Origin of the sequence: Micromonospora peucetia, assembly GCF_900091625.1 — a bacterium.
Lineage (GTDB): Bacteria > Actinomycetota > Actinomycetes > Mycobacteriales > Micromonosporaceae > Micromonospora > Micromonospora peucetia.
The window spans coordinates 3,990,203-4,046,698 of the sequence record NZ_FMIC01000002.1; the positions used below are offsets into that span (position 1 = coordinate 3,990,203).

Genomic DNA, 56,496 nt, shown 5'->3' on the forward strand with positions numbered 1-56,496 from the left:
CTGGCGATGTATCCGTCGACCGTGGTGATGAACGTGGTGCCGGCCCAGGCGGCCGGGGTGCGCTCGCTGGTCGTGGCGAGCCCGCCGCAGAAGGACAACGGCGGCCTGCCCGATGCCCGGGTGCTCGCCGCCTGCGCCCTGCTCGGCGTCGACGAGGTCTACGCCGTCGGCGGCGCCCAGGCCGTGGCGATGCTGGCGTACGGCGCGGCGGTCGACGCCGGGGGCGACGGCCACTGCGAGCCGGTCGACATGATCACCGGCCCGGGCAACATCTGGGTGACCGCCGCCAAGCGGCTGCTGCGCGGTGTCGTCGGCATCGACGCCGAGGCCGGCCCGACCGAGATCGCCATCCTGGCCGACGACACCGCCGACCCGGCGCACGTCGCGGCCGACCTGATCAGCCAGGCCGAGCACGACCCCCTCGCGGCCAGCGTGCTGGTCACCCCGTCGGTCGAGCTGGTCGAGGCCGTCGAGCGGGAACTGGCCCGGCAGGTGCCGGCCACCAAGCACGCCGAGCGGGTCACCACCGCGCTCACCGGTGAGCAGAGCGGTGTCGTCCTGGTCGACGACCTGGCGGCGGGGCTGCGGGTCGTCGACGCGTACGCGGCCGAGCACCTGGAGATCCAGACCCGGGACGCCCGCGAGTGGGCGCTGCGGGTGCGTAACGCCGGGGCGATCTTCGTCGGCGCCTGGTCGCCGGTGTCGCTCGGCGACTACTGTGCCGGCTCCAACCACGTGCTGCCCACCGGCGGCTGCGCCCGGCACTCCTCCGGGCTGTCGGTGCAGTCCTTCCTTCGCGGCATCCACCTGGTCGACTACTCCGAGCAGGCGCTGCGCGAGGTGGCCCCGCACGTGGTCACCCTGGCCAACGTGGAGGACCTGCCCGCGCACGGCCGGGCGGTCCAGGTGCGTTTTCCGGGGGAACTGGCGTGAGCGAGCGAACCAGCAGGCTCAGTTCGCCTGCCGCCGCCGGGCGAACCGAGGTGGCGCCATGACCACCCTCGACGACCTGCCGATCCGCGACGACCTGCGCGGGCTGTCGCCGTACGGGGCGCCGCAGCTCGACGTGCCCGTGCGGCTGAACACCAACGAGAACTCCCACCCGGTGCCCGAGCCGGTGGTGGACGCGATCGGCAAGGCCCTCGCGGCGGAGCTGCGCGACCTCAACCGCTACCCGGACCGCGACGCCGTGGCGCTGCGCGCCGACCTGGCCGGCTACCTCGGTCACGGGCTCACCGCCGATCAGGTGTGGGCCGCCAACGGCTCCAACGAGATCCAGCAGCAGCTGCTCCAGGCGTTCGGCGGGCCGGGGCGCACCGCGCTCGGCTTCACCCCCGCGTACTCGATGCACCCGCTGCTGGCGCTCGGCACCGGCACCCGGTGGGTGCCGGCCCGGCGCGGCGTCGACTTCGGGCTGACCGCCGACGAGGCGGTCGCGCAGGTCCGCGAGCACGCCCCGGACGTGGTCTTCCTCTGCTCGCCGAACAATCCCACCGGCACCGCCCTCGACCCGGCGGTGGTCGCCGCGGTGCTGGCCGTCGCGCCCGGCATGGTGGTCGTCGACGAGGCGTACGCCGAGTTCGCCCGTCCCGGCACGGCCAGCGCCCTGGCGGTGCTGCCCGGGCATCCGCGGCTGGTGGTGACCCGGACGATGAGCAAGGCGTTCGGGTTCGCCGGCGGCCGGCTGGGCTACCTGGCCGCCGACCCGGCGGTGGTGGCGGCGGTGCAACTCGTCCGGCTGCCGTACCACCTCTCGGCGCTCACCCAGGCCGCGGCCCGGGCGGCGCTGGCGCACCGCGACGCCCTGCTCGGCACGGTGGCCGCGATCATGGGGCAGCGCGACCGGATCGTGGCGCGGCTGCGCGAGCGCGGTTTCCGGGTGGCCGACAGCGACGCCAACTTCGTGCTGTTCGAGGTCGGGGGCGACCAGGCCGTCGCCTGGCGTACCCTGCTCGACGCCGGTGTGCTGGTACGCGACGTCGGCCTGCCGGGCTGGCTGCGGGTCACCGCCGGCACCCCCGCCGAGACCGACGCCTTCCTCGCCGCGGTGGAGAAACTCCGGCGGGAGCGCGAGGAGTGAGCTTGCGAGCCCCGCAGTGCGACCGAGAGGTGAGCAATGAGTAGGACCGCCCGTGTGGAGCGGATCACCAAGGAGACGAAGGTCCTCGTCGAGATCGACCTCGACGGCACCGGCCGGGCCGAGATCAGCACCGGGGTCGGCTTCTACGACCACATGCTGCACCAGATCGCCCGGCACGGCGGCTTCGACCTGACCGTACGCACCGTGGGTGACCTGGAGATCGACGCCCACCACACGATGGAGGACACGGCGCTCGCCCTGGGCGCCGCCTTCGACCAGGCGCTGGGGGACAAGGCCGGCATCCGGCGGTACGGCTCGGCCACCGTCCCGATGGACGAGGTCCTGGTCCGGGCCGCGGTCGACCTCTCCGGTCGCCCCTACGTGGTGCACGACGAGCCGGCGCTGGCGCCGTACATCGGGCCGGTCTATCCGACCAGCATGACCCGGCACATCTGGGAGTCCTTCGGCCAGGCGGCCCGGATCACCCTGCACGTGGACGTGCTGCGGGCGGCCCGCCCCGGCGGCCACCCCGACGCCCACCACGTGGTGGAGGCACAGTTCAAGGCGGTCTCCCGCGCGCTGCGCGAGGCCACCGCGATCGACCCGCGCGCGGCGGGCGCGATCCCCAGCACGAAGGGAGCGCTATAGATGGGCGGGGTGCTGCCGTCGTTGCTGCTGATCCTGGCCGGCGTGCTGGTCGGCGGGGCGTGGTCGCTGCACAAGCAGGGCGCACCACGCGGCGCGGTGGTCGTCACCGCGCTGCTCGCCGTCCTGGCCACGGTCGCCGCCGTGCTCTGGCTGCTGCCGGGGGAGGGCGCGTGAGTGGGCGGCTCGTGGGCCGTCGCGCGCGACGGTGTCGCGGCGCCGACGGGAGGGTGACGGCATGAGCCGGGTGGTGGTCCTCGACTACGGGTCGGGCAACCTGCGTTCGGCCGAGCGGGCCCTGGTCCGGGTCGGCGCGGACGTCACGGTGACCGACGACCTGACCGCCGCCGCCGAGGCGGACGGGCTGGTGGTGCCGGGCGTGGGCGCCTTCGCCGCCTGCATGGCCGGGATCGAGGCGCTCGGCGCCGGCCCGGTGATCGCCGAGCGCGTCGCCGCCGGCCGTCCCGTGCTGGGCATCTGCGTGGGCATGCAGGTGCTCTTCGAGCACGGCGACGAGCACGGGGTGGTGACCAAGGGCCTCGGGCTGCTCCCCGGCGGGGTGACCAGGCTGGCCGCCGCCCGGCTGCCGCACATGGGCTGGAACACGGTCGCGGCGCCGGCGGGGTCGGTGCTCTTCGCCGGCCTGCCCGCCGACAGCCGGTTCTACTTCGTGCACTCGTACGGGGTGGGGGATCCGGTCGCGCTGGCGGACGCCGGCGCCACGGTCACCACCGCCCACCACGGGACGGACTTCGTGGCGGCCGTGGAGCGGGGTCCGCTGCGCGCCGCGCAGTTCCACCCGGAGAAGTCCGCCGACACCGGTGCCGCGCTGCTGCGCAACTGGCTCGCCACGCTCTCCACCGGTGACTGAGCGCCGGCCCGGCCCGCGCCGGCCCGCCTCCGGCCGTCGGCGGGGCACGCCGTGAGCAAGGAGCGGGCCCGCCGCCGGGCGGCCCGGGAGGCGGAGGCGGCCCGGGAACGGGGCGTGCGCGAGCGGCAGGCGGCCCGGCGGGCGCGGCGGCGGGCACTGGTCCGTCGGCTGACGCCGTCGCTGCGCCGTCGACGGACGGGTCGGTTGTCCCGGCACAGCCGTGGCGAACGGGCCGCCATCGTGCTGCTGACCCTGGTGGCGATGATCCTGATCTGGTCGTTCGTCGGCGATCTGGCGTTGCGGATCGCGCTGGTCGTGCTGTTGCTGCTCGTACTGCCGGCGATCGTGGTGATCGCCCTGGACCGTCGTACCTGATTTCGAGGAGAAACTCTGTGAGCCTCACCCTGTTACCCGCCGTGGATGTCGCCGACGGTCAGGCCGTCCGACTTGTCCAGGGCGCCGCCGGCAGCGAGACGACGTACGGCGACCCGTTGGAGGCCGCGCTGGCCTTCCAGCGCGACGGCGCCGAGTGGATCCACCTGGTCGACCTCGACGCCGCCTTCGGCCGTGGCTCCAACGCGCACCTGTTGGCCGAGGTGGTGCGGCAGCTCGACGTGAAGGTGGAGCTGTCCGGCGGCATCCGCGACGACGAGTCGTTGCACGCCGCCCTCGGCACCGGGGCCGCCCGGGTGAACATCGGCACCGCAGCCCTGGAGGATCCGGTCTGGTGCGACCGGGTGTGCGGGGAGCACGGCGACCGGGTGGCGATCGGGCTGGACGTGCGGGGCCGTACCCTCTCCGCCCGGGGCTGGACGCGCGACGGCGGTGACCTCTTCGAGGTGCTGGAGCGGCTGGACAAGGCCGGTGCGACGCGTTACGTGGTTACCGACATCACCAAGGACGGCACCATGCGCGGGCCGAACCTGGACCTGCTGCGCGAGGTCTGTGCCCGTACCGACGCCCCGGTGATCGCCTCCGGCGGCGTCTCCACCCTGGACGACCTGCGGGCGCTGGCCGCCCTGGAACCGATCGGGGTGGAGGGCGTGATCGCCGGCAAGGCGCTGTACGCGGGCGCCTTCACCGTGGCGCAGGCGCTGGAAACCCTGGCGTCGGCGTGACCGTCACGCGGCTCGGCTCGGGCGGCCCGTGGGAGTCACTGTACGGCTACTGCCGGGTCGTGCGGGCCGGTGACCTGGCCCTGACGGCCGGCTGCACCTCCACGGTGGACGGCGTGGTCACCCACGTCGGGGACGCGGCGGCGCAGACCGCGCAGGCCCTGCGGATCGGGTTGGACGCGCTCGCCGAGGTGGGCGCGGAGCCCGGGGACGTGGTGCGGACCCGGATGTACGTGACCGACCGGACGTACGCCGACGAGGTGGGCCGGGCCCACAACGCGGTCTTCGGCGCGGTCCGCCCGGTGGCCACCATGGTCGTGGTGGCCGGCCTGCTCGACCCCGACCACCTGGTCGAGGTCGAGCTGGAGGCGTACCTCGGCGACCGCTGAACCCGCGGCGGAGGTGGCGAGAGGCACCGCGCACCCAGATTAGTTGTGCACAACCTAATTGCGCGTTATGGTTTCGCGGTGACCGATGACCTGGTGCTGCGCCGGCAGGTGTGCTTCGCGCTCTACGCCGCGTCGCGTGCCCTCACCGACGTCTACCGTCCCGTCCTCGACGAGTTCGGCCTGACCTACCCGCAGTACCTGGTGCTGCTGGTGCTCTGGGAGCGCGACGACGATCCCACGGTCTCCGAGCTCGGTGCCGCCCTGCGGTTGGACTCCGGCACGCTCTCCCCGCTGCTCAAGCGGCTGGAGGGGGCGGGCCTGGTCGTCCGGACCCGGTCGGCGCGCGACGAGCGGCGGGTGGAGGTGGGCCTTACCGGTGACGGGCGGGCCCTGCGGCACCGGATGGGCGAGGTGCCGCTGCGGGTCGCCCGCGCCACGGGCCTCACCGAGGCGGAGCTGGTCGCCCTGCGCGACACCCTCACCCGGGTCACCGAGACGATCCACCGACAGAAGGAGCAGTGACCACCATGCAGGTGCTCTACACCGCGTCCGCCCGGGCCACCGGGGACGGTCGGGACGGCCACGTCCGCACCTCCGACGGCACCGTCGACCTGGGGCTGGCCGTGCCGAAGGAGATGGGTGGCGCCGGCGGCGCCGCCAACCCCGAGCAGCTCTTCGCGGCCGGCTACGCCGCCTGCTTCCACTCGGCGCTGCGCCTGGTCGCCCGCAAGGCCCGGGCCGACGTCTCCGGCTCGGTCGTCGAGGCCGAGGTGGGCATCGGTGCCAACGGCAGCGGCGGCTTCGGCCTGACCGTCGCCCTCGCGGTCGACCTCCCGGCCGTCGAGCGGGCCGCCGCCGAGCAGCTCGTCGCGCAGGCACACGAGGTCTGCCCCTACTCGAACGCCACCCGCGGCAACGTCGAGGTCGCCCTCACCGTGCGGGAGGCACTGTGAGCACCCGCAACCGCGAGATCCACCTGGCCTCCCGGCCCGAGGGCTGGCCGACCGCCGACAACTTCCGGCTGGTGGAGACCGAGGTGCCCACCCCGGGCCCGGGTCAGGTCGTGGTCCGCAACCGGTACATGTCGGTCGACCCGTACATGCGGGGACGGATGAACGACGTGAAGTCGTACGTGCCGCCGTTCGCCCTCGACGCGCCGCTGGACGGCGGGGCGGTCGGTGAGGTCGTGGCCAGCGAGGCCGAGGGGGTGCAGCCCGGCGACACCGTGCTGCACGGCCTCGGCTGGCGCGAGTACGCCCTGCTCGACGCGAAGGCCGCCCGGAAGGTCGACCCCGATCTCGCCCCGCTCGGCGCCTACCTGAGCGTGCTCGGCATGACCGGCCTGACCGCGTACGCCGGGCTGCTCGAGGTCGCCGGGATGAAGCCGGGGGAACGCGTCTTCGTCTCCGCCGCCGCCGGCTCGGTGGGCAGCCTGGTCGGCCAGATCGCCAAGCTCAAGGGCGCGGCACACGTGGTCGGCAGCGCGGGCTCGGCGGCGAAGGTCGAGCGGCTGCGGGCGCTCGGCTTCGACGCCGCGTTCGACTACCACGACGGCCCGGTACGCGACTCGCTGAAGGCCGCCGCCCCCGACGGCGTCGACGTCTACTTCGACAACGTCGGCGGCGACCACCTGGAGGCGGCGATCTCCGCGATGAACGTGCACGGCCGGGCCGCGATCTGCGGCATGATCGCGCAGTACAACGACCCCGAGCCCCCGGCCGCGCCGCGCAACCTGGCGCTGGTCATCGGCAAGCGGCTCACCCTGCGCGGCTTCCTGGTCGGCGACCACGGCCACCTGCGCGCCGAGTTCCTGCGTGAGATGTCCGGCTGGCTGCGGGACGGGAAGATCTCGTACGACGAGACGGTCGTCGACGGTATCGAGAACGCCCCGGCGGCCCTCCTCGGCCTGCTACGCGGCGAAAACCTCGGCAAGATGCTCGTCCGGGTGTAAGGAAGGGCGGCTCGACGCGGTGGCCGGCCTCACAGGCCGGTCACCGCCGTCGCCGGGAAAGATAGGCTCGCGGCATGACGGTGGCGGTGCGGGTCATCCCGTGTCTTGACGTGGACGCCGGTCGGGTGGTCAAGGGGGTCAACTTCCTCGACCTGCGCGACGCCGGCGACCCGGTGGAACTGGCGGCGGCGTACGACCGGGCCGGCGCGGACGAGCTGACCTTCCTCGACGTCACCGCCTCCTCCAGCGACCGGGACACCATGCTCGACGTGGTCCGTCGTACGGCGGAGTCGGTCTTCATCCCGCTGACCGTCGGCGGTGGGGTCCGGCAGGTCGCCGACGTCGACACGCTGCTGCGCGCCGGCGCCGACAAGGTCGGGGTGAACACCGCCGCGATCGCCCGCCCCGAGCTGATCGCCGAGATCGCCGACCGGTTCGGCCGGCAGGTGCTGGTGCTCTCGCTCGACGTGCGGCGCGCGCCCGGAGGCGGCACGCCCAGCGGTTTCGAGGTGACCACCCACGGCGGTCGGCGTGGCACCGGCCTGGACGCGGTCGAGTGGGCCCGTCGCGGCGCCGAGCTGGGCGCGGGGGAGATCCTGCTGAACTCGATGGATGCCGACGGCACCAAGGCCGGCTTCGATCTCGAACTCATCGGCGCGGTACGCCGGGTGGTCGACGTGCCGGTGGTGGCCAGCGGCGGCGCGGGTGAGGTGGCGCACTTCGCACCGGCGGTCGGTGCCGGCGCGGACGCGGTGCTCGCCGCCAGCGTCTTCCACTTCGGCGAGCTGACCGTCGCCGAGGTCAAGGACGCGCTGCGCGGGGCGGGCCACACCGTCCGCTGACCTCCCGCGTCATCCCCTGCGGTCACTCAGTCGGGGCGGGACCGGTTCTCGGGGGAGCGCCGGGGCGCCGGGATCGACCGCACCACGTACTCCTGGACGGCGGCGGCATGGTCGGCCTCTTCCAGGTGCCACTCCGCGCAGACCGGTGAGTGCCGCCGGGTCAGCGCTCCCTGCACGGTGTCCACCGTGGTGGCCAGCCCGGCGTTCGGCCGGGTGCGCCAGAGGTGCTCACCGTCGGCGGTGATCCGGAACCAGCCGTCGGTGACGCTGACCAGCCCGGCCCCGACGAGGCGACGGACCGCCGCCTCCACCTCGTGCCGTTCGGGGATCGCCTGGTTGAGGTGGTCGGCGGTGGAGAGCACGTCCGCGAGGCGTACGCCCTCGGGGCGGCGGCTGGACGCCGCGCGGCGGTGCCGTCCGGCACCGTTGGCGATCACCACCGAGACGAAGATCCAGGCATCTGTCCAGCGCCACCCGTTCTCCCCCATGCGAGGATTCTGCCGGGCGTGGCGTCCGAAGGGAACACCGGTACCCGGCCCGTATCCCCGAACAGGGGTCACGGCGAATGGCCACCCCGGTCCCCGGCAGGGGCGCGGCGAACGGGACTCCCTCCGCACAGGAGTTGGCGCGAGTGGGGTTCCGGCCGCGTGGTCGACCGGGCGGTGCTGCGGGCGGGGTCAGGTCGCGGGGAACGGCTTCGCCGGCCCGGGGGCGGTGTTCTGTGCCCCAGGGACGGTGAACAGCCCCAGGAAGACCTGGGTCAGCGGGCCGATGGCCAGCGCGTAGGCGATCGTGCCGAGGCCCACCGTCCCGCCGAGCAGCCAGCCCAGCGCCAGCACGGCGACTTCGATGACGGTGCGGACGAGCCGGAGCGAGCGGCCGGGCCGGCGGGCGACGTAGCCGGTCATCAGGCCGTCGCGGGGGCCGGGCCCGAGGCGGGCGCCGAGGTAGAGCCCGGTCGCCGCCCCGTTGGCCACGATGCCGGCGACCAGCATCCCGACCCGTAGGCCCAGTGGCCCAGCCGCCGGCAACAGCGCGAGCGTCGCGTCCACCACCAGCCCGATCACCAGGACGTTGCTGACCGTGCCGAGGCCGGGGCGCTGCCGCAGGGGAATCCAGAGCAGCAGCACCAGCACGCCCACCGCGATGGTGACGGTGCCGAAGGAGAAGCCGGTCAGCTCGGACAGGCCCTGGTGGAACACGTTCCACGGGTCCAGGCCCAACTTTGAGTCGATCATCAGGGCCATGCTCACGCCGTAGAGGAAGAGGCCCGCGTAGAGCTGGGTGAGCCGCCGCGCGGGACGATGCCGGAGATTGCCAATCGGTGCCACCCATGCCACGCTAAAGGCCAATTGGCCTGGCGTAAGAGCCAATTTGGGAGGAGTGGCCATGACGAGTCAGGTTCGGGGTGTCCAATTGGCCCGGCTCCTCGGTCAGTGGCACGCGCTTCCCGGCCGCCGTCGTAGCCCCGACTACGCCGCGCTGGCCGGCGCCGTCCGTGGCCTGCTCGCCGACGGCCGGCTGCCGCTGGGCGTACGGCTGCCCGCCGAGCGGGAACTGGCCGAGGCCCTGAAGATCAGCCGGACCACGGTCACCGCCGCGTACCGGGAGCTGCGGGAGAGTGGGCACCTGGCCAGCCGGCGGGGTGCCGGCAGCTGGACGATGCTCCCGGGCACCCACCGGGTGGCGAGCACCGGGCTCTGGACCCCGCTGGACGACCGGGACATGATCGACCTCGGGGTGGCCGCGCTGGCCGCGCCTCCCGAGCTGCTGCCGGCCGCCCGCGCGGCGGCCGAGGACCTGCCCCGCTACCTGGGCGGCGCCGGCTACCACCCGACCGGGATCATCGAGCTGCGCGAGGCGGTGGCCTGTGCCTACACCGACCGGGGCCTGCCCACCTCGCCCGACCAGATCATGGTCACCAACGGCACCCAGCACGCCCTCGACCTGGTGCTCCGGCTGGCCCTCGCCCCCGGCGGCAACGTGCTGGTCGAGGCGCCCAGCTACCCGAACGCGCTGGCCGCGCTGGCCGCCCGCCGGGCCCGGATCACCACTCACGGACTGGCCGTCGAGGAGCCCGGATGGGACGCCGACCTGCTGCTCGGCGGCCTCCGGCAGGCCCGGCCCAAGCTGGCATACCTGATCCCGGACTTCCAGAACCCGACCGGCCACCTGATGCCGGCGTCGCTGCGGGAACGGGTGGTGGCCACCGCGCACGCCGTCGGCACCGACCTGATCATCGACGAGTCGTTCGTGGACCTGCCGCTGGACGGGACGGTGCTGCCCCCGCCGACGGCCAGCTTCGACCGGCACTCCCGGGTGGTCACCATCGGGGGGATGAGCAAGCCGTTCTGGGGCGGCCTGCGGATCGGCTGGGTCCGCGCCTCCGCCCCGCAGGTGCAGCGGCTGGCCGCCACCCGGGTCGGCGTCGACATGGCCAGCCCGGTCCTGGACCAGTTGGTCGCGGTCCACCTGCTCGCCGACGCCCCGGCCATCGTCACCGCGCGCCGGGCCCAGCTCACCGTCCAGCGCGACGCGCTGCTGGCGGCGCTCGCGCAGCGCCTGCCCGAGTGGCGGGTCACCGTCCCGCACGGCGGGGTGACCCTCTGGGCCGAACTCGACGGGCCGATCTCCAGCGCGCTCGCCCGGGCCGCCGAGGAGGTCGGCGTACGGCTGGCGCCCGGTCCCCGGTTCGGCCTGGACGGCACGTTGGAGCGCTTCCTGCGGCTGCCGTTCACATTGCCGGCCGCCGACCTGGCCGAGGCGGTCGGCCGGATCGCCGCGGTCCGGTACGACCTGGACCGGGGCGGCCGATCGCAGTGGCGGGAACCGACCGTCATCGCCTGACCGGGCCGCGGCGAGGACCGAGGTGGCCCGATCGGGCGTGCGTGGGCCCCTTCGGCTGGGAAACTGCGCTGGTGGCGAATGTGGGCGGTGTCCGGTGGCCGCGCGGGATCAGGCCGAGCGCGCCGGGTTCCCGGACCACCCGGCTCGAACTCTTCTACGACCTCGTCTTCGTCTTCGCCTTCCTCAGGGTCACCACGGTGGCCTCCGGCAGCCCAAACCTACGCGGACTGGTCCAGTGTCTGGTGGCGCTCGCCCTGTTGTGGTGGTGCTGGACGGGCTTCGCCGCGCTGGGCAACGTGGTCCGCACCGACCAGGGGATCGTGCCGCTGCTCGGCTTCGCGACCTCGGCGGCCGTCTTCGTGCTCGCGCTGAGCCTGCCCAAGGCGTTCGTCGACCAGCCCGGCGGGCTGCCCGGCCCGCTGGTCTTCGCCGTCTGCTACTTCCTGGTCCGCGCGACCCAGGTGGCGTTCTTCCTCTGGGCGGTACGCACCGACCCGGGGGTGCGTCGACAGATGTTCACGCTGGCCCTGCCGTTCCTGGTCGCGACGGGGCTCATCTTCACCTCCGCGTTGGTGCCGCAGTGGATCTTCGACGGCAGGGCGGAGACCGCGGTCCGGCTGGCGTTGTGGCTCGCCGCGCTCGGTGTCGAGTACGGCGCCGGCCTGGCCCAGCACCGCGCCGGGTGGACGGTGCTCTCGGCGGGGCACTGGGCGGAACGCCACGCGTTGATCATCATCGTGGCGCTCGGCGAATCGATCATCGCGCTCGGGCTGGGGCCCAGCGCCACCGCCGGCCTGCCGCTGACCTGGCCGGTCATCTTCGCGGCGGTGCTGGGCGTCGCGGTGGTCGCGGCGATGTGGTGGGCGTACTTCGACACCCTCGCCCTCGCCATGGAGCAGGTGCTGCACCGCACCAGGGACCCGAGCGCCCGTGGCGGGCTGGCCCGGGACGTCTACACCTACCTGCACCTGCCGCTGATCGCGGGCGTGATCCTCTTCGCTCTGGGCCTCAAGGGCCAGATCTACGAGGCCGGAAACCCGGCGACCCCGCTGTGGGGGGTGCCGCTGCCCGGATTCCACCTGCTGGCCCTCTACGGCGGGGTCGCGCTCTACCTGCTCACGTTGATCACGCTCGGGAGCCGGACGCTGGGCGCGGCCCGCTGGCCGTCGATCGTCGGGGTGGTGCTGCTCGTCGCGCTGGTCCCGGTGGCCGGACAGCTGCCGGAGTTGGCCGCCCTGGCCGTGCTGGCGGTGGCCGCCGTGCTGGTGGTCGCGGCACAGACCGTCGTCGACGCCCCCCGGCGGCGGCAGGTCCGGCAGGTGGCGCTGGAGGAGCAACTCGCCTCCGAGGCCGAGCAGACCAGGTGGCGGGGCCACCACCTCTGAAGTCAGCATCTACCGGGACCGAGGCCAGCACCGAGGCCGGCAGCCGCCAGCACCGAGGCCGGCAGCCCCGCACCGGGGTGCGGGGCCGCCGCCGACGCGCTGGGCTCAGAGCTCGGCGAGCGTGCCCGCGTACATCTTCTCGATCTCGCTGGCGAAGTTGCTCTCCACGCCGCGGCGCTTGATCTTGAGTGACGGGGTGATCTCGCCATCCTCGATGGTCAGGTCCCGTGGCAGGATGGCGACCTTCTTGATCGTCTCCCAGCGGTTGAGCTTGGCGTTGAGCTCGGCCACGTACTCCTCGACCATGGCCTTCGCCTCCGGCGAGGAGACGATCTCGGTGTAGTCGCGGCCCTCCAGCGGGGTGCCCGCGGCCCAGCCCTTGATCGCGTCCGGATCCAGCGTGACCAGCATCGTGCAGTAGTTGCGGGCCTGGCCGACCACCACCGCCTGCGAGGTGTACGGGCAGGTGGCCTTGAACATCCCCTCGATGTGTGAGGGCGCGATGTACTTGCCGCCCGAGGTCTTGACCAGGTCCTTCTTCCGGTCGGTGATCTTCAGGTAGCCGTCGGCGTCGAGGGTGCCGATGTCGCCGGTGCGGAAGAACCCGTCCTCGGTGAACGCGGCGGCGGTCTCCTCGGGCAGGTTGTGGTAGCCGCGCATCACCGGCCGGCCGCGGACCAGGATCTCGCCGTCGGTGTCGATCCGGCACTCCAGGTCGCCCAGCGCCCTGCCGACGGAGCCGATCCGCAGCCCGTTCGGCGGGTTGACGAAGTTGCCGGCGCTGGTCTCGGTGAGGCCGTAGCCCTCGGAGATCGGTAGGTTCGCCGCGGCGAAGAAGGTGGCGATCTCCGGGCTGAGCGGGGCGGCGCCCGAGACGAGCACCCGGATCCGGCCGCCGAGGCGGGCCTGGAGCTTGCTGAACACGAGCTTCTCGGCCACCGAGTACTTCAGCTTCAGCACCCCCGGGACCGGCCTGCCGGCCTGCTCCAGGGTGACCTTCTCCTTGCCGACCCGGACGCCCCAGGCGAAGATCTTCGCCTTCACGCCGCCGCCGCTCTGCGCGGTGGTCACCGCCTTGTTGTAGACCTTCTCGAACACCCGGGGTGCGCCGCACATCAGCGTCGGCCGGACCACCGAGAGCAGCTCGACCAGCTTGTCGACCCGGCCGTCGACGTACGTCGGCAGGCCCACGTGGATCGCACCGCAGAGCAGGGTCTTGCCGAACGAGTGGGACAGCGGGAGCCAGAGATATTGCAGGTCGTTCTCGTGGAGCAGCCCCACCTCGGCCTGCGCCACGCCCTCCCAGCACCAGCCGCCGTGCAGCAGCTCGACGCCCTTCGGGCGCCCGGTCGTGCCGGAGGTGTAGATCAGCGTGGCGAGGTGGTCGGGGCCGATCCCGGCGACCAGCATCTCGATCAGGTCGGGCTCGGCAGCCAGCGCGCGGGCGCCCTGCTCCTCCAGTTCGGCGAGGGTGAGCTGGGGGACGGCGGCGGACGCGTCGGCGGCGCCGTCGAAGAGCACGACGTGGGTCAGTGCCGGCAGGTCCGCGCCGGCGATCTTGGCGGCCTGGGCCGGGTTCTCGGCGAACAGCACCCGGGAACCGGAGTCGGCGATGATGTAGGTCGCGTCGTCGGGCTCCGTGGTGGGGTAGACGGTGGTGGTCGCGCCACCGGCGCACATGATGCCGAGGTCGGCGATCACCCAGTCGAGCCGGGTGTTCGCCAGGATCGCGACCGGATCCTCCAGGCCGACGCCAAGCCCGTGCAGCCCGGCGGCGACCGCCTTGGCGCGGTGGGCCACCTGTTCCCAGCTCAGCCAGACCGGTCCGGAGCCATCGGGGCCCGGGTGGGCGAAGGCGTCGCGGTCGGGGGACGCCGCCACGCGCTTGAGGAACATGTCGGGGATGGAGCGGTACGGTACATCGAGAGCCATCGCTGTAGCCGCCTTCGGGGGTGGAGACGTGACCATGGTCACGTCGGTGTTCGTTACCGAAGGGTATTGCCTGTGCCTGGGCATCGGCTAGCCCTGTCGATCACGGCTGGGCCACGTCTCGGAAGATGGACGCCCGGCTCAGGCGTACCGGGCCGCCCGAAGCGACCAGTCGTAGGTGGCGCGGATCCAGTTGCGCCGTGCGGTCAGAGCCGGCCGCAGGCCGTCGTCGCCGGTAGCGAGCAGCACCGCCTCCGCCGCCAGGTACGCCGACATCGCCTCGTTGAACCGGTCGGCGGCGGCCCGCAGGGCCGATGACTGGTCGCCGTCGGCGAGGCCCGCGGCGATCACCACGACCAGGTTGTGCCCGTCCGGCTGGGCGAGGTTCTCCTTGCCGTACGAGAAGACGTCGTTGCACCAGCAGACCAGGTCGGCGGCGAGCAGGTCCAGGGTGACCAGCGCCGGCTCGGTGCGGTGGGACGCGCCTGTCAGCGCCCCGGCGGCCAGTTCGGTGAGGGTGAAACTGGGGTGGACCCCGCCGGTGTGCCGGCGCATCTGGACGTACTCGGCCAGTCCCGGCACCCGCCCGTGCTCCCGGTTGGCCGCCTCCCAGAGCAGCGCCAGCAGGTACTCCCGCACCTCGCCGACGAAGCGCAGCAGGAACACGGGACCACCGTTGGCACGGACCCGCCGGCACAGGTCACCCAGCGCCTCGCCGAGCGGCCCGGCCGCGGTGGCCGGCCCGCCGGTCGGGGTCCCCTGCCCGTCCAGCACGTCCAGCAGGGCCGCGACGGTCGGCGCCAGCCGGATCGGGGCGTCCCCGAGGCCGTCCTCGTCGCAGGCGTCGTCCATCACGAACAGCCAGGAGATCAGGTCGGCGAGCAGCCGCAGCGGATCGACCGGCCCGTCCGGGCAGGCCCGTCCGGCCAGCCCGGCGGCGTCGGCCCGGCGCAGCCGGTGCAGCCGATGCCCGCTGATGATCAGCCCGTGGCCGAGCGCCCACTCGATGCTCTCCCGCGCCACCCGGTCGGTGGCGTCGTGCTGACGCGCGGGAAAGGGGGGTTCCCGTAGTGCCGAGACCGCAAAGGTCCGCATGGTGCCCCCTGTCGCGCCGTCCCCGACGGGACGGCGCGGGACAGCGTACGGGAGCAGGGATCGGTCACGATCATTGGGGAGAGGCTTCTCCGGGGCGTCGGGTGACCGCTTCCGTGCCGGGCATCACATGCCCAGGTCGGCACCCCGGAGCCGGTCGGCCAGGTTCGTTGGCCCGTCGATCTGCACCCGGGACACCCGCTGCCGGCCGCTGAGGAAGAGGGCCAGCTCGCCGGGCGCCCCCACCACCCGTACGGGTTCGCCGCCCCGGCCGACGGAGAGCTCGCCGTAGCCGGGCGCCTGGACGAAGACGTCCGCCGGGAACCGGCGCAGCGCCAGCCGGGCCAGCCCGGCACAACGCTTCCAGAGCGCCGCGTTCAGCCCCGCCGCCAGGTCGCGCGGGAGCCAGCCCGGGCCGGCGCGGCGCACGTCCTCGTGGTGGATGAAGAACTCCAGCGTGTTGGCCAGCTCGTCGGTGACCGGGTTGCTGACCGGACTCCACACCGGCGGCCTGCGCACCTGGTCGACAAGACGCGGCCAGGGGTGCGCGGCGAGGCGCAGGCGCACCCGCTCGGCGTAGCCGCGCAGCGGCGGGAGCAGGATGCCGCCGGCGGCGTCCGGCCGGCGCTCCCGCAGCACCAGGTGGGCGGCGAGGTCGCGGGTGGTCCACCCCTCGTTGACCGTCGGGGCGTCCGGTCCCAGCGTCTGCATCAGGTCGGCGAGCGCCTCGCGCTCCGATCGGGCGTACCGCGGCATGGCACCGATCGTAGGCGGGTACGGCCGACTCGGCGCGTCGGGCGGCGGGGGCGGCCGTGACGGCGGACATAGCGGTCCGGGGCGGCGGGTCTGGCACCGACCGGTAAGGATGAGGAAGATAATTGCGGCTTACGGCGGGGGAGAGCGTGGCGAGCAGGACAAGTCGGGACGTGCTGGTGCGAGGACTGGCCGTCCTCGGACGGGCGATCCGGGAGGAGCCGCGGATCTTCGCGGTCGCGGTGAGCGGCAGCGTGCTCTTCGGCGCCATGACGGTGGCCAGTGCCTTCGTGGTGGGTGCCGTGGTCGGCGACGTGGTGGTGCCGGCGATCGAGCGCGGCGCGGTCGGGGTTGGTGGGCTCGCGCTGGCGGCCGTCGCGCTGTTCGGCATCAGCGTGCTGCGGGTGGCCGGCATCTTCGGCCGCCGGCTCGGCGCGGGCTACATGCAGTACCGCCTCCAGGCCGCCTACCGGCGCCGGGTCACCCGCCGCTACCTGGAACTGCCGCTGTCCTGGCACCACCGCAACGCCACCGGCACGCTGCTGTCCAACGCCAACTCCGACGTCGAGGCCGCCTGGCATCCGATCGCCCCGCTGCCGTTCGCGGTCGGCACCCTGGTGATGCTGGTCGGCGCGGTGGCGTCGCTCTTCGCCACCGACTGGGCGCTGGCCCTGGTCGGCCTCGCGGTCTTCCCGGCGCTCTTCGCGCTCAATGTCGCCTACTCCCGCCGGATGGCACCCCGTCAGGCCCGGGCCCAGCGGCTGCGTGCCGAGGTCAGTGGCATCGCACACGAGAGCTTCGACGGCGCCCTGGTCGTCAAGACGATGGGTCGGGAGGCGCAGGAGACCGACCGGTTCGCCGCCCGGGCGGGCGAGCTGCGCGACTCGCTGGTGGCGGTGGGGCGGCTGCGTGGCGTCTTCGACCCGCTGCTGGAAACCCTGCCCAGCCTCGGCACCCTCGCCGTGCTGGTGGTCGGCGTGATCCGGTTGCGGCAGGGCGCGATCAGCGTCGCCGAGCTGATCAGCGTCGCCTTCCTCTTCACCGTGCTGGCGTTCCCCGTGCGGGCCATCGGCTGGGTGCTGGCAGAGCTGCCGCGCAGCGTCGCCGGCTGGGACCGGGTCCGCCGGGTGCTCGACGCCACCGGCGAGATGCCGTACGGCGACACGACGCTCGACGTGGCGGAGCCCCGCCCGGCCACCCTCACGTTCACCGACGTGCATTTCGGCTACGAGCCGGCCGAGGCGCACCTGCCCGGCACGGAGGTGCTCGGCGATGTCTCCTTCACCGTGCCCGCCGGCAGGATCGTCGCCCTGGTCGGGCCGACCGGCTCCGGCAAGTCGACGATCGCCGCGCTGGCCGTGCGGCTGGTCGACCCCCGGGCCGGCACGGTGTGCCTGGACGGGGTGGACGTCCGCCGGCTCACCGCCGCCTCGCTGGCGGGCACCGCCGCGCTGGTGGCCCAGGTGCCGTTCGTCTTCGACGACACGGTGCGTGCCAATGTCACCCTGGACCGGCCGGGCATCGGCGACGACGACGTCTGGGCCGCGCTGCGGCTGGCGGAGGCGGACGGCTTCGTCTCGGCCCTGCCCGACGGCATCGACACGAAGGTCGGCGAGCGGGGCACCTCGCTCTCCGGCGGCCAGCGGCAGCGGCTCACCCTGGCCCGCGCCCTCGCCGGCCGGCCGCGCCTGTTGGTCCTCGACGACGCGACCAGTGCCGTCGACCCGCGGGTGGAGGCGGCCATCCTGGCCGGGCTGCGTTCCTCGGCGGGGGAGTCCGGGGCGCCGGCCGCGTCGATCCTGGTGGTCGCCTACCGGCGGGCCACCATCGCGCTGGCCGATGAGGTGGTCTACCTGGAACAGGGCCGGGTGGTCGCCCGCGGTCCGCACGCCGAGCTGCTGGCCACGGTGCCGGGCTACGCCGACCTGGTCACCGCCTACGAGCAGGCCGAGGTCGACCACACCAAGGAAAAGCCGTACGACGAGGTCGCCCCGCTGACGTCGGGCCTGGAGATCGAGGTGGACCGGTGAGTACTCCCACCGAGACGGTCGAGGCGGCTGAGACGCCCGAGACGACCTGGCAGACGCTGCGCCGCGGCCTGGCGCTCTCCCCGGAGCTGCGGGTCGGTCTCGCCGGCACGCTCGGCCTGGCCCTGGTCTACATGGTCGGCCGGGCGGCCGTGCCGGTGGCGGTGCAGCAGGGCATCGACAACGGCATCGTCGGTGGCCTGGACCTGACCGTGGTCTGGACGGTGGTCGCCATCACCACCGCGGTGCTGGTGGTGACCACGTTCTGCGGATACCTGATGATGCGCCGGCTCTTCACGGTCAGCGAGACCGCGCTGGCCAACGTGCGGATCCGGGCGTTCCGGCACGTGCACGACCTGTCCATGTTGCACCAGCAGTCGGAGCGGCGCGGTTCGCTGGTCTCCCGGGTGACCAGCGACGTCGACCAGATCACCCAGTTCCTCCAGTGGGGCGGCGTGATCCTGGTGGTCAACCTCGGTCAGCTGGCGATCACCACGCTGGTGATGTTCGCGTACTCCTGGCAGCTGACCCTGGTGGTCTTCGCCGCCTTCCTGCCCGCCGTGTTCGTGATCCGGCTGCTCCAGCGCCGGCTCGCCGGGGCGTACGGGGTGGTCCGGCAGCGCACCGGGGCGCTGCTCGGCGCGATCGGGGAGAGCGTCGTCGGCGCGCCGGTGATCCGGGCGTACGGGATTGCCGGCCGCACGTCCCGCCGGCTCGACGAGGCGATCGACGGGCAGCGGCAGGCCCAGCAGCGGGCGATCAGGATCAGCATCGTGGGCAGCTCGGTCGGGGAGCTGGCGGCCGGGCTGGCGTTGGCCGGCGTGGTGGTGCTCGGGGTGATGCTCGGCGCCGACCGCACCCTGAGCATCGGCGAGGTGACCGCCTTCCTCTTCCTGGTCACGCTCTTCATCCAGCCGGTGCAGATCGCCACCGAGGTGCTCAACGAGGCGCAGAACGCCATCGCGGGCTGGCGCCGGGTGCTGGACGTGCTGGACATCGAGCCCGACGTCGCCGACCCGGGCGAGCAGGGGCGTGAGCTGCCGTCGGGCCCGCTGGACATCCGGTTCGCCGGGGTGCGCTTCGCGTACCCGGGGGGTCCGCCGGTGCTGCACGACGTCAGCGTGGAGATCCCGGAGAAGAGCCGGGTGGCGGTGGTCGGGGAGACCGGCAGCGGCAAGACCACCTTCGCCAAGCTGCTCACCCGCCTGATGGACCCGACCGCCGGCCAGGTGCTGCTCTCCGGGGTGCCGCTGGACCAGGTCCGGTTCGCCTCGCTGCGGTCGCGGGTGGTGATGGTGCCGCAGGACGGCTTCCTCTTCGACGCGACGGTGGCGGAGAACGTGCGCTTCGCCCGCCCGGAGCTGACCGACGAGCAGCTCGCGGCGGCGTTCGCCGAGTTGGGGCTGGCGGACTGGCTGGACGGGCTCCCGGCGGGCCTGCACACCCCGGTGGGGGAGCGGGGCGAGGCGTTGAGCGTGGGGGAGCGGCAGCTGGTCGCGCTGGCCCGCGCGTACGTGGCCGATCCGGACCTGCTGGTGCTGGACGAGGCGACCAGCGCGGTCGACCCGGCCACGGAGGTGCGGCTGCAACGCACCCTGGACGCGGTGACCCGGGGACGTACCACCCTCGCGATCGCGCACCGGCTCTCCACGGCGCAGTCCGCCGACGAGGTGATCGTGGTGGACCGGGGCCGGATCGTGCAGCGTGGGCCGCACGACGAGCTGGTCCGCGACCCGGAGTCGGTGTACGGCCTGCTCTACGCCTCCTGGCTGGAGCAGACCCGCTGAGCCGGCCCGCCGCGCGGCCCTGACGACGTGCGGCCCTGACGACGTGCGGCCCGGCCGGGTGCCGGGCCGCACGCGGTGGTCAGCGGGAGTAGAACTCCACCACCAGCTGCTCGTCGCAGATCACCGGCACCTCGTGCCGGGTGGGCTCGCGCAGCAGCGTGGTCCGCAGCTCGGCCAGCTCCACCGACAGGTACGGCTGGCCGGGCCCCTCGGTGGCGTTGGCGCCGGCGGCGGCGAGCTGGAACGGCGCGGACGCACGGCTGCGGTCGCGGACGGCCACCACCTGCCCCGGGCGCAGCCGGTACGACGGACGGTCGACCTTGCGCCCGTCGACGGTGAAGTGGCCGTGCGCGACCAGTTGCCGGGCCTGGTAGATGCTGCGGGCCAGGCCGGCCCGGTGCACCACCGCGTCGAGCCGTCGTTCGAGGAGTGTCACCAGGCTCTCGCCGGTCTTGCCCGCGCCCCGGGCGGCCTCGTCGAAGGCACGCCGCAGCTGGGTCTCGCTGACGTTGTACTGGTGGCGCAGGCGCTGCTTCTCCAGCAGCCGCACCTGGTAGTCCGAGGTCTTGCGGCGCTGCCGGCCGTGCACGCCGGGCGGGAAGGGGCGCCGCTCAAGGTACCGCACGCACTTGCGGGTCAGCGGGATGCCGAGGGCGCGGGAGATACGGGCCTTGGGCCTTGGTTGGTTCACGCTGGACGTCTCCGATCCGGTGCTCTACTCTCCGAGTTAGGTAAGGCTAACCTATTAAGGAGTCGTCCATGCGGCCCAGCCCGGCGGAGATCGTCCGTACCCTCGTCGCGGGCCGGCTGTCCGGCACCGCCCACGTCGCGCACCGGCCCGGCCCGCACCAGGTCCGGCACGTGACCGACCCGGACGGTCGGGTGCTGCTGTTGGTGCCGGTGGTCAGTGACCTCGCCGCCGCGTTGCGCCCCGCCGACGGCGAGTCCGAGGTCGCGCTGGTGCTGGACGTGCTCGACCTGCCCCCCGCCGCCGGCGCGCCGAGCCTCGGCCGGGCCTGGGTCTCCGGCTGGGCGGCCCGACTGGACGGGGCCGAGGAGCGCTCCGCCGCGCTGGACTTCGCGGCCGTGGAACCGGCCGGTGACCTGCTCGACGTCGGCACCAGGTTCCAGCTGCACCGCTTCGAGGTGGTCGAGGCCCGCTGGGAACGCGGCGACACCGTGCGCCGGATCGACCCCGAGGCGTACGCCGAGGCGGAGCCCGACCCGCTGCACGCGGTCGAGGCCGAACTCCTGGCAGACCTCGCCGACCACCACGCCACCGAGGTGGCCGGGTACCTGCGCCGCCAACTCGGCCTCGCCGACGACGCCCCCGACACCGCGCCCCGGGTGGTCCGGATCGACCGGTACGGCCTGCTGGTCTCCCACGGCCGGCCCGACGCCCGCCGGCGCGTCCGGCTGGCGTTCCCGCGCCCGCTGGGCTGCCAGGCGGAGCTGACCCGGCTCCTGCACCCGCTGGTCTGCCGCCACGCCACGCCCCGGCACGCCGATCACGCCTGACCGGCGGTCGCCTCTTTCCGCCCTCCCGGCCGGAGCCGGCGGCTCAGCCGCTGCGCCGCCGGAGGGTGGCTGCGGCGAGCACCAACGCCAGCGCCGCCGCGCCGGCGACCACCGCCACGTCCCGCCACATCGTGCCGGTCGGCTCGGCGCGGGCGCCGACCTCCTGGAGCGCCTCGACGGCGTACGACAGGGGCAGCACGTCGCTGACCGCCTGCAACCAGCCGGCCATCTCGCCCCGGGGCACGAAGAGCCCGCAGAGCAGCAACTGCGGCACCACCACGACCGGCATGAACTGCACGGCCTGGAACTCGGTGCGGGCGAAGGCGCTGCAGAGCAGCCCGAGCGCGACGGCGAGCACGGCGTTCAGCGCGGCAATCATGATCACCAGCCCGCTGTTTCCGGCCGTCTCCAAACCGAAGACCCGGTACGCGACCACGGACGCGACGACCGCCTGGACCACGGCGGCGAGCCCGAACGCGATGCCGTAGCCGAAGAGCAGGTCGAGCCGGCCCAGCGGGGTGGTGAGCAGCCGCTCCAGCGTGCCCGTGGTGCGCTCGCGCAGCATCGCGATGCTGGTCACCAGGAACATGATCACGAAGGGGAAGAAGCCGAGCATCACCAGGGCGACCCGGTCGAACGTCGACGGCTGGCCCGGCGGGGCGGGCTGGTCGACGTACATGGAGTGGACCAGGGTGAGCAGCGCCGACGGGACCACCAGCAGCAATGCCACGGTGCGCCGGTCGTGCCGCAGCTGGCGCAGGATGCGGCCGGTGGTGGCGGCCAGGATCCGGGGGTTCACGACGCCTCCCGTCCGGCGGCGCCCGCCTCGCCCGCTTTGATCAACCGCAGGAACGCCTCGTCCAGGTCGGTGGTGCCGGCGGCGGCGCGCACCGCGTCGGGGGTGTCGTCGGCGATCAGCCGCCCCTCGCGGATCAGCAGCAGCCGGTCGCAGCGGGCCGCCTCGTCCATGACGTGGCTGGAGACCAGCAGGGTGGTGCCGGCGGCGGCCATGGCGTGGAACCGGGCCCACAGGTCGGCCCGCAGGACCGGGTCCTGGCCGACGGTGGGTTCGTCGAGGACGAGCAGGTCCGGTTCCCCGACCAGGGCGCAGGCCAGCGACGCCCGGCTGCGCTGCCCGCCGGAGAGGGTGCCGACCAACTGGGCGGCGGCCGGGCCGAGCCCGACCTCGGCGACCGCCCGGTCGGCCTCGGCCCGGCCCCGGCCGTGCAGGGCGGCGAAGTAGCGCGCGTTCTCCCGTACCGTCAGGTCGGCGTAGACGCTGGGTGCCTGGGTGAGGTAGCCGACGCGGCGGCGCAGGTCGGGCGACCCGGCGGGGCGCCCCAGCACGGTCACCGAGCCGGCGTCGATCAGTTGTACGCCGACCACCGCCCGCAGCAGCGTGGTCTTGCCGCTGCCGCTCGGCCCGAGCAGCCCGGTGACCAGACCGCGCGGCACGGACGCGCTGACACCGTGCAGCACCCGCCGGCCACCCCGCTCGACGACCAGGTCCCGGACCGCGATCGCCTCGTCCACCGGTGCCTCCTTAGAGAACACTCGTCACGCGTTGAATCCCGACGCTAGTGAAGTTGTCCGCCGGGGTGCAACGGTTGACTTCGTGTGCACTCGAACTGGAAGCCTGGACGGTGTGGACACCAGCATCCGGGAGCCGACCCTGACCGTCGGCGAGGCGGCCGAGCGGGTCGGCCTGACCACCTACACCCTGCGGTGGTACGAGCAGGAGGGCCTCGTCGCCCCGGTCGGGCGCGACTCGGCCGGGCGCCGTCGCTACACCGAACGCGACGTCAACTCGCTGGTCCTGCTCACCCGGCTGCGCCGCACCGGGATGCCGGTGCGGGACATGCGTCGCTACGCCGAGCTGGCCCGGCAGGGCGACGGGACTCTGGGCACCCGGCGGGCGCTCTTCGAGGCGCACCGGGCCCGCGTGCTGACCCGGATGGCCGAGTTGGAGGAGGACCTGAAGGTGCTCAACCACAAGATCGACAACTACCGCCGAGCGGAGGAGGGCCGATGATCCGCCGATGGGGTACCCCGAGGCGGCGATGAGGTTCGTCGGGCATTAGCCTTCGGACCGGACACCGGGTCCGCCAACGGGCATCCGGCGCGGCACCGGGCATTGCGCCCCGAACGGACGTACGGCACGATAGCGCCGTGGGTCACGCAGCGTCACCGGACGAGAGGTTCCTCGGCGAATGGGCCGCCCGGTTGCGGGCCGGCGCCGAGCAGCCCGTGGTCGGTATCATGCTGCGCGGCAGCCATGCCCGGCGGGCCGCCACCGCGCACAGCGACGTCGACGTCGACGTGCTGCTCGCCGGCGCCCCGTACGCCGCCCGCCAGGCCTACCTGGCCGAGCATGCGGGCCGGCTGACCCACGTCTCGGTGGCCGCCCGCGACGTTCGCTCCTGGCTGACCCGCCTCGGCGAGCCCGCCGACTGGGCGTTCGGGCTGCCGGTGACGGCGCCGGCCCGGCTGCTGTGGGCGGATCCGCACTGGCGGCCCCGGATCGACCTGCCGGTGCTCTGCCAGCCCGCCGGCGAACCGCAGCTGGAGGAGTTGATCGCGACGCTCGGTAAGGTGGCCGGCGCGCGGGACGCCGACGACCACCTCGGCGTCCGGCTGGCCGCCGCCGACCTGGGGCGGCTCTGCCCGTCCGTGCTGCGGCTGGCCAACCCCACGGTCCGGGTGACGTCCCGGCGGGCGGCCTTCACCGCCGCCCTCGACCTGCCGGTGGCGCCCCCGAACTACCGGGAGGACCTGCTGCTCTGCCTCGGGCTGCGGCCCGGCTCCGTCGGCCAGCTCTGCGCCGCCGCGACCCGCCTGGTCGCCGGCGTCCTGCCACTGATCCGCCCGTACGCCGCCGAGGTCGCGCGGACCTCCGGCGCGGACCTGGCCGACGCCCTGGTCGACGGCCGGCTGGACCGCTATGTCGACCAGCTGACCCGGCCCGCCCACCGGGCGCCGCGGCCCCGGCGGGAGCCCGCGCCCGTGCCCGCCCCGCGTGCGGGACAATGGGTCACTGTGCCCGTACCTGACGCGCCCGTGACCGGCGCCCATCCCAGTCCGCAGGAGCCCGCGGCCGACGGCGCGGCCCGTGCGTCCCGGCTCGACCCGGCCATCGCCGCCCGGCTGCGCCGTACCCCCGACGGCCTGGTGGCCGCCGTGGTCCGCCAGCACGACTCCGGCGAGGTGCTGATGGTCGCCTGGATGGACGACGAGGCGTTGCACCGCACCCTGACCACCGGCCGGGCCACCTACTGGTCGCGCAGCCGCCGGGAGTACTGGGTCAAGGGCGCCACCTCCGGGCACCACCAGTACGTCCGCGCGGTCGCGCTGGACTGCGACGGCGACGCGCTGCTGGTCGACGTCGAACAGGTCGGCGCGGCCTGCCACACGGGGCACCGCACCTGCTTCTTCACCGAGCTGCCGGTCGGCGGGGACGGGGCGGACGGCCGGTGAGCGCGACCTCGCCCGGCCCCGCCGCGAACGGCGGGAGGCCCCGCACCGACGGCACGGTCAGTCCGGATCTGGCCACCTTCACCGAACTGGCCGCCCGCTGGCGGGTCGTCCCGGTCACCCGGCGGCTGCTCGCCGACGCGGAGACCCCGGTCGGCGTCTACCGCAAGCTCGCCGGCGGCCCGGGGACGTTCCTGCTGGAGTCCGCCGAGCAGGGCGTCGGCTCGGCCGGCCTGGCCTGGTCGCGGTATTCGTTCATCGGCGTACGCAGCAGCGCCACGCTGACCGAGCGGGACGGCGCCGCGGTGTGGACGGGTCAGCCGCCGGCCGGCCTGCCCACCTCCGGGGACCCGGTCCAGGTGCTGCGCGAGACCGTCGAGGCGCTCGCCGGCCCGGCGTGGGACGCGGCAGGCGGCATGCCGCCGCTGACCGGGGGCATGGTCGGCTACCTGGGCTACGACCTGATCCGGCGGTTCGAGCGGCTGCCCGAGCTGACCGAGGACGACCTGGGTGTGCCCGAGCTGGGCATGATGCTCGCCGCCGACCTGGTGGTGCTGGACCACTACGAGGGTTCGGCGATCCTCGTCGCCAACGCGATCCTGCCGCCGCTGACCGAACCGGACTCCGACGCCCTGGTCACGGCCGCGTACCACCACGCGGTCGGCCGGCTCGACGCGATGACCACGGCGCTGTCCCGGCCGATCCCGCCGATGGTGTCGACCGTCGGGCGTCCCCCGGCGGGCGAGGTGCGCAGCCGCACGCCCGAGGGTGGCTATCCCAAGGCCGTCGAGGCGGCCAAGGAGGCGATCCGGGCCGGCGAGTGCTTCCAGATCGTGCTGGCCCAGCGGTTCGAACGGGAGACCCACGCCGACCCGCTGGACGTCTACCGCGTGCTGCGTACGACGAATCCCAGCCCGTACATGTACCTGCTGCGCTTCGACGGCTTCGACATCGTCGGGTCCTCGCCGGAGGCGCACCTGAAGGTGACCACCGACGCCGACGGGCGGCGGCGGGCGCTGCTGCACCCGATCGCCGGCACCCGCCCGCGCGGCGGCACCCCCGAGGCCGACGCCCGGCTCGCCGCGGAACTGCTCGCCGACCCCAAGGAGCGGGCCGAGCACGTGATGCTGGTCGACCTGGGCCGCAACGACCTGGGCCGGGTCTGCCAGCCGGGCACCGTGGAGGTGCCGGAGTTCGCCACCATCGAGCGCTACAGCCACGTCATGCACATCGTCTCGACCGTCGTCGGCACGCTGCGTGAGGACCGCACGGCCTTCGACGCGCTGGCCGCGACCTTCCCCGCCGGCACCCTCTCCGGAGCGCCCAAGGTGCGGGCCATGGAGATCATCGAGGAGCTGGAACCGGTCCGGCGCGGCCTCTACGGCGGCACCGTGGGCTACTTCGGCTTCGGCGGCGATCTGGACATGGCGATTGCCATCCGCACCGCGCTGATCCGCGACGGCAGGGCGTACGTGCAGGCCGGGGCGGGGGTGGTGGCCGACTCGGACCCGGCCGCCGAGGACGAGGAGACCCGGAACAAGGCCGCCGCCGTGCTCGCCGCCATCGCCGCCGCCGAGACCCTCCGGCCCGCCCGATGACCGCCGCCGAGCCGCGCGGTCAGGAACCGGGGACCACCCCGGCGACCGACGCGGGCCAGGGTGCGCGGCCCAATGCGGGTCGCCGCGAACTGACGTACGCCGTGCTGCTCTGCGTGGCCGGCGCGGGCCTGGCGCTGTGGGCGTCGACCCGCACCTGGGCGGTCGAGCTGACCGCCCGGCCGACCCCGCTGCCGCCGGTACACGACGCCCGCACCGGCGCCGGCCTGCTGCCCTGGCTGCCGGCGCTGGCGCTGGTCGGGCTGGCCGGCGGCGGTGCCGTGCTCGCCACCCGGGGTCGGGCGCGGCGGCTGCTGGGCGGGCTGCTGTGCGGGCTCGGCGCGGCGGTGGCCGCCGGCGGCGGCTACGGCCTGGTCGCGACGTTCGACGGTGAGGTCAGCCGGCACTGGCCGGCGCTCTGCCTGCTCGGCGGGGTGCTCGCCACGGCGGGCGGGCTGCTGACGGCGTTGCGGGGCCGACGGTGGCCGGCGATGGGCGCCCGCTACGAGCGGCGGGCCGCGGGCGGCGAGGCGCCGGCCGCGCGGGACGAGGACGGCCGGGTCACCGGCCGGCACACCACCCAGGCATGGGACGCGCTGGACCGGGGCGAGGACCCGACGGTCAGCTGACCGGCTGGCGCTGGCGGGCGGCGGCCCGGGCCGCCGCCAGCTCCGCCACCAGGCGGTCGAGGTCGGCCCGCTGCTCGGCCCGGGCCCGATCGGCGCAGACCGCCTCCCAGGCGTTGCCGCGCGCGGTGCGCATCCGGGCCTCGCCCACCACGGCGCGTTCCAGGGTGTGCACCACGCCGACGGCGAGCGACGCGACGGTACGCGAGATGGTCGTCAGTCCGATGGTCGGGTTGGGCTCGACAGTGCTCATGATCACCCCGCACGGAGATCGTTGTTGATGGTGGGGCAGGCGCGTCATCGAGTCTGCCCGAGGACGATGCTGGCTGGCGGACGTTTCGCCGTGGTGACCGACACGTCAACTCTGCTTCCGGGGCCGCGACCAGGGAAAGGGTCGTTCGGCCTTGAGGTAGGTCACAGCGGGGGCGGGCGTCGGCAGAGGTGCCGGGCCGGGCGGCCGGCCGTGCCACGGGATAGGATCACGTCGATGACCTGGGTGGCGGAGACGGGGTGGCCGGATGGCGGGCGTCGATGGGCGCGGTCGCCCAGCGTGACGTCCCGTTCACCGGAGGTCGGCCATTATGCCCCAGCCCATCTCGTGAGGCACGCCATACCCCCGGCGCCTGGCGCCAGGTGGCGCCCCCTAGCATCGGCCCATGACACCCGGAGAGGGGAGTCCGTTGGTGACTGCTGAGCATGCGCACGCGGAGGGGGACGAGGCCGGTCCGGCGGCGTCCGTAGGCGTACTCGACGAGATCCTGGCCGGCGTACGTGAGGACGTCGCCCGGCGACAGGAGCAGGTTCCGCTGGAGCGGATCCGCGAACTGGCGGCTGCCGCGCCGCCGCCGCTGGACGCGTACGCGGCCCTGCGCAAGCCGGGCGTCGCGGTGATCGCCGAGGTGAAGCGCTCGTCGCCGTCCAAGGGGCGGCTGGCCGAGATCGCCGACCCGGCCGACCTGGCCGGCGACTACGCGGCCGGCGGGGCGCGGGCGATCAGCGTGCTCACCGAGGGGCGCTGGTTCGGCGGCTCGCTCGACGACCTGGCCGCCGTCCGCGCCGCCGTCAACATCCCGGTGCTGCGTAAGGACTTCGTGGTCTCCAGCTACCAGGTGCACGAGGCCCGCGCGCACGGTGCCGACCTGGTGCTGCTGATCGTCGCCGCCCTGGAGCAGAACGCCCTCGTCGGCCTGCTGGAGCGCATCGAGTCGCTGGGCATGACCGCGCTGGTCGAGGTCCACGACGAGGAGGAGGCCGACCGTGCCCTGGAGGCCGGCGCCCAGGTGATCGGGGTCAACGCCCGCAACCTACGTACCCTTGAGGTCGACCGTTCGGTGTTCGAGCGGATCGCGCCCGGCCTGCCCAGCAGCGTCGTCAAGATCGCCGAGTCGGGGGTGCGCGGCCCGCACGACCTGATCCGGTACGCCTCGGCGGGCGCCGACGCGGTCCTGGTCGGCGAGGGCCTGGTCACCCAGAAGAGCCCCCGCGAGGCGGTGGCCGAGCTGGTCAACGCCGGCAACCACCCGGCCACGCCCCGCCCGGTGCGCTGATCCCGCGCCGGTTCGTCAGCACCGAGAGGATGTCTGCATGAGCGAGCGCAGCGAGCGAATCATCGGGCTCAGTGCGGTGGTGCCTCATGGCGGCACGGAGCGAAGCGGAGTGCGGGCATGAGCGCCGACGCGCTGGCCGAGGCGGCCGGTCCGCTGCCCGACACCGCGGGCCACTTCGGCCGGTTCGGCGGCCGGTTCGTACCGGAGGCGCTGGTCGCCGCGCTGGACGAGCTGGACGCCGCGCACCGCACGGCGATGGCCGACGAGTCGTTCCGGGCCGAGTTCGCCGCCCTGCTGCGCGACTACGCCGGGACCCCCTCGCTGCTCTACCGGGCCGAGCGGTTCTCCGCGAAGGTGGGCGCGCGGGTGCTGCTCAAGCGGGAGGACCTCAACCACACCGGGGCGCACAAGGTGCGCAACGTGCTCGGCCAGGCCCTGCTGACCAGGCGGATGGGCAAGCGTCGGGTGATCGCGGAGACCGGCGCCGGCCAGCACGGCGTCGCCACCGCGACCGCCGCCGCCCTCTTCGACCTCGACTGCGTGGTCTACATGGGTCAGGTCGACACCGAGCGGCAGGCGCTCAACGTGGCCCGGATGCGGATGCTCGGCGCCACCGTCGTCCCCGTCACCAACGGCTCGCGCACCCTCAAGGACGCGATGAACGAGGCGATGCGCGACTGGGTCGCCAACGTCGACGACACCCACTACCTGATCGGCACCGCCGCCGGGCCGCACCCCTTCCCGGCGATGGTCCGCGACTTCGTCCGGGGCATCGGCGACGAGGCACGCCAGCAGTGCCTCGACCTGACCGGGGCGCTGCCGGACGCCGTCACCGCCTGCGTCGGCGGCGGCTCCAACGCGCTGGGCATCTTCCACGCCTTCGTCGGCGACCCCGACGTGCGGCTGTACGGCTTCGAGGCCGGCGGCGACGGGGTCGAGACCGGCCGGCACGCGGCCAGCATCACCGGCGGCTCCCCCGGGGTGCTGCACGGCACCCGGACGTACGTGCTCCAGGACGCCGACGGGCAGACCTGCGAGTCGCACTCGATCTCCGCCGGGCTGGACTACCCGGGCGTCGGGCCGGAGCACGCGTGGCTGCACGACAGCGGTCGCGCGACCTACCTGCCGGTCAACGACGACGAGGCGATGGCCGCGTTCGAGCTGCTCTGCCGTACCGAGGGCATCATCCCGGCGATCGAGAGCGCGCACGCGCTCGCCGGCACCCTCAAGGTCGCCCCGAAGCTCGCCGCCGAGCTGGGCCGGGAGCCCACCATCGTGGTCAACCTCTCCGGCCGAGGCGACAAGGACGTGCACACCGCCGGCGACTACTTCGGCATCCTCGACAAGGAGCAGTGAGAACGTGAGCCGGATCGGGGTGGCCTTCGACAAGGCCCGCGCCGACGGGCGGGCCGTGCTGGTCGGCTGCATGCCGGCCGGGTTCCCGACCGTCGAGGGCAGCATCGCCGCGATGACCGCGATGGTCGAGGCCGGTGTCGACGTCATCGAGGTGGAGATCCCGTACTCCGACCCGGTGATGGACGGCCCGGTGATCCAGCGGGCCAGCGACATCGCCCTGGCCGGCGGCGTACGCACCAGGGACACGCTGCGCATCATCGAGGCGGTCGCGGCCACCGGGGCACCCGTGGTCACGATGACCTACTGGAACCCGGTGGAGCGGTACGGCGTCGACGCCTTCGCCCGGGACCTCGCCTCGGCCGGGGGCACCGGGCTGGTCACCCCGGACCTGATCCCCGAGGAGGCCGGCGAGTGGCTCGCCGCCTCGGACGCGTACGGGCTGGACCGCACCTTCCTGGTCTCGCCGTCCTCGACCGACGCGCGGCTCGCGATGACCGTCGAGCACTGCCGGGGCTTCGTCTACGCCACCGCGATCATGGGTGTCACCGGGGCCCGGGCGCGTACCTCCGACGCGGCTCCGGTCCTGGTCTCCCGGGTACGGGAGGTCACCGACCTGCCGGTCGGCGTCGGGCTGGGCGTCGGCACGGGAGCGCAGGCCGGCACCGTCGCCGGCTACGCCGACGGCGTCATCGTCGGCAGCGCCCTGATCCGCTGCCTGCTCGACGCGCCGGACGAGGCGTCCGGGCTGGCCGCCCTGTGCGCGCTGAGCGCGGAACTCGCCGAAGGCGTCCGAACCCCCACCCCCTGACCGCGCTGCGCTCTTCCGCGCTGCGTCCTTCCGCGCCCGCGCCTGCCCGCGCCGCGCCTGCCCGCGATCTTGCACTTTGTGCCCATGTTTTGCGGCGTATGCCGGCTATGTCAGGGCGGAAAGTGCAAGATCGGCGGGCCACGGGGCTACGGGGCCACGGCGGGCCGGGCCGGGCTACGGGGCCACGGCGGGGCGGGCTACGGGGCCACGGCGGGCGGGCCGGGGCTGCGGCGGGCGGGGCGGGGCTGCGGCGGGCGGGGCGGGGTGGGTGGGTCAGGGATGGGTTACCTGGTCGGTGGGTGGGGTGGTGCGCTGGCCCGGTGGGTGGCTGGTCGTCGGCGGGGGCTCGTCCGCGGCGGGGGAGTCCTGCGTGTCGTCACCCGGGAGGGGCGTGCCCGGGGCGGGGGAGTCCGCAGCGGGGATGCCTGCGGGCAGCAAGTTCCGTGCGGGCGCGTCCGGTGCGGGCGCGTCGCGTGCGGGCAGGACCCGTGCGGGCGAGTCCGGGGTGGTGTGGCGTAGGACGCCGGAGAGGCCCGCCAGCGCGTCGGTGAGCGCGGCCCGGGTGGTTGGCGTGAGTGCCTCGGGCAGCGCCGCGGGGTGGTGCCAGGACAGCCGGCACCCGCCCACCGGGTCGCCGATCGGCCCTTCGCCCCGGGTACGGGCCCGGAAGACGTGCACCAGGACGTCGGGCAGTGGCCCGGCGTGACTGGCCGGCGTCGCCAGCGCTGGACGGCCTGCCGGCGTGGGCCCGGCGTGACCGGCTGGCGGGTCAGGTGCTGGACGGCCGGGCGGGGCGGGTGCCGTGCTGGTGGCCGGCGACGGCCCGGTGAGGTGGTAGAGGCCGACCAGGTCGACGACCTCGACCTCCCATCCGGTCTCGGCAAGGATGTCGCGCGCGGCGGCGTGCACGGGGCTCTCCGCCGGGCGCAGTCGCCCGCCGGGTAGGGCGTAGCGCCGCTCGCCCCGGCCCTGCCGGCACAGCAGCACCCGGCCGGCGTCGTCGGTGACGACCGCGGCGACCGCCCAGGTGAGCGCGCTCATGGACAAAGAGCGTACGGCGGCGCAAACCAGAAGTCACCGAGATCGGTGGACGTGGACCGGGGTGCCGCCGGAGGGGTCCACGGCGGTAGCGTGTGCATCCGTGACTCTCGCCTCGCTGACCCCCCAGGCGGCCCTGCCCAGCCCCAGCACCGCCGTCTGGCAGCTCGGACCGGTGCCGATCCGGGCGTACGCGCTGTGCATCATCGTCGGCATCGTGGTGGCCTGCTGGGTCACCGAGCGGCGGTTGCGCCAGCGCGGTGTCGCCCCCGGTGCGGTACTCGACATCGCGGTGTGGGCGGTGCCGGCCGGCATCATCGGCGCCCGCATCTACCACGTGATCACCTCTCCGGAGAAGTATTTCGGCACCGGTGGCGACCCGCTGAAGGCGTTCGCCATCTGGGAGGGCGGTCTCGGCATCTGGGGCGCGGTGGCCGGCGGGGCCGTCGGCGCGTGGTTCGCGGCCCGGCAGCTCGGCATCCCGTTCGCGGTGGTCGCCGACGCGCTGGCCCCCGGCCTGCCGCTGGCACAGGCGATCGGCCGGCTCGGCAACTGGTTCAACAACGAGCTCTACGGCGGTCGGACCAGCCTGCCCTGGGGGCTGGAGATCCACCGGATGGATCCGGATAATCCGGGCCACGCGCTGCGCGACGACACCGGCCAGCCGATCCTCGAACCGGGGCTCTACCACCCGACGTTCGCCTACGAGCTGTTGTGGAACGTCGGCGTGGCCGCGCTGGTCTTCGCCCTCGACCGCAAGCTGCGCCTCGGCCGGGGGCGGGCGTTCGCGCTCTACGTGATGGGCTACACGGCCGGGCGGTTCTGGATCGAGCTGATGCGCACCGACGAGGCGAACACCATCCTCGGCGTACGCCTGAACGTCTGGACCGCCGGCCTGGTCTTCCTCGGCGCCCTGGTCTACTTCGTGCGGGTGCGCGGGCCTCGGGAGTACCTCGTCCCGGTCGGCGCCGCCGCGACGCCGGGCCCGGCCGTCGACTCCGACGTCTCGCAGGTCGACCTGTCCGCGCGGGAGGCCGGCTCCCAGCCGGCCGCGCCGGAGGGCTACCGCGTGGTGAGCGAGGAGCAGTACCGGCACTGGCGGGAGACCGGCGAGACGCCGGCCGAACCCGACGGGGAGGCCCCGTCCGGCGGGGCCGACGCGCCGTCGGACGGACCGACCGGTGCCGACGCGACCTCCGGATCCACCGGCCACGGTGCCGGGCCGGACGCCGCCGGTGACGGTGCCACGCCCGCCGGGCCGGACGCCGCCGGTGAAGGCGCGGCGTCCACCGGGCCGGACGCGGCCGGGGAGACCCCGGCGGACCGGGCCGGGGCCGCGGGCACCCGGCCCGCCGAGCGCGACAGCTGAAGAGGAGCACCCATGCGTAGCGCGGTCGTGGTCGGCGCCGGAATCGGCGGCCTCGCGGTCGCCGGCGCGCTGGCCCGTTCCGGCTGGCGGGTCACCGTGCTGGAGCGGGCCGACCGGGTCCGCCCCGAGCCGACCGCCGTGGTGCTCTGGCCCAATGGCGTACGCGCGCTGCGCGCCCTGGGCCTCGGCGCCGGCCTGGAGGCGATCGCCACGCCGCTGGCCGACGGCGGCGTACGCCGCCCGGACGGGCACTGGCTGGTGCAACCCCGCCCGACGCCGGCCGACCGGATGCCGGTGGTGGTGCACCGGGAAGACCTGCACGACGCGCTGATCGCCGGCCTGGGCGACGAGGTCGAGCTGCGTACGGGGGTGACCGTGCGGACGGTCCGCGCCGGGTCGGGGGAACGCCCCTCGGTCGGCGACGGCCGGCACACCATCGAGGCCGACCTGGTCGTCGCCGCCGACGGCACCGACAGCGAGATCCGCCGGCAGCTCGCCCCGGAGTCCGGCGTGGTCAGCTCGGGTTGTGCCGCCTGGCGGGCGGTGATCCCCTGGTACCGGGCCCCGAAGCTGCCCGCCGACCAGCCCGTCGGCGGCGAGGTGCTCGGTGCCGGCTACCGCTTCGTGTCCGCCTCGCTCGGCGAGCGCGGCTCCTCCGGTGCCTCCAGCCGGGGCGGCATCTACTGGGTGGCCACCGCTGTCGGCGCGCCCCGTCCGGAGCCGCCGGAGACCCAGCTCGCCCTGCTCCGCCGCTGGTACGCGGGGTGGCCCGGGCCGATCGCCGACCTGCTCGACGCCACCGACCCGCCGGACCTGGTGCAGCAGGAGATCCGCGAGCTGCGACCGCTGCCGAGGTCGTACGGCTTCCCGGCCGGCCCGGGTGGGGTGGTGCTGCTCGGCGACGCCGCGCACGCCATGCCGCCGCACCTCGGCCAGGGCGCCTGCCTCGCCTTCGAGGACGCCGCCACCCTCGCCTCGCTGCTGCGCGAGTCCCGGCTGCCCGACGCGGTGGTCGCGTACGACCGGGTGCGCCGGCCCCGGGCGGCGACGGTGGTCCGGCAGACCCGCCGGATGTCGGCGGTGCTGAAGGCCCGGGGCCCGCTGGCGCTGCGCGCCCGTGACGCCGCCCTCGGCGCGCTCAGCCCCCGGCTGCTCTCGACGGCCGCCACCACGGCCGCCCAGTGGCGCCCCCCGGCCTGATCCACACCTCGCCCACTTTGCCGCCCTGCCCTCCCTGCACCCTCACCTGACCGCCCGGGTGGAGGGCTTCAGGGGGTGACGGGGGCGGGTTCGGCGATGCAGGCGGTGCCGACGCGGCGGAAGCCGACCCGCAGGTAGACCCGGGCGATGTCCTCGCTGCCCGCCGCGAGGAAGACCAGGTCGGTGCCGGCGGCCAGCAGCTCGCGGGCCAGCGCGGCGGTGACCGCCGCGCCCAGGCCGCGGCGGCGGGCGGCCGGTAGGGTGGCCACCCCGGCGATCTCGGCCACGTCGCCGACCCGCATCGCCATCCCGCTGGCCAGCGCGCCCTCGGTGGGCGTCCCGGCCAGCGCCGACAGCCGCCGGCCGTCGGCGACGCGGGCCCGTTCCTCGTCCAGCGCCGCCTCGTCCAGCTCGGCCACCGCGGCGTCCCGCTGCGCGGGGCCGGCCTCGCCGCGTTCGGTGCCGGCCGTGGAGAACCCGACGGCGGCGACCGCCCGCCGCGCCGCCACGTCCGCCGCGAAGTCGGGCTCCGCCGGGTCGAGCACCCGCAGCGGTACGTCCGTGAGGGTCGCCGGGTCGGGCAGGGCGGCCGGGTCCAGCACCATCAGCGGCGCCTCCAGCACGGACAGTCCCGCCGAACGGGCCACCGCCAGCAGGTCCGGGGTGGTCTCGTGCACCCACTCAAGGGCTTCGGGCAGGCCCAGCTCGCGCTGCCGTTCGCGTACCGCCGTGACGTCGGCCAGCGACGGCGGCGCGGTGGCATCGAGCCGGGGCCGGGCGTAGAACGGCCAGCCGGCGCCCTCCCGGGCGAACAGCACCAGGGCGCCGTGCTCCTCCGGTCGGGCCACGTCGCGGGGCACCGCGTCGTAGAAACGCTCCAACCGGTCGAACAGATCCTTGCGCGGGAAATCCACCGCGCGAGACTACACGTCCCAGAGTCTGGAAGGTGTGATCAATCTGCCCTGGCCTTGCGCATCGGACCCTAACGTAGACTCAATAGACCCTTGAGGGCCGACGTCGTCCCGATCGAGATCCACCCTGAGTGACGACAGGAGGCCCGGTGGCCTTTCCGTACCCTCACAGCAGCCCGCAGCAGGCCCGGCACCTCGGCCCGGGAGCGCCCGCGGCCGGGCTCTACGACCCCGCGCAGGAGCACGACGCCTGCGGCGTGGCCTTCGTGGCGGACCTGCACGGACGGCGCTCGCACGCGGTCGTGGCAAACGGCCTCGACGCGCTCTGCCGGCTGGACCACCGGGGAGCCCGGGGCGCGGAGCCGAACACCGGTGACGGCGCGGGCATCATGATCCAGATTCCGGACGCGTTCCTGCGCGCGGTGGTGGACTTCCCGCTGCCGCCCGCCGGCGAGTACGCCACCGGCCTGGTATTCCTTCCCGACGACGACGCCGCCGAGGCCCGCGCCCGCCGGGTGGTGGAGAAGTACGCCCTGGTCGAAGGGGCCGACGTGCTCGGCTGGCGGGACGTGCCGGTCGACCCGAGCGGCCTCGGCGAGACCGCCCTCGCGGCGCTGCCCCGGGTCCGGCAGCTCTTCCTCGCCGCGTGTCGGCTGACCGGCTCGCCGGCCGGGCCGGCCGGGTCGCCGCTGGGCGGCATCGAGTTGGAGCGGGTGGCGTTCTGCGTGCGCAAGCAGGCCGAGCGGGAGAGCGCCGAGCGGGGCGTGCCGGCATACTTCCCGTCGCTGTCCGCGCGGACCATGGTCTTCAAGGGGATGCTCACCCCCGACCAGCTCCCGGCGTTCTATCCGGAGCTGACCGACGAGCGGGTGCACAGTGCGATCGCGCTGGTGCACTCCCGGTTCTCCACCAACACCTTCCCGTCCTGGCCGCTGGCGCACCCGTACCGGCTGATCGCGCACAACGGCGAGATCAACACCATCCGGGGAAACCGCAACTGGATGCAGGCCCGCGAGGCGCTGATCCGCACCCCGAACCTTCCCGGCAACATCCGGCGGGTCTTTCCGGTCTGCACCCCGGCGGCCTCCGACTCGGCGAACTTCGACGAGGTCCTCGAACTGCTGCACCTGGCCGGGCGGAGCCTGCCGCACGCGGTGCTGATGATGATCCCCGAGGCGTGGGAGAACGACCCCGACATGGGCGCCGAGAAGCGCGCCTTCTACCGCTTCCACGCGAGCCTGATGGAGCCGTGGGACGGGCCGGCCTCGGTCGCCTTCACCGACGGCGAGGTCGTCGGCGCGGTGCTGGACCGCAACGGGCTGCGCCCGGGCCGCTGGTGGCGTACGGACGACGGGCTGGTGGTGCTCGGCAGCGAGGCGGGAGTGCTCGACCTCGACCCGGCCCGGGTGGTCGCCAAGGGTCGCCTCCAGCCGGGGAAGATGTTCCTGGTCGACACCGTCGCCGGCCGGATCGTGCACGACGAGGAGATCAAGGCGGAGTTGGCGGCCGAGCAGCCGTACGCCGACTGGCTGCACGCCGGCCTGATCGACCTGACCGACCTGCCGCCGCGCGAGCACACCGTCTACACCCACGACTCGGTACGCCGCCGCCAGCAGACCTTCGGCTACACCGAGGAGGAGCTGAAGATCCTGCTCGGGCCGATGGCGCGCACCGGTGCCGAGCCGCTCGGCTCGATGGGCACCGACACCCCGATCGCCCCGCTGTCCACCCGGCCCCGGCTGCTCTACGACTACTTCCACCAGATGTTCGCGCAGGTCACGAACCCGCCGCTGGACGCCATCCGCGAGGAGCTGGTGACCAGCCTGGCGTCGACCATCGGGCCGGAGGGCAACCTGCTCGACCCGGGCCCGGCGAGCTGCCGGCAGATCGTGCTGCCGTACCCCGTGATCGACAACGACGAGCTGGCCAAGATCCTCTCCATCGACGAGGACGGCGACCTGCCCGGCTTCAAGGCGGTCCGGGTCTCCGGGCTCTACCGGATCCGGGAGGGCGGCGCCGGGATCAAGGCCCGGCTGACCGAGATCTGCCGGCACGTCTCCGAGGCCATCGAGGACGGCGTACGCATCCTGGTGCTGTCGGACCGGGACTCCAACGCCGACCTCGCCCCCATCCCGTCGCTGCTGCTCACCGCCGCCGTGCACCAGCACCTGGTACGCGAGCAGACCCGCACCCAGGTGGCGTTGGTCGTCGAGTCCGGCGACTGCCGCGAGGTGCACCACGCGGCGGTGCTGATCGGCTACGGCGCGGCGGCGGTGAATCCCTACCTGGCGTTCGAGTCGGTGGAGGACATGATCTCCACCGGAGTGCTGAGCGCAGTGGCCCCGGCCCGGCCAGACGAGCCACCGTCGCAGTTGGCGGCGAGAGCCGTGCGCAACTACGTCAAGGCCCTCGGCAAGGGCGTCCTGAAGATCATGTCGAAGATGGGCATCTCGACGGTGTCGTCGTACTGCGGGGCGCAGGTCTTCGAGGCCGTCGGGCTGGACACGCGGCTGGTCCAGCGCTACTTCCGGGGCACCCCGAGCAAGATCGGCGGGATCGGGCTGGACGGCATCCACGCCGAGGTCGCCGCCCGGCACGCCGTGGCCTGGCCGGCACCGGGCACCGTGGTGTCCGACCGGCTCGAGGTGGGCGGCGAGTACCAGTGGCGCCGCGAGGGCGAGCTGCACCTGTTCAACCCGGAGACGGTCTTCCTGCTCCAGCACGCCACCCGCAGCCGCCAGTACGACGTCTTCCGGCAGTACACCGCCAAGGTCGACGAGCTGGCCGCGCGGGCCGGCTCGCTGCGCGGGCTGTTCACCCTGCGTACCGGCGTACGGCCCGCGGTGCCGGTCGAGGAGGTCGAACCAGCCACCGAGATCGTCAAGCGCTTCGCCACCGGCGCCATGTCGTACGGGTCGATCTCGGCGGAGGCGCACGAGACCCTGGCGATCGCGATGAACCGGCTCGGCGGCAAGTCCAACACCGGCGAGGGTGGCGAGGACGTCGAGCGGCTGCACGACCCGGCCCGCCGCTCCGCCGTGAAGCAGATCGCCAGCGGCCGGTTCGGCGTGACCAGCGAATACCTCGTCAACGCCGACGACCTTCAGATCAAGATGGCGCAGGGAGCCAAGCCCGGCGAGGGCGGGCAGCTGCCCGGCAACAAGGTCTGGCCGTGGATCGCTCGGACCCGGCACGCCACCCCGGGCGTCGGCCTGATCTCGCCGCCGCCGCACCACGACATCTACTCCATCGAGGACCTCGCGCAGCTCGTCCACGACCTGAAGTGCGTCAACCCGTCCGCACGGGTGCACGTCAAGCTGGTCAGCGAGGTCGGCGTGGGCACCGTGGCGGCGGGCGTGGCCAAGCTCAAGGCCGACGTCATCCTGATCTCCGGCCACGACGGCGGCACCGGCGCCTCCCCGCTGAACTCACTCAAGCACGCCGGCACCCCCTGGGAGCTGGGGCTGGCCGAGGCGCAGCAGACGCTGCTGCTCAACAAGCTCCGCGACCGGGTCACCGTGCAGGTCGACGGGCAGCTCAAGACCGGCCGGGACGTGCTGGTCGCGACGCTGCTCGGCGCCGAGGAGTTCGGCTTCGCCACCGCGCCGCTGATCGTCGAGGGCTGCGTGATGATGCGCGTCTGCCACCTGGACACCTGCCCGGTCGGCATCGCCACCCAGAACCCGGTGCTGCGGGAACGCTTCAACGGCAGGCCGGAGTTCGTGGAGAACTTCTTCCTGTTCCTCGCCGAGGAGGTCCGCGGCTACCTGGCCGAGCTGGGTTTCCGGTCGATCGAGGAGGCCATCGGGCAGACCGAGCTACTCGACGTCGCCCCGGCGCTCGCCCACTGGAAGGCCAGTGGGCTGGACCTGACCCCCGTGCTGCACCTGCCGGAGCTGCCGGCCGGTGTCGCCCGCCGGGGCATCCGTGCCCAGGACCACGGCCTGGAGCTGGCGCTGGACAACGAGCTGATCGACCTGGCCGGGCCGGCGCTGCGCGACCGTGAGCCCGTACGGGTCGAGGTGGCGGTGCGCAACGAGCACCGTAGTGTCGGCGCGATGCTCGGCGGCGAGGTGACCCGCCGCTTCGGCGGGGCCGGCCTGCCCGCCGACACGATCGAGTTCACGCTGCGCGGCACCGCCGGACAGTCGTTCGGCGCGTTCCTCCCGCGCGGGGTCACCCTGCGACTGCACGGCGACGCCAACGACTACGTGGGCAAGGGCCTCTCCGGCGGCCGGCTCATCGTGCGGCCGGACGCCGCCGCCCCCTTTCTCGACGGCGACGCCGCACCGGGGCAGCGGGCCGAGGACCAGACCATCGCCGGGAACACCATCCTCTACGGGGCCACGGCGGGCGAGCTGTTCCTGCGCGGCCGGGTGGGGGAGCGGTTCGCGGTGCGTAACTCCGGAGCGGCGGCCGTCGTCGAGGGCGTCGGCGACCACGGCTGCGAGTACATGACCGGCGGGACGGTGGTGGTGCTGGGTCCGACCGGTCGCAACTTTGCCGCCGGCATGTCCGGGGGCACCGCCTTCGTGTACCGGCTGGACCGCCGGCGGGTGAACGCGGAACTGGTCGACCTGGCGCCGTTGTCCGAGGAGGAACAGGCGGTGCTGCACGAGCTGGTGCAGCGGCACCTCGCCGAGACCGACTCGGCGGTCGCCGAGGGGCTGCTCAAGCGTTGGCCGGAGGCGGTGGCGGAGTTCACCGCAGTGGTGCCCCGGGACTACCGCCGGGTGCTGGAGATCATGCGGGCCGCCGAAGCCGCCGGCCGCGACGTCGACGACGCGGTGATGAGCGCACTTGCCGCGAAGTCCGTTCCGACCACGCCCGCCATGCGGGTGCCGGTCCAGGAGGTGGCTCGTGCCTGACCCGAACGGTTTCCTGCGCTACAACCGGCGGCTGCCCGCGCGCCGCCCGGTGCCGGTGCGGATCAGCGACTGGCGTGAGGTGTACCCGCCGGCCGGCGAGGAACTGATCCGCGAGCAGGCGACCCGCTGCATGGACTGCGGCATCCCGTTCTGCCATGACGGCTGTCCGCTGGGCAACCGCATCCCGGACTGGAACGACCTGGTCCGCACCGGCAACTGGGACGCCGCGGTGGAGTCGCTGCACGCCACCAACAACTTCCCCGAGTTCACCGGCCGGCTCTGCCCGGCGCCCTGCGAGGCGGCCTGTGTGCTCGGCATCGGCGGCGGCCAGCCGGTCACCATCAAGCAGGTCGAGGTGGAGATCGCCGACGCGGCCGTCGCGCGGGGCGGGCTGTCGCCGCGGCCGGTGTCAGCGCCGACCGGCCGGTCGGTCGCCGTGGTCGGCTCCGGCCCCGCCGGCCTCGCCGCCGCGCAGCAACTCGCCCGCGCCGGTCACGCCGTGACGGTGTACGAGCGCGACGACGCGGCCGGCGGCCTCCTGCGGTACGGCATCCCCGACTTCAAACTGGAGAAGGTCCACGTCGACCGGCGGCTGGCCCAGCTCTCCGCCGAGGGCGTGCGCTTCCGCACCGGCGTGAACGTCGGAGTCGACGTCACCGCCGAGCAGTTGCGCGCCGAGTACGACGCGGTGCTGCTCACCTGCGGCGCGTTGCGGGGCCGGGACACTCCGGAGACGCCGGGCCGGCACCTGCGCGGCGTGTACCAGGCGATGGACCACCTCGTCGCGTCCAACCGGGTGGTCGCCGCGGCGGCCGGCGGTCGACCGGAGACGGCGGTGCTGCCCGACGGCACCCCGATCGACGCGGCCGGGAAGCACATCGTGATCATCGGGGGCGGTGACACGGCGGCGGACTGCCTGGGCGTGGCGCACCGCCAGGGCACCGCCGGCGTACACCAGTTGGACCTCTATCCGCAGCCGCCGCAGGCCCGCGACGAGGCCCGGGACCCGTGGCCGACCTGGCCGTGGCTGCTGCGCAGCTACCCGGCGCACGAGGAGGGCGGCGAGCGGGTCTTCGCCGTCGCGGTGCAGGAGTTCGTCGACGACGGCACCGGTCAGGTGCGGGCGGTGCGGATCGCCGAGGTGACCGTGGAGAAGCGGGACGGGCGGCGCGTCGTCACCCCGCTGCCCGGCTCGGAGCGGGAACTGCCGGCCGACCTGGTGCTGCTGGCGATCGGCTTCGAGGGCACCGAGGAACAACCGCTGCTCGACCAGTTCGGGGTCGGCCGCAACGCGCGGGGCGCGATCGACGCCCGGCCCGACTGGCAGACCGACACCGACGGCGTCTTCGTCGCAGGCGACATGCACCGGGGTGCCTCGCTGATCGTCTGGGCGATCGCCGAGGGCCGGGCCGCAGCCGCCGCCATCCACACCTACCTGGGCGGGACGGGCACCCTGCCCGCTCCGGTGGACCCGGCCCGGCAGCCCCTGGCCGTGCGGTAGCCGGCGGCACCGGCCGGTCACCGGACCGCTGCGTGTCCGACCTGCGGCACCGGCCGGCCACTGGTCGGCGTGTCCGACCTGTCACGCCGGCCGGTCACCGGGCCGATGCTTGCGTGTCCGACCTGCGGCACCTGGGACGGGCTGCGGGTGGCCGACCGGCGGGCGGTGTCCGGCATCGCTGGGCTTGCGTGGTCGGTGTCGGCCTGGCGTCCGCCGTCCCCGCTGGTGGGTCGGTGTCGGCCCTGTCGAGCTGATGTCACAAACGGATCGCTCAGCCTGCGCCGTGCGCGGGGTGCGCGTGTGGTGTGTGCCGGTTTGGCCCCCCGCAACCTTGGTCGCGGGCGGGTGAGTCGTTGACGACATCAGCTCGACAGCGCCGACGACGGTGGTCCATGGCCCGTGCGGGTGGCGCGGGAGGTGGCCTCGGTAAGCCGCCCAGGAGCGGCCCAGGGCCCCGGTCCGGGCCGTCGGCCCGGCCAGGCATTCCATTAATGCGAATGCTTCGATAGCATTACCGCCTGGTAACAAGCCACCCTCCCTGGCCACGCGCGCGGTCACAGGGCCCCACCAGTCGTCCCCTGTGGAGGTCCCTCATGCCCCACCGTCCGCTGGCCCGCGCCCTCGCCGCGTTGGTCGCCCTGTTCACCGCCGCCCTCGGCGCGGTGCTCGCCCCCGGCACCGCCCAGGCCGCCGCGGCCGTCAACTACGTGGCCCTCGGCGACTCCTACTCCTCCGGCGTCGGCGCCGGCCCGTACGACCTCTCCACCTGCCTGCGCAGCCAGAAGTCGTACGCCCCGCTGTGGGCCGCCGCCAACGCGGTCACCAGCTTCAAGTTTCCCGCCTGCGGCGGCGCCGTCACCGCCGACGTGATCAACAATCAGGTCGGTTCGCTGAGCACCGGCACCACCCTGGTCACCATCACCATCGGCGGCAACGACGCCGGTTTCGCCGACGTGATCACCAGTTGCCGCTTCGGCAGCACCTCGAACTGCACCAACGCCGTGAACCAGGCCAAGGCGTTCGCCACCACGACGCTGCCCGGCCGGTTGGACGCCACCTACGCCGCCGTCCGCACCCGGGCCCCGAACGCGCGGCTGATCGTGCTCGGCTACCCGCGACTGTTCGAGACCGGATCCTGTGGACTGCTGGCGATGAGCAGCTACAAGCGGACCATCCTCAACGAGGCCGCCGACGTGCTCGCCACCGTCATCTCCCGCCGGGCCGCCGCAGCCGGTGCCACGTTCGCCGACACCCGGCCATACTTCGCCGGGCACGGGGTCTGCGCGGCCGACCCGTGGATCCGCGACGTCAGCGGCGTCATCGAGGCCTACCACCCGGACGCCGACGGCTACCGCCACGGCTACCTGCCCGCCCTCAACGCCGCCACCCGCTGACCCAGCTCACCCCACCCACCGAGGTGTAAGGAAGAGGCCCTTCCTTACACCTCGGTGGAGCGGGCGTTCGACGGAGTGCCCGTCCGACGCGCCCGCCTCGGCACTGTCCGGGTGTCGCCGGTGTCCGTTAGGGTCCTTGGGGATCAGGCGGGGCGACGGCGACGGGAGCAGAGGGTGAGCAGGCTCGCGTCGGCGTACGGGCAGGCGGTCGCGGCGCACCGGGCGGCCCGGACACACCTCGACACCGCCCGTCGGGCGTTGGCCGGGCAGCTGCCCCAGGCCGGCCCGGTCGGCACGGGCGAGCTGGTCACCCGGCTCGCGGCCCTCGGCGGCGCGCTCGCCACCCCGACCCCCGGGGCCACCCCCGTGGCGGTCGCGCCCGTTCCGGTCCGGGTCGGTGAGGCGTCCACTCCCGACGGCGGCTTTCCTGTCCTCGTACCGCTGGGTGGCGGCCACCATCTCGCCGTCGACGCGGACGCCCGCGACCCCAGGGTGGCCGGTTTGCTGCGGGCGCTCGTGCTGCGGCTGCTCGCCACCGCCCCGGCCGGCGGCGTCCGGGTGGCCGGGATCGACACCGCCGCGCTCGGCGCCACCTTCGGGCCGTTGCGCCCGCTGGTCGACGCCGGCGTGCTCGACCCGCCGGCCACCGGGGAGGCCGAGGTGGCGGAGGTGCTCGACGCCGCCGAGCGGCACGCCCGCACCGCCCGGCACACCGGCCGCCCCGACCAGGAGTTGCTGCTGGTCGTCGCCGCGTCGGCGCCGCCGCCTCGGGAGGCGGCCCGGCTCGCCGCGCTCACCCACGCCGGGCCGGCCGCCGCCGTCTGCGTCCTGGCCGCCGGCTGGCAGACCGCCGCGCCGGCGACGCCGGCACCGCAGCTCGGCGCCACCACCATGATCCGGCTGACCGAGCGGTACGCCCACATCGGAGACCCGCACGGTGCCCCGTTCAGCCACGACGGCACCGGTCTGGCTGCCCCCGTGCTGCTCGATGGTGACCCGCCGGCCGCGTCGGTGGCCGCCCTCGCCGCGCATCTCGGTGCCGCCGCCCGGCGCAGCGACGCGGTGGGCTTCGCCGAGCTGCTGCCCGAGCGGCGGTGGGTCGAGTCGGCGGGCAACGGGCTGCGCACCGTGGTCGGCCGGTCCGGCCGCGACCGGGTCACCGTCGCCTTCGACGACGCCACCCCGCACTGGCTCGTAGGCGGGCGCACCGGCGCCGGCAAGACCGTCTTCCTGCTCGACGTCCTCTACGGGCTGGCCGCCCGCTACTCGCCGGCCGAGCTCCAGCTCTACCTGCTCGACTTCAAGGAGGGGGTGAGCTTCACCGAGTTCGTCCCCACTCCACGCGACCCGTCCTGGCTGCCGCACGCGCGGGCGGTCGGCATCGAGTCCGACCGGGAGTACGGCGTCGCCGTGCTGCGCGAGCTGCGCCGCGAGCTGTCCCGGCGGGCCACCACGCTCAAGCGGCACGGCGTCACCAAGCTCGCCGACCTGCCCCGCGACACCCCGGTGCCCAGGATCGTGGCGGTGATCGACGAGTTCCACGTGCTCCTCGCCGGCAACGACGCGCTGGCCCGCGAGTCGGTCGACCTGCTGGAGGAGCTGGCCCGAAAGGGCCGCTCGTACGGCGTACACCTGGTCCTGGCCAGCCAGAGCATGACCGGCGTCGAGGCGCTCTACGGCCGGGCCGAGGCGATCTTCGGCCAGTTCGCACTGCGGGTGGCGCTGCCCGGTGGAGGCGGGGTGCTCGACCCGCTGAACGAGGCCGCCCAGACCCTGCCGGTCGGCTCGGCCGTGCTCAACACGGCAGCCGGGGCGGTCGGCGCCGACACCGTCGTCCGTTTCCCCGACGCGCACGCCGCCGCCGGGGAGTTGGCCGGGCTGCGCCACGAGCTGTGGCAGGCCCGACCGGCGGGCGCGCGCTCCCCGTCGGTCTTCAAGGGCTACGAGGCCGCCCATGTCGAGGACGACCCGACCTTTGCCGGGCTGCGTCCGGGCGGGCGTCGCCCGCTGGCCCTGGTCGGGCGGACGGTCGACGTCGAGGGCACCTCCGCGCTGTTCATGATGGACGTGACTCCCGGCCGGCACCTCGCCGTGGTCGGCACCTCGGTCACCGGCGCGGAGGTGCTGCGCGCGGCGACGCTGAGCCTCGCCCGGCAGCACGCCCCGGGCGACGCCCGGTTCCTGCTAGCCCCGCTGGTCACCGCCGCCGAGCCCGCCGCCGCCGACACCGCCGCCACCCTGGTCGCCGCCGGCCACCCGGTCGACCGTCTCGACGCGGCCGACCTTCGCCGGCACGTCGGCGCCCTCGCCGCCGGGTCGTCCGTCCCCGCCGGGTCGCCTGGCGTCGCCGGGTTGCCTGGCGTCGCCGGGTTGTCCGTCCCCGCTGTATCGCCTGGTGTTGCCACGGCTTCCGTCCCGGCCGGGTCGGCCGGTGCCGCCGAGAGCCGTACCTATCTCGTCGTCTTCGGGATGGACGCCGCCAGCGGCGTGCTCGCCGCCGCCGACCCCGACACGTTCCGCTCCGGTCACGACGACCTGCGGACCCTGCTGCGACAGGGGCCCGGGCAGGGGGTGCACCTGCTCGGCTGGTGGCGCGGGCTGCGCCGGCTCGCCGACGACCTCGGCGGCGCCCACAACCGCGACGACGTCGCCTGCCTGGTCGCGTTGAACGTGCCCGGCGCCGAGCTCGGCCTGCACCTCGGCGTGCACGACCTCGCATACGCGCCCCGGCCCGACCGGGCGCTCCTGATCGACCGGCACGACCAACGCATCCGGCTCATCGTGCCGTTCGCCCGCGACGGGCACGGCCCGGACGGGGAGGACTGAGGCGGTGTCGACCTTCGACGAGTACGCGGCGCTGGCCCGGCAACTCGCCGAGCGGCGGCGGGCCGGCGAGCGGGGTGCCGCCGCAGACGCCGAGCGCCGACGCAACCTGCACGCCACGGCGGACTATCTCCAGCACCGGCTGACCGCCCAGGGGCAGCGCCTCGACCAGCTCGGCCAGGCCATCGGCATCCCGGCGTCCAGCGTGCCCACCGGCCCCGCGCCGCACAGCAACGCGTCGCCCGCTACTGCGCCCACCGGCCCCGCGCCGCACAGCAACGCGTCGCCCGCTACTGCGCCCACCGGCCCCGCGCCGCACAGCAACGCGTCGCCCGCTACTGCGCCCACCGGCGCTGGGCCACACGGCAACGCGTCGCTCGCGACTGCGACTGCCGGGCCCGGCGCCGGGTCGTCGGCCGCGTCGGGCGGTGAGGGTGGCTCCGTGGGTGCCCCGTTTGCCGGCGCCGGGTCGGGGGAGGGGGAGTCCGCCGGCGCAGCCGGCGTGCCGGGGCGGCCGGGTGTCGGGGCGTATCCCCAGGTCGGGGCGGGTGAGACGAGGCTGGCGCTGCCGACGGCGGTGAGCCCGGCGGCGGGCGGGGTGCCGGCCCCGCGTCCGGCGGAGGCCGACCCGACCGTCGAGCTGGAGCTGGTCCGACGCTACGCCGACGAGTCCGACCGGCACGGGCAGCAGACCGAGTTGCTCGCCCAACGGCCGCCGCTGCTGCCGGACTGGTCGCCGGTGGCCCGTGCGGTCGCCGTCTACGCGGGCTGCGCGGCGGTGGGCGCGACACTAATGATGATCATGGTGCTCGCGTCCGGTGTCGGCCTGGTCGACGGCTTCACCCTGGGTGCGTGGATCTGTGCCGGCCTGCCCGCGCTCTCCTTCTTCGCCGGCTACCTGGTGCTCGGCCGTTGGGGGCGACCGGCCATGGTCGCCGGCACCCCGCCCCGCTACGTGCACTTCGGCTTCCTGATCTGCTTCGCGGCCGTGCCGGTCGCCTACCTGGCCTTCCTGCTGCTGTTCCGCGTCCTGCGCTGAGGGGCCGCACGCACGGGCCAGCCCTTGGCGCGTCAGGCGTCCTGCAATCTGTGCACCGTCTCGTCGTGGTGGGCAAGCCGGGTCCACGCCGCACGCTGCTCGTCGCAGGGCCCTGGCCGTCCACAACCGCGCTCGCAGGATCGGGCGGGTGGAACACCATGGCTGTCACCGGGGCCGGGAGACACCCATGGTGTTCCACCCGTGGTCGCCGCCTGGGTCGTCGTGCGGGACGGGCGGGGGTGTGGATGTTCGATATGCCGCCTTTGAGGGGCTGCGCGACGTGGGTGGCGAGGCCGTGCCCGAAGGTCGTCCCTCGACCGCTCACCACGCCGGTAGCGGTCAGACCCGCTCGACGACGACCACCGGGATCTCCCGGTCGGTGCCCTCCTGGTAGCGGGCGTAGGTCGGGAAGACGCCGGTCATCACCTGCCACAGCCCGGGCCGCTCCTCGGCGGTGGCGGTGCGTGCCGTGCCCCGGAACTTCTCGGCCCCGACCTGCAACTCCACCTGCGGGTCGGCGCACAGGTTGAGGTACCAGGCAGGGTGTCGCGCCGCCCCGCCGTTCGAGGCCACCAGCAGGTACCGGTCGCCGTCGCGGCCGTACATGAGCGCGGTCCGGCGCAGCGTGCCCGACCGGCGTCCCCGCGTGGTGATCAGCAGGGCGTGGTAGCCGTGGTACTTGCCGCCGTCGCTGCCGTCGGTCTCCAGGTAGCGGCGTACGTGGCTGGCCACCCACTCCACCGGACTGTCCACAATGATTTCCGCCATCGGCGCAGCGTAGCGCTCCCGATGACCGTCCGTGGTCCTTCGACCCCGCGGAACGGAAGGCGGCGCGACCACCCGGGGCTTGCCGGGAGGGAGCGGTGCGGGGCTGGTCAGGGGTCGGTGAGCAGCAGCCAGTCGTCGTCGAGCGGGGCCACGGTGGTGCCCTCGGGCCAGACGTGCGGGCCGGCGGCCGTCGCCCGCGCCTGGTCGACCAGGGGGCGCCGGGCGAGCGTCGCCCCGTCGAAGGTGACCGGGCCGTGGAAGCGGGCCCGGCCGAAGTTCGCCGCGCCCTCGAAGCGGGCCCGCTCGAACCACGTCTGGTCGCCGAACTCGGTCCACCGGAACAGGGCCAGGTCCGCGAACCGGGCCTGCCGGAAGCCGGCGTACCCCGCGAACGTGGCGTGGTCCATCGAGAGCCCGCTCAGGAAGACCGCCTCGCGGAAGGTGGCGCTGTCGGTGAAGTGGGTCGAGTCGAAGCTCGCTGTCCCGTGGACCGTGGCGCCCCGGAAGGAGGCCCGGGCGACGGTGGCGTGCCGGCAGGACAGGCCGCCGGCCAGCTCGGCCCGGTCGAAACTGACCCGGCCGTCGATCCGGGTGTGGTCGAGGACGATCTCGGCGTCCCCGCGCAGGTCGTCGCAGACCAGGTCCGCGAAGGTCGCGCCCAGGGCCAGCCGACCGCTTACGGTCGCGCCGGCCAAGCTGGTGGTGCCGGCGCAGACCGCGCCGGTGAGGTCCGCGTCGGCCAGCGTGCAGCCGGCCGCGTCGAACCCGTCGAGCCGGGCGCCGGTCAGGTCCAGCCTGACCCCGGGCCAGAAGGCGTCGTCGTCCGCGCGTAGGTGCCGGGTCAACACCCGCTGGGCGGTGCGGCGTACCTCCGCCTCACGCGCGTCGTCCTCCGGCGCCGGCATCCGCAGGTACGCGCAGAGCACCGTCACGATCGTCGGCCGCTGCGCGGGATTGTCCTGCCCGAGCCGCTCCAGGGCGTGCAGACCGCCCAGGCGTACGGCCGCGTTGTCGTTGCCGAGCAGCTCGACGGCGCCGGTGTACAGCTCGGTCAGCCGGCGCTCGGCGGCGTCGTGCTCGGCCGCCTCGGCCTGCCGTTCCTGGTGCCGCTGACCGGCCTCGGCGACCGCCTCCGCGTGCGCCTGCACCCGTTCCCGGTGCGCCTGGTCCTGCGCGGCGACGGCTTCCTGGTGCCGCTGGGCGCGTTCGCCGATCCACTGCCGCCGGGCGGCGAGCAGCAGGGCGAGCCCGCCGCCGGTGCCGGCCACCACGGTCAGCCCGGTCCGGATGGCGTCGATGCGCAGGGTGGCACGGGTGTCCGGCTGGGCGGCGCGGTCGGCCTCGCCGAGCAGCCAGTCGAGCACCAGCCAGCCGAGCAACCCGGCGACCAGCAGCCCGACGAGCACCAGCCACCACGGCATCACCCGCAGCGGCTCTTCACGGGGCGGGGTCGGGCGCACGGGTCACAGCATGCCACCGCGCCCGGCCGGCGGGGAGCACCGTCCCTCATGGACACGCAGGGGCGGGCGACGTGCCTCGGCCGCCCCCGTGTCACGTCAGGCGGCCTTGGCGAGGGCCTCGTACTCGTCGTCGGTGAGCCGCACCTCGGCGGCGGACACGTTCTCCTCCAGGTGCGCCACCGACGACCCTGCCCGGGATCGGCAGCATCACCGGCGATCGGCGCAGCAGCCAGGCCAGGGCGAGCTGGGCGGGCGTCGCACCGTCGTCGGCGTACGGGTGCAGTGCCTCCCGGATCAGCAGCTCGCTGACGAAGGGGGCCGTAGGAGTCGGTCGCCCGCACCGCCACCGGGACGGATCGAGACCGGGACTACCCGCCCTCAGGGCGTACGTGCACCGGGGCCGGCACGTGGCCGAGGTGGGCGTCGCGGAAGGGCCGGGTCAGTGGGCACGGGTCCAGTCGCAGTGCGTCGAGGATCGCCCGGTGCTGGCACTCGGCGAACAGCCGGGGCGCGTCGTCGAGCGGCACCTCCCCACGCAGTGCCGCGCCGAGCGCGGCGATGTCGACCGTGCCCACCCCCAGCGGCGCGAACACAGCCGGGTCGGCCCCGCTCGGGCCTGGCGGCGGCGGGGCGTCCAGCGGGTAGATCGTGCCGTCGAAGCCGGCGAGGACCTCGTTGTCGTCGTCGTCCCAGTATTCGCTCACCCAGCCCCGGTCGGAGAGGTAGCAGTGCGCCTCCTGGCCGTCGACGTGCAGGGTGGCCGTCATGACGTCGGAGTCGAAGACATTGAAGGTGACCGCCGGCTCGCGCGTGCGCAGGGTGATCAGCTGTGCCAGGTCGTCGACCTCGGCGTAGCAGCTCACCTCGTCCTCGCGGGGGACGACCGCCCACCGGCGCTCGCCGACCTCCGTCACGTACGCCTCGGTGTCGACGTCGGTCAGCACCGTGCGGATCTCCGCCAGCCCGCCCGAAGCCAGGATCGTCTGGTAGCTCGTGCCCATGCCGGCAGGATAGGAGGGGGGTGGGACAGGCTCCGGCCGCCGCGACCCGGGCGCCCCCGGAGCCCCGCCGACGAAACGGCGCGACCGGGGCGCAACCGGGCCGGAGCGCGGACGAAGTTGACCGGAGCGCCCGTGCCGGCCGACCGCGCGTGCGACGCTGGGCCCGTGCCGGCTCGGCGTCGACCGCAGGTCGCCGCGTGCGGCGCGACGCGGGAGGGAGCGCCATGACGGGAGTGCCGCAGGTCGACTTCGCGCTCGACACGTACGAGTGCATCGTGCTGTATCCCGGCGCGGCCGGGCGGGCGCTGCCGGCGGAGACGGTGCAGCGGTTGCAGGCCGAGCACCTGGCGCACGTTCAGGCGCTGCAACGGCGGGGGATCATCCTGATCACCGGCTCGGTGGACGGCCCGGCCCGTGAACCGGACCCGCCGATCGGCTTCGGCCTGGCCCGCACCGGCTCGGTGGACGACGTGCGCAGCGTGATGGAGGCCGACCCGGCCATCCAGGCCGGGCTCTACCGGGTGGACGTGATGACGTTCCTCTGCCCGGCCGGCTCGCTGGAGTTCCCGCTGGTCAAGACGCAGAGCTGAGCCACCAGCCGCATGCTGACGGCGGCCGTCCGACACCCCGGCTCTCGCCTCACCGGCCCCGCTCCGACGGCTACCCAGTGCCGGGCGCCGCCGTCGACCCGCTCGGCGGCGTGCGGCGCGAGGACGCCAGCCGACCCGCAGGCCCGGGCTGACCGGCGGGGAGCACCCGACTGTCCGTTCGCGTCGGGGGCGTACGATTCCGGCGCGCGGTCGCCGTTGCCCGCCGCCTCGACGTTCCGGTGTGGGTTCCGCCCGCCGGCTGCGCGTGTGACGCGCGTCGTTGGACAATGTTCCGCAGTCCGCAAGGGGTCGGCCCACAGCCCGACCCGGGGGAGAGACTAGCCTGATGGGCGTGACACGCCGCGCGAAGATCGTCTGCACTCTTGGTCCTGCCACCTCGTCGCCGGAGCGCATCCGGGGCCTTGTCGAGGCCGGCATGAACGTGGCCCGGCTCAACTTCAGCCACGGCAGCCACGAGGACCACGAAGCGGTGTACCGGCTGGTCCGTGAGGCCGCGACCGCGGCCGGGCGGCCGGTGGCCGTGCTGGCCGACCTCCAGGGCCCGAAGATCCGGCTCGGCCGGTTCGCCGACGGCCCGCACGAGTGGCGCACCGGCGACTCGGTCGTGATCACCGGCGACGACGTCCTCGGCACCAAGGACCGGGTCTCCTGCACCTACCGCAAGCTCCCGCAGGAGGTCAAGCCCGGCGACCGGCTGCTGATCGACGACGGCCGGGTGGCCGTAGAGGTCACCGACGTCACCGGCAACGACATCCGCTGCCTGGTCACCGAGGGCGGCCCGGTCTCCAACAACAAGGGCGTCTCGCTGCCGAACGTGGCGGTCAGCGTGCCGGCGATGTCCGACAAGGACGCCGAGGACCTGCGCTTCGCGCTCGGCCTGGGCGTGGACCTGATCGCGCTCTCCTTCGTCCGCGCGGCCGACGACATCAAGCTGGTGCACAACATCATGGCCGAGGAAGGCGTGCACCGGCCGGTGCTGGCCAAGGTGGAGAAGCCCGAGGCGGTCGACTGCCTGGAGCAGATCGTGCTGGCCTTCGACGGCGTCATGGTCGCCCGTGGCGACCTCGGCGTCGAGCTGCCGCTGGACCAGGTCCCGCTGGTGCAGAAGCGCGCCGTGCAGCTCTGCCGGGAGAACGCCAAGCCCGTCATCGTGGCCACCCAGATGCTCGACTCCATGATCGAGAATTCCCGGCCGACCCGCGCCGAGGCCTCCGACGTGGCCAACGCCGTGCTCGACGGCGCGGACGCGGTGATGCTCTCCGGCGAGACCAGCGTCGGCAAGTACCCGGTGCTCACCGTCAGCACCATGGCGAAGATCATCACCACCACCGAGGCCGGCTCGATCGGCGTGCCCCGGCTCCAGCACGACCCGCGTACCCACGGCGGCGCACTCACTGTCGCCGCCTCCTCGATCGCCCGGGCCATCGGCGCCAAGGCGATGGTCGCCTTCTCGCAGACCGGCGACACCGTCAAGCGGCTCTCCCGGCTGCACTGCGACCTGCCGCTGCTGGCCTTCACACCGGTGCCCGAGGTGCGCAACCAGCTCGCCCTCTGCTGGGGCGTGGAGACGTTCCTGATGCCGTTCGTCGAGCACACCGACGACATGTTCCGCCAGGTCGACCAGGCGCTGCTCGGGCTCAACCGGGCCAACCCCGGCGACTACGTGGTGATCGTCGCCGGCAGCCCGCCGGGCACTCCCGGCTCGACCAACACGCTGCGCGTACACCAGCTCGGGTCACTGGTCGACGCGGCGTCGGCGCGGGCCTTGCAGTGAGCGACGCGGACGTCGCGGTCGGGCAGGCCGCGGTCGACCAGCTCCTGGAGGTTCTCGACCTGGAGCACACCGGCGGGATGACCTTCCGGGGGGTGAGCCCCCCGGTCGGCCCCCAGCGGGTGTACGGCGGCCAGGTCGCCGGCCAGGCGCTGGTGGCTGCCGGCCGCACCGTCGACCCGGCCCGCTTCGTGCACAGCCTGCACGGCTACTTCGTCCGCCCGGGCGACCCGGCCGAGCCGATCGTGTACGAGGTGGAGAACGTCCGCGACGGCCGCTCGTTCTCGGTGCGCCGCTCGGTGGCGCTCCAGCACGACAAGCCGATCTTCTTCATGTCGGCGTCGTTCCAGCGGACGGAGGAGGGCCTCGACCACCAGGCCCCCACCCCGCTGGACGTGCCGGGGCCGGACGAGGTCCCGACGATGGCCGACCGGCTCGCCGGCTATCCGGAGCGGCTCGGCATCTGGGCGCAGATCCCGCGCCCGATCGACGTCCGCTACGTCGGCGAACCCGGCTGGGTCCGCCCCGGTGACCGTCCCGCCGACCCGCACCAGCGGGTGTGGATGCGCATCGACGGAAAGCTGCCCGACGATCCGCTGCTGCACGCCTGCGCGCTGACCTACGCCTCCGACCTGACGCTGCTGGACTCGGTGCTCTCGGTACACGGCGAGGTCTGGGGTCCGGGCGGCGTGGTCGGGGCCAGCCTGGACCACGCGCTCTGGTTCCACCGGCCGTTCCGGGCCGACGACTGGTTCCTCTACGACTGCTGGAGCCCGTCGGCCTCCGGCGCGCGAGGGCTCGCCACCGGCCGCATGTTCACCACCGAGGGGCGGTACATCGCCAGTGCCGTACAGGAGGGGCTGTTGCGTCGCGTCGGCGACTGACCGTCCGGAGCGGCTGAGCCACCGGGTGTCACCGACTCGTCGCCGGGGTGCCGACGGGCATCGCCATTGGCTGATCGGCCGAGGGGCGATCGTCCGGGCGGGGCGGCCAGGCGACTAACCTTGCCGCATGCGCCTATCCGCTCGGGTCGACTATGCCCTCCGTGCCGTCGCCGAGCTCGCCTCGGTGACCGGTGACGCCGGGCCGGGGCGTGGCCGGCCCGTGACGGCCGACCAGATGGCCCGCGCCCAGGAGATACCGCCGAAGTTCCTGGAGAGCATCCTGCTGCAACTGCGCCGGGGCGGCATCGTGCAGGCCCAGCGCGGCCCGGAGGGCGGCTACTGGCTGGCCCGGCCGGCCGGGGAGATCTCGCTGGCCGAGGTGATCCGGGTGATCGACGGCCCGCTCGCGCACGTGCGCGGGCATCGGCCCGAGGACCTCGGCTACCACGGGGCGGCCCGGGCCCTCCAGGAGGTCTGGATCGCGCTGCGGGCCAGCGAACGCGAGATCCTGGAACTGGTCACCGTTGCCGACGTGGCCGGCGGCACCCTGCCCGGTCGGGTCGTCGAGTTGGCCGCCGACCCCCGCGCCTGGACCTGACCCGTGTCCCGGCACCGTTCCCCGGGCCGGTCCTGCCGCTCCCGGTGACCTCGCGGCCCCCGTGTCGCCTCACCCGCCGACTCGACCCCGGTGATACCTCCGCCGCGCCGATCCGTGCCCGGCCCGCCCTGACGTGCCCTGGCCTGCCCCGGCGTGCCCGCCGTGGGTGCCGGCCGCGCGAAGTCTGTCGTCTCACTGACCGATTGAGGGCTTGACCGGGACACGCCCCGTGCCGCATTGTCGACCAAGTCGATAGGAGATGCCGAAAAGCAAGGGGGCGCTCGTGCGCAAGCTGCTGGTCCTCGCACTGGTCGGGCTCGTCGCGCAGCTCATCGACGGCGCGCTCGGCATGGCGTACGGGCTGACCTCCTCCACGTTGCTGCTGCTCGTCGGGGTGGCGCCGGCCGCCGCGTCGGCGTCGGTGCACCTGGCCGAGATCGGCACGACGCTCGCCGCCGGGGTGTCGCACTGGCGGTTCGGCAACGTCGACTGGCGGGTGGTCTCCCGGATCGCCCTCCCCGGCGCCGTGGGCGCGTTCGCCGGCGCGACCTTCCTCAGTTCGATCTCGACCGAGTCGGCCGCCCCGTGGATGGCCGGCATCCTGTTCACTCTCGGCGCGTACCTGCTGGTGCGATTCTCCCGGCCACTACGGACCGACCGGCGCGGCGGACGACTGCGTAGCCGCTTCCTCGGCCCCCTCGGCCTGGTCGCCGGTTTCGTCGACGCCACCGGCGGCGGCGGGTGGGGGCCGGTCGCCACGCCCGCCCTGCTGGTCAGCGGGCGGATGGAGCCGCGCAGGGTGATCGGCTCGGTGGACACGTCCGAGTTCGTGGTCGCCGCCGCCGCCAGCCTCGGCTTCCTGATCGGCCTCGGCTCCGAGGGCTTCCTGCTGCCCATGGTGGCGGCGCTGCTCATCGGCGGCCTGATCGCCGCGCCGATCGCGGCCTGGTTGGTACGCATCGTCCCCGCCCAACTGCTCGGCGCGGCGATCGGCGGCGTGATCGTGCTGACCAACGCCCGTGTCCTGATGCGCTCGGCCGACGTCGCCGGCCAGGCCCGACCGGCCGTCTACGCGCTGCTGGCCGTCGGCTGGGTCGCCGCCCTCACGTTGGCCGTCCGGGTGCTGCTGCGCACCCGCCGGGAGCGGGCCATCGCCGCGACCGCCCTGGCGGCCGGCGCCTCGACCCAGGCCGACGCCCATCCGGCGGTGACCACGGCAGCGGTTGACGGCTACCCGACCGCAGACACGGCCGAACCGTCGCCGCGGTCACCGGAACACGCGGTCGCTCCCCAGCCGGCAGCCGCCGGTGCCCCCGACCGCCGCTGACGGCTCCACCCGCTGGAGATCTTGGTACGAAAGTGCCCCCAGGGGGGCCATTTCTCACCATGATCCCCAGCGGGTGTCAACGACGCGCCGGGGAGCGGCGGGGCGGGGTGCGGGGCGGGGTGGTCAGCGGGGGAGGAGAGCGGTCGCGGCGTCGACGAGGAGGGTCCACGCCTCGTCGACGTGGACCTCGGTGGTCTGCGGGGAACCGACGGCCAGCCGCAGCGTGTACCGGCCGTTCACCCGGGTGTGCGTCAGGTGCACCCGACCCGTGGCGTTCACCCGGGCCAGCAGTTCCGCGTTGACCTCGTCGTCCGCCGCCATCCGGAAGCACACCAGCGAGTACGGGTGCGCCCCCACCAGCGTGAACCGGTTGTCGGCGCGTACCCGGCCGGCGAACCGGGCGGCGAGCGCCACACCGGAGCGGATGTGCGCCCGCAGCCCCTCGACGCCGTACCAGCGCAGCACGAACCAGAGCTTCAACGCCCGGAACCGGCGGCCCAGCGGCACCTGCCAGTCCCGGTAGTCGATCACCGCGCCGGACTCGGACGCGGCGTTGCGCAGATACTCCGGCAGCACGCTCAGCGCCTCGATCAGTTCGGCCGTGTCAGCCACCCAGAACGCGTCGCAGTCGAAGCCGGTGAGCAGCCACTTGTGTGGGTCGAAGCAGTACGAGTCGGCGTACTCCAGTCCGACGTGCCCGAACCGCAGCTCCGGGCAGACCGCCGCCGCCCCCGCGTACGCGGCGTCGACGTGCAGGAAGACCCCGTGCTCGGCACAGATCGCGCCGATCTCCGGCAGCGGGTCGATCGCGGTCGTGGACGTGGTGCCGACGGTGGCCACCACGATCGCCGGCACCACACCGGCGGCCAGGTCCGCCTCGATCGCCGCGCGCAGCGCCGCCGGGGACATCGCCTGCGTCTGCGGGTCCACCTCGACCGGCCGTACGCCGTCGGCGCCCAGCCCGGCGATCCGCGCGGCCTTCTCGATGGACGAGTGGCCCTGGGTCGAGGCGTAGGCGCGGTAGCGGCGGTCGACGCCGACCTCGCGCCACCGGCCGCCGCCGGCCCGGTGCAGAGCGACCAGGGTCGCCACCAGCGTCGCCGAGGACGCCGAGTCCTGGATCACCCCGCCGCCCGCAGACCCGGAGCGGAACCGCTTCGGCAGCTCCAGCAGGTCGGCGAGCCAGTCCAGCAGCACCGTCTCCAACTCGGTGCACGCCGGCCCGGTCGCCCAGAGCATCCCCTGCACGCCGAGCCCGGCGCTGACCAGGTCACCCAGCACGCTGGGCCCCGAGGTGTT

General features: G+C 74.2%; 51 protein-coding genes and 2 pseudogenes (2 of these 53 only partly in view). 37 read left to right on the forward strand and 16 right to left on the reverse strand.

What is annotated here, in order from left to right; all coding sequences use genetic code 11:
- From hisD to hisF, 12 genes are all read left to right on the forward strand, one after another.
- Window positions 1–933, forward strand: partial view of a histidinol dehydrogenase gene (hisD, locus tag GA0070608_RS18620; RefSeq protein ID WP_091629767.1) — the 3' portion only. The gene continues 390 nt to the left of window position 1, outside the view; only the last 933 of its 1,323 coding nucleotides appear in the window; the start codon falls outside the window, past its left edge; the stop codon is at window positions 931–933.
- Window positions 934–991: 58 nt separating this feature from the next.
- Window positions 992–2,080, forward strand: a complete 1,089-nt coding sequence (locus GA0070608_RS18625; protein ID WP_091629769.1) for a histidinol-phosphate transaminase — start codon at window positions 992–994, stop codon at window positions 2,078–2,080.
- 36 nt (window positions 2,081–2,116) lie between these two features.
- Window positions 2,117–2,728: an imidazoleglycerol-phosphate dehydratase HisB gene (gene hisB, locus GA0070608_RS18630; protein WP_091629772.1), complete on the forward strand. Its 612-nt coding sequence runs from the start codon at window positions 2,117–2,119 to the stop codon at window positions 2,726–2,728.
- Window positions 2,729–2,902: a hypothetical protein gene (locus GA0070608_RS32715; RefSeq protein ID WP_176733757.1), complete on the forward strand. Its 174-nt coding sequence runs from the start codon at window positions 2,729–2,731 to the stop codon at window positions 2,900–2,902.
- 61 nt (window positions 2,903–2,963) lie between these two features.
- A complete protein-coding gene (hisH, locus tag GA0070608_RS18635) occupies window positions 2,964–3,596 on the forward strand; it encodes an imidazole glycerol phosphate synthase subunit HisH (RefSeq protein ID WP_091629775.1) in 633 nt (210 codons plus the stop codon).
- 51 nt (window positions 3,597–3,647) lie between these two features.
- A complete protein-coding gene (locus GA0070608_RS18640; protein ID WP_091629778.1) occupies window positions 3,648–3,971 on the forward strand; it encodes a hypothetical protein in 324 nt (107 codons plus the stop codon).
- Between the two features lie 17 nt (window positions 3,972–3,988).
- Complete coding sequence (gene priA, locus GA0070608_RS18645) at window positions 3,989–4,714, forward strand: bifunctional 1-(5-phosphoribosyl)-5-((5-phosphoribosylamino)methylideneamino)imidazole-4-carboxamide isomerase/phosphoribosylanthranilate isomerase PriA (RefSeq protein WP_091629780.1); 726 nt, start codon at window positions 3,989–3,991, stop codon at window positions 4,712–4,714.
- Complete coding sequence (locus GA0070608_RS18650) at window positions 4,711–5,100, forward strand: RidA family protein (protein WP_091629783.1); 390 nt, start codon at window positions 4,711–4,713, stop codon at window positions 5,098–5,100. The genes priA and GA0070608_RS18650 overlap by 4 nt, the downstream gene beginning before the upstream one ends.
- A gap of 78 nt (window positions 5,101–5,178) precedes the next feature.
- Window positions 5,179–5,622 (forward strand): MarR family winged helix-turn-helix transcriptional regulator, encoded by a 444-nt coding sequence (locus GA0070608_RS18655; protein ID WP_091629786.1) that lies wholly within the window; start codon window positions 5,179–5,181, stop codon window positions 5,620–5,622.
- A gap of 5 nt (window positions 5,623–5,627) precedes the next feature.
- Window positions 5,628–6,053 carry an organic hydroperoxide resistance protein gene (locus GA0070608_RS18660; RefSeq protein ID WP_091635470.1) on the forward strand — a complete coding sequence of 142 codons (426 nt, stop codon included), beginning with the start codon at window positions 5,628–5,630 and terminating at the stop codon, window positions 6,051–6,053.
- A complete protein-coding gene (locus GA0070608_RS18665) occupies window positions 6,050–7,051 on the forward strand; it encodes an NADP-dependent oxidoreductase (RefSeq protein WP_091629788.1) in 1,002 nt (333 codons plus the stop codon). Before GA0070608_RS18660 ends, GA0070608_RS18665 begins: the two co-directional genes overlap by 4 nt.
- A gap of 74 nt (window positions 7,052–7,125) precedes the next feature.
- Window positions 7,126–7,893, forward strand: a complete 768-nt coding sequence (hisF, locus tag GA0070608_RS18670) for an imidazole glycerol phosphate synthase subunit HisF (RefSeq protein WP_091629791.1) — start codon at window positions 7,126–7,128, stop codon at window positions 7,891–7,893.
- Between the two features lie 26 nt (window positions 7,894–7,919).
- Here hisF and GA0070608_RS18675 read toward each other — a convergent pair whose 3' ends face one another.
- Entirely contained in the window at window positions 7,920–8,381 is a 462-nt protein-coding gene (locus GA0070608_RS18675; RefSeq protein WP_091629793.1) for a hypothetical protein, read from the reverse strand.
- A gap of 189 nt (window positions 8,382–8,570) precedes the next feature.
- Complete coding sequence (gene yczE, locus GA0070608_RS18680; protein WP_091629794.1) at window positions 8,571–9,224, reverse strand: membrane protein YczE; 654 nt, start codon at window positions 9,222–9,224, stop codon at window positions 8,571–8,573.
- A 58-nt stretch (window positions 9,225–9,282) separates the two neighbouring features.
- On the opposite strand from yczE, the gene yczR reads away from it, so the two are divergent.
- Complete coding sequence (gene yczR / locus GA0070608_RS18685; RefSeq protein WP_091629796.1) at window positions 9,283–10,740, forward strand: MocR-like transcription factor YczR; 1,458 nt, start codon at window positions 9,283–9,285, stop codon at window positions 10,738–10,740.
- 68 nt (window positions 10,741–10,808) lie between these two features.
- Complete coding sequence (locus tag GA0070608_RS18690; RefSeq protein ID WP_411970839.1) at window positions 10,809–12,125, forward strand: low temperature requirement protein A; 1,317 nt, start codon at window positions 10,809–10,811, stop codon at window positions 12,123–12,125.
- A 105-nt stretch (window positions 12,126–12,230) separates the two neighbouring features.
- Here the strand turns inward: GA0070608_RS18690 and GA0070608_RS18695 are convergent, their stop codons facing one another.
- From GA0070608_RS18695 to GA0070608_RS18705, 3 genes are all read right to left on the reverse strand, one after another.
- Window positions 12,231–14,057 carry an AMP-dependent synthetase/ligase gene (locus GA0070608_RS18695; protein ID WP_091629798.1) on the reverse strand — a complete coding sequence of 609 codons (1,827 nt, stop codon included), beginning with the start codon at window positions 14,055–14,057 and terminating at the stop codon, window positions 12,231–12,233.
- Between the two features lie 138 nt (window positions 14,058–14,195).
- Window positions 14,196–15,149 carry a terpene synthase family protein gene (locus GA0070608_RS18700; RefSeq protein ID WP_091629801.1) on the reverse strand — a complete coding sequence of 318 codons (954 nt, stop codon included), beginning with the start codon at window positions 15,147–15,149 and terminating at the stop codon, window positions 14,196–14,198.
- Window positions 15,150–15,272: 123 nt separating this feature from the next.
- Window positions 15,273–15,902 (reverse strand): TIGR03085 family metal-binding protein, encoded by a 630-nt coding sequence (locus tag GA0070608_RS18705; RefSeq protein ID WP_091629803.1) that lies wholly within the window; start codon window positions 15,900–15,902, stop codon window positions 15,273–15,275.
- 146 nt (window positions 15,903–16,048) lie between these two features.
- Between GA0070608_RS18705 and GA0070608_RS18710 the strand changes: the two genes are divergently transcribed.
- A complete protein-coding gene (locus GA0070608_RS18710; RefSeq protein ID WP_091629806.1) occupies window positions 16,049–17,929 on the forward strand; it encodes an ABC transporter ATP-binding protein in 1,881 nt (626 codons plus the stop codon).
- On the forward strand, window positions 17,926–19,713 hold the full coding sequence (locus tag GA0070608_RS18715) for an ABC transporter ATP-binding protein (protein ID WP_091629808.1): 1,788 nt from the start codon (window positions 17,926–17,928) through the stop codon (window positions 19,711–19,713). Before GA0070608_RS18710 ends, GA0070608_RS18715 begins: the two co-directional genes overlap by 4 nt.
- 79 nt (window positions 19,714–19,792) lie before the next feature.
- Here GA0070608_RS18715 and rpsD read toward each other — a convergent pair whose 3' ends face one another.
- Window positions 19,793–20,404, reverse strand: coding sequence for a 30S ribosomal protein S4 (rpsD, locus tag GA0070608_RS18720; protein ID WP_091629811.1), 612 nt, complete (start codon window positions 20,402–20,404; stop codon window positions 19,793–19,795).
- Between the two features lie 68 nt (window positions 20,405–20,472).
- Here rpsD and GA0070608_RS18725 point away from each other — a divergent pair, with 68 nt between their 5' ends.
- A complete protein-coding gene (locus GA0070608_RS18725; RefSeq protein WP_091629814.1) occupies window positions 20,473–21,231 on the forward strand; it encodes a DUF2470 domain-containing protein in 759 nt (252 codons plus the stop codon).
- Window positions 21,232–21,274: 43 nt separating this feature from the next.
- On the opposite strand, the gene GA0070608_RS18730 is transcribed toward GA0070608_RS18725, so the two are convergent.
- Entirely contained in the window at window positions 21,275–22,030 is a 756-nt protein-coding gene (locus GA0070608_RS18730; protein ID WP_091629816.1) for an ABC transporter permease, read from the reverse strand.
- Entirely contained in the window at window positions 22,027–22,764 is a 738-nt protein-coding gene (locus tag GA0070608_RS18735) for an ABC transporter ATP-binding protein (RefSeq protein WP_091629819.1), read from the reverse strand. The genes GA0070608_RS18730 and GA0070608_RS18735 overlap by 4 nt, the downstream gene beginning before the upstream one ends.
- Window positions 22,765–22,876: 112 nt before the next feature.
- On the opposite strand from GA0070608_RS18735, the gene GA0070608_RS18740 reads away from it, so the two are divergent.
- From GA0070608_RS18740 to GA0070608_RS18755, 5 genes and pseudogenes are all read left to right on the forward strand, one after another.
- Entirely contained in the window at window positions 22,877–23,263 is a 387-nt protein-coding gene (locus GA0070608_RS18740; protein ID WP_091629821.1) for a MerR family transcriptional regulator, read from the forward strand.
- A 227-nt stretch (window positions 23,264–23,490) separates the two neighbouring features.
- Window positions 23,491–24,081: pseudogene (locus GA0070608_RS33495) on the forward strand (phosphoribosyl-AMP cyclohydrolase); the annotation flags it as partial.
- A 186-nt stretch (window positions 24,082–24,267) separates the two neighbouring features.
- Window positions 24,268–24,705, forward strand: a complete 438-nt coding sequence (hisI, locus tag GA0070608_RS33500; RefSeq protein WP_091635476.1) for a phosphoribosyl-AMP cyclohydrolase — start codon at window positions 24,268–24,270, stop codon at window positions 24,703–24,705.
- Window positions 24,702–26,300: an anthranilate synthase component I gene (locus GA0070608_RS18750; protein WP_091629824.1), complete on the forward strand. Its 1,599-nt coding sequence runs from the start codon at window positions 24,702–24,704 to the stop codon at window positions 26,298–26,300. The genes hisI and GA0070608_RS18750 overlap by 4 nt, the downstream gene beginning before the upstream one ends.
- Window positions 26,297–26,926, forward strand: coding sequence for a Trp biosynthesis-associated membrane protein (locus GA0070608_RS18755; RefSeq protein WP_091629826.1), 630 nt, complete (start codon window positions 26,297–26,299; stop codon window positions 26,924–26,926). Before GA0070608_RS18750 ends, GA0070608_RS18755 begins: the two co-directional genes overlap by 4 nt.
- Here the strand turns inward: GA0070608_RS18755 and GA0070608_RS18760 are convergent.
- Window positions 26,919–27,176 (reverse strand): hypothetical protein, encoded by a 258-nt coding sequence (locus GA0070608_RS18760; RefSeq protein WP_091635479.1) that lies wholly within the window; start codon window positions 27,174–27,176, stop codon window positions 26,919–26,921. The two genes, GA0070608_RS18755 and GA0070608_RS18760, sit on opposite strands and share 8 nt — an antisense overlap.
- A 430-nt stretch (window positions 27,177–27,606) precedes the next feature.
- Between GA0070608_RS18760 and trpC the strand changes: the two genes are divergently transcribed.
- The 3 genes from trpC (at window position 27,607) to trpA (ending at window position 30,634) form a co-directional block, all read left to right on the forward strand.
- Entirely contained in the window at window positions 27,607–28,470 is an 864-nt protein-coding gene (gene trpC / locus GA0070608_RS18765) for an indole-3-glycerol phosphate synthase TrpC (protein ID WP_091635482.1), read from the forward strand.
- 117 nt (window positions 28,471–28,587) lie between these two features.
- Complete coding sequence (gene trpB, locus GA0070608_RS18770; RefSeq protein WP_091629829.1) at window positions 28,588–29,826, forward strand: tryptophan synthase subunit beta; 1,239 nt, start codon at window positions 28,588–28,590, stop codon at window positions 29,824–29,826.
- 4 nt (window positions 29,827–29,830) lie between these two features.
- Window positions 29,831–30,634 (forward strand): tryptophan synthase subunit alpha, encoded by an 804-nt coding sequence (gene trpA / locus GA0070608_RS18775; protein ID WP_091629831.1) that lies wholly within the window; start codon window positions 29,831–29,833, stop codon window positions 30,632–30,634.
- Between the two features lie 273 nt (window positions 30,635–30,907).
- On the opposite strand, the gene GA0070608_RS18780 is transcribed toward trpA, so the two are convergent.
- A complete protein-coding gene (locus tag GA0070608_RS18780; RefSeq protein WP_091629833.1) occupies window positions 30,908–31,675 on the reverse strand; it encodes an NUDIX hydrolase in 768 nt (255 codons plus the stop codon).
- Window positions 31,676–31,775: 100 nt separating this feature from the next.
- On the opposite strand from GA0070608_RS18780, the gene lgt reads away from it, so the two are divergent.
- Both lgt and GA0070608_RS18790 read left to right on the forward strand, forming a co-directional pair.
- Window positions 31,776–33,041 (forward strand): prolipoprotein diacylglyceryl transferase, encoded by a 1,266-nt coding sequence (gene lgt, locus GA0070608_RS18785; RefSeq protein ID WP_091629835.1) that lies wholly within the window; start codon window positions 31,776–31,778, stop codon window positions 33,039–33,041.
- Between the two features lie 12 nt (window positions 33,042–33,053).
- Window positions 33,054–34,241, forward strand: a complete 1,188-nt coding sequence (locus GA0070608_RS18790) for an FAD-dependent oxidoreductase (RefSeq protein WP_091629837.1) — start codon at window positions 33,054–33,056, stop codon at window positions 34,239–34,241.
- Between the two features lie 68 nt (window positions 34,242–34,309).
- On the opposite strand, the gene GA0070608_RS18795 is transcribed toward GA0070608_RS18790, so the two are convergent.
- Window positions 34,310–35,155 carry a GNAT family N-acetyltransferase gene (locus GA0070608_RS18795; RefSeq protein ID WP_091629839.1) on the reverse strand — a complete coding sequence of 282 codons (846 nt, stop codon included), beginning with the start codon at window positions 35,153–35,155 and terminating at the stop codon, window positions 34,310–34,312.
- Between the two features lie 146 nt (window positions 35,156–35,301).
- On the opposite strand from GA0070608_RS18795, the gene gltB reads away from it, so the two are divergent.
- The 5 genes from gltB to GA0070608_RS33505 all read left to right on the forward strand — a co-directional run bounded on the left by gltB (window position 35,302) and on the right by GA0070608_RS33505 (window position 46,777).
- Entirely contained in the window at window positions 35,302–40,020 is a 4,719-nt protein-coding gene (gene gltB, locus GA0070608_RS18800; protein ID WP_091629841.1) for a glutamate synthase large subunit, read from the forward strand.
- Window positions 40,013–41,521, forward strand: coding sequence for a glutamate synthase subunit beta (locus GA0070608_RS18805; RefSeq protein ID WP_091629843.1), 1,509 nt, complete (start codon window positions 40,013–40,015; stop codon window positions 41,519–41,521). The genes gltB and GA0070608_RS18805 overlap by 8 nt, the downstream gene beginning before the upstream one ends.
- 593 nt (window positions 41,522–42,114) lie before the next feature.
- Window positions 42,115–42,915, forward strand: a complete 801-nt coding sequence (locus GA0070608_RS18810; RefSeq protein WP_091629845.1) for an SGNH/GDSL hydrolase family protein — start codon at window positions 42,115–42,117, stop codon at window positions 42,913–42,915.
- A 174-nt stretch (window positions 42,916–43,089) separates the two neighbouring features.
- A complete protein-coding gene (locus GA0070608_RS18815; protein WP_091629848.1) occupies window positions 43,090–45,741 on the forward strand; it encodes an FtsK/SpoIIIE domain-containing protein in 2,652 nt (883 codons plus the stop codon).
- A gap of 4 nt (window positions 45,742–45,745) precedes the next feature.
- Window positions 45,746–46,777, forward strand: a complete 1,032-nt coding sequence (locus GA0070608_RS33505; RefSeq protein ID WP_245715831.1) for a hypothetical protein — start codon at window positions 45,746–45,748, stop codon at window positions 46,775–46,777.
- 339 nt (window positions 46,778–47,116) lie between these two features.
- Here the strand turns inward: GA0070608_RS33505 and GA0070608_RS18825 are convergent, their stop codons facing one another.
- The 4 genes and pseudogenes from GA0070608_RS18825 to GA0070608_RS18840 all read right to left on the reverse strand — a co-directional run bounded on the left by GA0070608_RS18825 (window position 47,117) and on the right by GA0070608_RS18840 (window position 50,006).
- A complete protein-coding gene (locus tag GA0070608_RS18825; protein ID WP_091629851.1) occupies window positions 47,117–47,545 on the reverse strand; it encodes a nitroreductase family deazaflavin-dependent oxidoreductase in 429 nt (142 codons plus the stop codon).
- 107 nt (window positions 47,546–47,652) lie between these two features.
- On the reverse strand, window positions 47,653–49,005 hold the full coding sequence (locus GA0070608_RS18830) for a pentapeptide repeat-containing protein (RefSeq protein ID WP_091629854.1): 1,353 nt from the start codon (window positions 49,003–49,005) through the stop codon (window positions 47,653–47,655).
- A gap of 96 nt (window positions 49,006–49,101) precedes the next feature.
- Window positions 49,102–49,276: pseudogene (locus GA0070608_RS18835) on the reverse strand (aldo/keto reductase); the annotation flags it as partial.
- Between the two features lie 97 nt (window positions 49,277–49,373).
- Window positions 49,374–50,006, reverse strand: a complete 633-nt coding sequence (locus GA0070608_RS18840) for a hypothetical protein (protein WP_091629857.1) — start codon at window positions 50,004–50,006, stop codon at window positions 49,374–49,376.
- A gap of 224 nt (window positions 50,007–50,230) precedes the next feature.
- Here GA0070608_RS18840 and GA0070608_RS18845 point away from each other — a divergent pair, with 224 nt between their 5' ends.
- The 5 genes from GA0070608_RS18845 (at window position 50,231) to GA0070608_RS18865 (ending at window position 55,197) form a co-directional block, all read left to right on the forward strand.
- The gene (locus GA0070608_RS18845) at window positions 50,231–50,596 is read left to right on the forward strand and encodes a YciI family protein (protein WP_091629859.1); all 366 of its coding nucleotides are present in this window, start codon (window positions 50,231–50,233) and stop codon (window positions 50,594–50,596) included.
- Between the two features lie 346 nt (window positions 50,597–50,942).
- A complete protein-coding gene (pyk, locus tag GA0070608_RS18850) occupies window positions 50,943–52,391 on the forward strand; it encodes a pyruvate kinase (RefSeq protein ID WP_091629861.1) in 1,449 nt (482 codons plus the stop codon).
- Window positions 52,388–53,272, forward strand: a complete 885-nt coding sequence (locus GA0070608_RS18855; protein WP_091629863.1) for an acyl-CoA thioesterase — start codon at window positions 52,388–52,390, stop codon at window positions 53,270–53,272. The genes pyk and GA0070608_RS18855 overlap by 4 nt, the downstream gene beginning before the upstream one ends.
- Before the next feature lie 127 nt (window positions 53,273–53,399).
- The gene (locus GA0070608_RS18860) at window positions 53,400–53,870 is read left to right on the forward strand and encodes an RrF2 family transcriptional regulator (RefSeq protein ID WP_091629865.1); all 471 of its coding nucleotides are present in this window, start codon (window positions 53,400–53,402) and stop codon (window positions 53,868–53,870) included.
- A gap of 283 nt (window positions 53,871–54,153) precedes the next feature.
- Window positions 54,154–55,197, forward strand: a complete 1,044-nt coding sequence (locus tag GA0070608_RS18865) for a sulfite exporter TauE/SafE family protein (RefSeq protein WP_091629868.1) — start codon at window positions 54,154–54,156, stop codon at window positions 55,195–55,197.
- 123 nt (window positions 55,198–55,320) lie between these two features.
- Here GA0070608_RS18865 and GA0070608_RS18870 read toward each other — a convergent pair whose 3' ends face one another.
- Window positions 55,321–56,496 carry the 3' portion of a pyridoxal-dependent decarboxylase gene (locus tag GA0070608_RS18870; protein WP_245715832.1) on the reverse strand. 258 nt of this gene lie beyond the right edge of the window, so 1,176 of the gene's 1,434 nt are visible here — the last part of the coding sequence; its start codon lies beyond the right edge, outside the window; it ends in the stop codon at window positions 55,321–55,323.

What these genes read in the sequence shown, in the direction of transcription:
- hisF (WP_091629791.1), top strand. Translation starts at nt 7,126, where the DNA reads ATGACGGTGGCGGTGCGGGTCATCCCGTGTCTTGACGTGGACGCCGGT.
- GA0070608_RS18780 (WP_091629833.1), bottom strand. Translation starts at nt 31,675, where the DNA reads ATGAGCGCGCTCACCTGGGCGGTCGCCGCGGTCGTCACCGACGACGCC.
- GA0070608_RS18860 (WP_091629865.1), top strand. Translation starts at nt 53,400, where the DNA reads ATGCGCCTATCCGCTCGGGTCGACTATGCCCTCCGTGCCGTCGCCGAG.
- GA0070608_RS18700 (WP_091629801.1), bottom strand. Translation starts at nt 15,149, where the DNA reads ATGCGGACCTTTGCGGTCTCGGCACTACGGGAACCCCCCTTTCCCGCG.
- GA0070608_RS18755 (WP_091629826.1), top strand. Translation starts at nt 26,297, where the DNA reads ATGACCGCCGCCGAGCCGCGCGGTCAGGAACCGGGGACCACCCCGGCG.
- GA0070608_RS18695 (WP_091629798.1), bottom strand. Translation starts at nt 14,057, where the DNA reads ATGGCTCTCGATGTACCGTACCGCTCCATCCCCGACATGTTCCTCAAG.
- GA0070608_RS18790 (WP_091629837.1), top strand. Translation starts at nt 33,054, where the DNA reads ATGCGTAGCGCGGTCGTGGTCGGCGCCGGAATCGGCGGCCTCGCGGTC.
- hisB (WP_091629772.1), top strand. Translation starts at nt 2,117, where the DNA reads ATGAGTAGGACCGCCCGTGTGGAGCGGATCACCAAGGAGACGAAGGTC.
- pyk (WP_091629861.1), top strand. Translation starts at nt 50,943, where the DNA reads ATGGGCGTGACACGCCGCGCGAAGATCGTCTGCACTCTTGGTCCTGCC.
- GA0070608_RS18675 (WP_091629793.1), bottom strand. Translation starts at nt 8,381, where the DNA reads ATGGGGGAGAACGGGTGGCGCTGGACAGATGCCTGGATCTTCGTCTCG.
- GA0070608_RS18625 (WP_091629769.1), top strand. Translation starts at nt 992, where the DNA reads ATGACCACCCTCGACGACCTGCCGATCCGCGACGACCTGCGCGGGCTG.
- yczR (WP_091629796.1), top strand. Translation starts at nt 9,283, where the DNA reads ATGACGAGTCAGGTTCGGGGTGTCCAATTGGCCCGGCTCCTCGGTCAG.
- trpB (WP_091629829.1), top strand. Translation starts at nt 28,588, where the DNA reads ATGAGCGCCGACGCGCTGGCCGAGGCGGCCGGTCCGCTGCCCGACACC.
- GA0070608_RS18760 (WP_091635479.1), bottom strand. Translation starts at nt 27,176, where the DNA reads ATGAGCACTGTCGAGCCCAACCCGACCATCGGACTGACGACCATCTCG.
- GA0070608_RS18810 (WP_091629845.1), top strand. Translation starts at nt 42,115, where the DNA reads ATGCCCCACCGTCCGCTGGCCCGCGCCCTCGCCGCGTTGGTCGCCCTG.
- GA0070608_RS18840 (WP_091629857.1), bottom strand. Translation starts at nt 50,006, where the DNA reads ATGGGCACGAGCTACCAGACGATCCTGGCTTCGGGCGGGCTGGCGGAG.
- GA0070608_RS18705 (WP_091629803.1), bottom strand. Translation starts at nt 15,902, where the DNA reads ATGCCGCGGTACGCCCGATCGGAGCGCGAGGCGCTCGCCGACCTGATG.
- GA0070608_RS32715 (WP_176733757.1), top strand. Translation starts at nt 2,729, where the DNA reads ATGGGCGGGGTGCTGCCGTCGTTGCTGCTGATCCTGGCCGGCGTGCTG.
- GA0070608_RS18725 (WP_091629814.1), top strand. Translation starts at nt 20,473, where the DNA reads ATGCGGCCCAGCCCGGCGGAGATCGTCCGTACCCTCGTCGCGGGCCGG.
- hisH (WP_091629775.1), top strand. Translation starts at nt 2,964, where the DNA reads ATGAGCCGGGTGGTGGTCCTCGACTACGGGTCGGGCAACCTGCGTTCG.
- GA0070608_RS18845 (WP_091629859.1), top strand. Translation starts at nt 50,231, where the DNA reads ATGACGGGAGTGCCGCAGGTCGACTTCGCGCTCGACACGTACGAGTGC.
- GA0070608_RS18660 (WP_091635470.1), top strand. Translation starts at nt 5,628, where the DNA reads ATGCAGGTGCTCTACACCGCGTCCGCCCGGGCCACCGGGGACGGTCGG.
- GA0070608_RS18825 (WP_091629851.1), bottom strand. Translation starts at nt 47,545, where the DNA reads ATGGCGGAAATCATTGTGGACAGTCCGGTGGAGTGGGTGGCCAGCCAC.